Annotated in this window: 47 protein-coding genes, 2 tRNA genes, 1 pseudogene and 1 riboswitch; of the genes and pseudogenes, 30 read left to right on the top strand and 20 right to left on the bottom strand. The window is 71.0% G+C overall.

From position 1 onward, the window contains the following. Positions 1 to 25: 25 nt before the first annotated feature. Both CKO43_RS08205 and CKO43_RS08200 read right to left on the bottom strand, forming a co-directional pair. Positions 26 to 868 (bottom strand): alpha/beta fold hydrolase, encoded by an 843-nt coding sequence (locus CKO43_RS08205; protein WP_200378368.1) that lies wholly within the window; start codon positions 866 to 868, stop codon positions 26 to 28. Continuing rightward, positions 865 to 2,163, bottom strand: coding sequence for an O-acetylhomoserine aminocarboxypropyltransferase (locus CKO43_RS08200; protein ID WP_200378367.1), 1,299 nt, complete (start codon positions 2,161 to 2,163; stop codon positions 865 to 867). Before CKO43_RS08200 ends, CKO43_RS08205 begins: the two co-directional genes overlap by 4 nt. 52 nt (positions 2,164 to 2,215) lie before the next feature. On the opposite strand from CKO43_RS08200, the gene CKO43_RS08195 reads away from it, so the two are divergent. The 8 genes from CKO43_RS08195 (at position 2,216) to CKO43_RS08160 (ending at position 12,877) form a co-directional block, all read left to right on the top strand. After that, positions 2,216 to 2,674 carry a CBS domain-containing protein gene (locus CKO43_RS08195; RefSeq protein ID WP_200378366.1) on the top strand — a complete coding sequence of 153 codons (459 nt, stop codon included), beginning with the start codon at positions 2,216 to 2,218 and terminating at the stop codon, positions 2,672 to 2,674. 56 nt (positions 2,675 to 2,730) lie between these two features. Continuing rightward, positions 2,731 to 3,840, top strand: a complete 1,110-nt coding sequence (gene aroC / locus CKO43_RS08190; RefSeq protein WP_200378365.1) for a chorismate synthase — start codon at positions 2,731 to 2,733, stop codon at positions 3,838 to 3,840. Continuing rightward, complete coding sequence (locus tag CKO43_RS08185) at positions 3,837 to 5,039, top strand: MFS transporter (protein ID WP_200378364.1); 1,203 nt, start codon at positions 3,837 to 3,839, stop codon at positions 5,037 to 5,039. The genes aroC and CKO43_RS08185 overlap by 4 nt, the downstream gene beginning before the upstream one ends. Positions 5,040 to 5,101: 62 nt before the next feature. After that, positions 5,102 to 7,501 carry a putative bifunctional diguanylate cyclase/phosphodiesterase gene (locus CKO43_RS08180; RefSeq protein ID WP_200378363.1) on the top strand — a complete coding sequence of 800 codons (2,400 nt, stop codon included), beginning with the start codon at positions 5,102 to 5,104 and terminating at the stop codon, positions 7,499 to 7,501. 160 nt (positions 7,502 to 7,661) lie between these two features. Continuing rightward, positions 7,662 to 8,828, top strand: coding sequence for an efflux RND transporter periplasmic adaptor subunit (locus CKO43_RS08175; RefSeq protein WP_207184936.1), 1,167 nt, complete (start codon positions 7,662 to 7,664; stop codon positions 8,826 to 8,828). A 3-nt stretch (positions 8,829 to 8,831) separates the two neighbouring features. Continuing rightward, on the top strand, positions 8,832 to 12,053 hold the full coding sequence (locus CKO43_RS08170) for an efflux RND transporter permease subunit (protein WP_200227602.1): 3,222 nt from the start codon (positions 8,832 to 8,834) through the stop codon (positions 12,051 to 12,053). Between the two features lie 154 nt (positions 12,054 to 12,207). Beyond that, positions 12,208 to 12,591, top strand: coding sequence for a type II toxin-antitoxin system RelE/ParE family toxin (locus CKO43_RS08165; protein ID WP_200378362.1), 384 nt, complete (start codon positions 12,208 to 12,210; stop codon positions 12,589 to 12,591). Then, complete coding sequence (locus tag CKO43_RS08160) at positions 12,575 to 12,877, top strand: helix-turn-helix domain-containing protein (protein ID WP_200227600.1); 303 nt, start codon at positions 12,575 to 12,577, stop codon at positions 12,875 to 12,877. Before CKO43_RS08165 ends, CKO43_RS08160 begins: the two co-directional genes overlap by 17 nt. Positions 12,878 to 12,944: 67 nt before the next feature. Here CKO43_RS08160 and CKO43_RS08155 read toward each other — a convergent pair whose 3' ends face one another. From CKO43_RS08155 to gcvT, 8 genes are all read right to left on the bottom strand, one after another. Further along, on the bottom strand, positions 12,945 to 14,009 hold the full coding sequence (locus CKO43_RS08155) for an ABC transporter ATP-binding protein (protein ID WP_200378361.1): 1,065 nt from the start codon (positions 14,007 to 14,009) through the stop codon (positions 12,945 to 12,947). A 2-nt stretch (positions 14,010 to 14,011) separates the two neighbouring features. Continuing rightward, positions 14,012 to 14,866 (bottom strand): carbohydrate ABC transporter permease, encoded by an 855-nt coding sequence (locus tag CKO43_RS08150; protein WP_200227597.1) that lies wholly within the window; start codon positions 14,864 to 14,866, stop codon positions 14,012 to 14,014. Beyond that, a complete protein-coding gene (locus CKO43_RS08145) occupies positions 14,863 to 15,741 on the bottom strand; it encodes a carbohydrate ABC transporter permease (protein ID WP_200227594.1) in 879 nt (292 codons plus the stop codon). Before CKO43_RS08145 ends, CKO43_RS08150 begins: the two co-directional genes overlap by 4 nt. A 68-nt stretch (positions 15,742 to 15,809) precedes the next feature. Beyond that, a complete protein-coding gene (locus CKO43_RS08140; protein WP_200378360.1) occupies positions 15,810 to 17,060 on the bottom strand; it encodes an ABC transporter substrate-binding protein in 1,251 nt (416 codons plus the stop codon). A 420-nt stretch (positions 17,061 to 17,480) separates the two neighbouring features. Further along, a complete protein-coding gene (locus tag CKO43_RS08135; RefSeq protein ID WP_200378359.1) occupies positions 17,481 to 18,875 on the bottom strand; it encodes an L-serine ammonia-lyase in 1,395 nt (464 codons plus the stop codon). Positions 18,876 to 18,923: 48 nt separating this feature from the next. Next, positions 18,924 to 21,836, bottom strand: a complete 2,913-nt coding sequence (gene gcvP, locus CKO43_RS08130; protein ID WP_200378358.1) for an aminomethyl-transferring glycine dehydrogenase — start codon at positions 21,834 to 21,836, stop codon at positions 18,924 to 18,926. Positions 21,837 to 21,862: 26 nt separating this feature from the next. Further along, positions 21,863 to 22,237 (bottom strand): glycine cleavage system protein GcvH, encoded by a 375-nt coding sequence (gene gcvH, locus CKO43_RS08125; protein WP_200378357.1) that lies wholly within the window; start codon positions 22,235 to 22,237, stop codon positions 21,863 to 21,865. Positions 22,238 to 22,254: 17 nt separating this feature from the next. After that, complete coding sequence (gene gcvT, locus CKO43_RS08120; protein ID WP_200378356.1) at positions 22,255 to 23,394, bottom strand: glycine cleavage system aminomethyltransferase GcvT; 1,140 nt, start codon at positions 23,392 to 23,394, stop codon at positions 22,255 to 22,257. A 42-nt stretch (positions 23,395 to 23,436) separates the two neighbouring features. After that, a riboswitch (glycine riboswitch) is annotated at positions 23,437 to 23,553 on the bottom strand. 196 nt (positions 23,554 to 23,749) lie between these two features. Here gcvT and CKO43_RS08115 point away from each other — a divergent pair. From CKO43_RS08115 to CKO43_RS08090, 6 genes are all read left to right on the top strand, one after another. Next, complete coding sequence (locus CKO43_RS08115) at positions 23,750 to 25,396, top strand: acyl-CoA synthetase (RefSeq protein WP_200227582.1); 1,647 nt, start codon at positions 23,750 to 23,752, stop codon at positions 25,394 to 25,396. Positions 25,397 to 25,518: 122 nt separating this feature from the next. After that, the gene (locus CKO43_RS08110; protein ID WP_200227580.1) at positions 25,519 to 26,310 is read left to right on the top strand and encodes an enoyl-CoA hydratase; all 792 of its coding nucleotides are present in this window, start codon (positions 25,519 to 25,521) and stop codon (positions 26,308 to 26,310) included. Then, complete coding sequence (locus CKO43_RS08105) at positions 26,307 to 28,304, top strand: S9 family peptidase (protein WP_242481096.1); 1,998 nt, start codon at positions 26,307 to 26,309, stop codon at positions 28,302 to 28,304. The genes CKO43_RS08110 and CKO43_RS08105 overlap by 4 nt, the downstream gene beginning before the upstream one ends. A 124-nt stretch (positions 28,305 to 28,428) precedes the next feature. After that, the gene (locus tag CKO43_RS08100) at positions 28,429 to 29,640 is read left to right on the top strand and encodes a glutathionylspermidine synthase family protein (RefSeq protein WP_200378355.1); all 1,212 of its coding nucleotides are present in this window, start codon (positions 28,429 to 28,431) and stop codon (positions 29,638 to 29,640) included. An 8-nt stretch (positions 29,641 to 29,648) separates the two neighbouring features. Next, entirely contained in the window at positions 29,649 to 30,041 is a 393-nt protein-coding gene (locus CKO43_RS08095) for a DUF350 domain-containing protein (protein ID WP_200227576.1), read from the top strand. A gap of 8 nt (positions 30,042 to 30,049) precedes the next feature. Next, positions 30,050 to 30,514: a hypothetical protein gene (locus CKO43_RS08090; protein ID WP_200378354.1), complete on the top strand. Its 465-nt coding sequence runs from the start codon at positions 30,050 to 30,052 to the stop codon at positions 30,512 to 30,514. 42 nt (positions 30,515 to 30,556) lie between these two features. On the opposite strand, the gene CKO43_RS08085 is transcribed toward CKO43_RS08090, so the two are convergent. Beyond that, complete coding sequence (locus CKO43_RS08085; RefSeq protein WP_200378353.1) at positions 30,557 to 32,233, bottom strand: electron transfer flavoprotein-ubiquinone oxidoreductase; 1,677 nt, start codon at positions 32,231 to 32,233, stop codon at positions 30,557 to 30,559. Positions 32,234 to 32,304: 71 nt separating this feature from the next. Further along, positions 32,305 to 33,432 carry an NAD(P)/FAD-dependent oxidoreductase gene (locus CKO43_RS08080; RefSeq protein WP_200227571.1) on the bottom strand — a complete coding sequence of 376 codons (1,128 nt, stop codon included), beginning with the start codon at positions 33,430 to 33,432 and terminating at the stop codon, positions 32,305 to 32,307. 78 nt (positions 33,433 to 33,510) lie between these two features. Here CKO43_RS08080 and CKO43_RS08075 point away from each other — a divergent pair, with 78 nt between their 5' ends. Beyond that, positions 33,511 to 34,293, top strand: coding sequence for an SDR family oxidoreductase (locus tag CKO43_RS08075; protein ID WP_200227569.1), 783 nt, complete (start codon positions 33,511 to 33,513; stop codon positions 34,291 to 34,293). Positions 34,294 to 34,301: 8 nt separating this feature from the next. Then, positions 34,302 to 34,964, top strand: coding sequence for a YceH family protein (locus tag CKO43_RS08070; protein WP_200378352.1), 663 nt, complete (start codon positions 34,302 to 34,304; stop codon positions 34,962 to 34,964). Positions 34,965 to 34,984: 20 nt separating this feature from the next. Here the strand turns inward: CKO43_RS08070 and CKO43_RS08065 are convergent, their stop codons facing one another. Then, the gene (locus CKO43_RS08065; RefSeq protein WP_200227564.1) at positions 34,985 to 35,290 is read right to left on the bottom strand and encodes a hypothetical protein; all 306 of its coding nucleotides are present in this window, start codon (positions 35,288 to 35,290) and stop codon (positions 34,985 to 34,987) included. Between the two features lie 118 nt (positions 35,291 to 35,408). On the opposite strand from CKO43_RS08065, the gene CKO43_RS08060 reads away from it, so the two are divergent. Then, entirely contained in the window at positions 35,409 to 35,831 is a 423-nt protein-coding gene (locus CKO43_RS08060) for an acyl-CoA thioesterase (protein ID WP_200227562.1), read from the top strand. A gap of 15 nt (positions 35,832 to 35,846) precedes the next feature. Here the strand turns inward: CKO43_RS08060 and CKO43_RS08055 are convergent, their stop codons facing one another. Together CKO43_RS08055 and CKO43_RS08050 are read right to left on the bottom strand one after the other, a co-directional pair. Beyond that, positions 35,847 to 36,521, bottom strand: coding sequence for a glutathione S-transferase N-terminal domain-containing protein (locus tag CKO43_RS08055; RefSeq protein WP_200378351.1), 675 nt, complete (start codon positions 36,519 to 36,521; stop codon positions 35,847 to 35,849). Between the two features lie 14 nt (positions 36,522 to 36,535). After that, on the bottom strand, positions 36,536 to 37,093 hold the full coding sequence (locus CKO43_RS08050; protein WP_200378350.1) for a PAS and helix-turn-helix domain-containing protein: 558 nt from the start codon (positions 37,091 to 37,093) through the stop codon (positions 36,536 to 36,538). Between the two features lie 101 nt (positions 37,094 to 37,194). Between CKO43_RS08050 and CKO43_RS08045 the strand changes: the two genes are divergently transcribed. From CKO43_RS08045 to CKO43_RS08035, 3 genes are read left to right on the top strand one after another with little or no spacing between them, the layout of a single operon-like run. Then, positions 37,195 to 37,899 (top strand): CoA transferase subunit A, encoded by a 705-nt coding sequence (locus CKO43_RS08045; RefSeq protein WP_200378349.1) that lies wholly within the window; start codon positions 37,195 to 37,197, stop codon positions 37,897 to 37,899. Between the two features lie 17 nt (positions 37,900 to 37,916). Then, positions 37,917 to 38,555 (top strand): 3-oxoacid CoA-transferase subunit B, encoded by a 639-nt coding sequence (locus tag CKO43_RS08040; RefSeq protein ID WP_200378348.1) that lies wholly within the window; start codon positions 37,917 to 37,919, stop codon positions 38,553 to 38,555. 10 nt (positions 38,556 to 38,565) lie between these two features. After that, on the top strand, positions 38,566 to 39,762 hold the full coding sequence (locus CKO43_RS08035; RefSeq protein WP_200378347.1) for a lanthionine synthetase C family protein: 1,197 nt from the start codon (positions 38,566 to 38,568) through the stop codon (positions 39,760 to 39,762). A 48-nt stretch (positions 39,763 to 39,810) separates the two neighbouring features. Here CKO43_RS08035 and CKO43_RS08030 read toward each other — a convergent pair whose 3' ends face one another. Next, positions 39,811 to 40,851, bottom strand: a complete 1,041-nt coding sequence (locus CKO43_RS08030) for a quinone-dependent dihydroorotate dehydrogenase (protein WP_200378346.1) — start codon at positions 40,849 to 40,851, stop codon at positions 39,811 to 39,813. A 42-nt stretch (positions 40,852 to 40,893) separates the two neighbouring features. Here CKO43_RS08030 and rpiA point away from each other — a divergent pair, with 42 nt between their 5' ends. Beyond that, the gene (rpiA, locus tag CKO43_RS08025; RefSeq protein WP_200227550.1) at positions 40,894 to 41,556 is read left to right on the top strand and encodes a ribose-5-phosphate isomerase RpiA; all 663 of its coding nucleotides are present in this window, start codon (positions 40,894 to 40,896) and stop codon (positions 41,554 to 41,556) included. 74 nt (positions 41,557 to 41,630) lie between these two features. Beyond that, positions 41,631 to 41,828, top strand: a complete 198-nt coding sequence (locus CKO43_RS08020; protein WP_200378345.1) for a hypothetical protein — start codon at positions 41,631 to 41,633, stop codon at positions 41,826 to 41,828. 95 nt (positions 41,829 to 41,923) lie between these two features. Here CKO43_RS08020 and mnmC read toward each other — a convergent pair whose 3' ends face one another. From mnmC to earP, 4 genes are all read right to left on the bottom strand, one after another. Continuing rightward, positions 41,924 to 43,843, bottom strand: a complete 1,920-nt coding sequence (mnmC, locus tag CKO43_RS08015; RefSeq protein ID WP_200378344.1) for an FAD-dependent 5-carboxymethylaminomethyl-2-thiouridine(34) oxidoreductase MnmC — start codon at positions 43,841 to 43,843, stop codon at positions 41,924 to 41,926. Beyond that, on the bottom strand, positions 43,840 to 44,763 hold the full coding sequence (locus tag CKO43_RS08010; RefSeq protein ID WP_200378343.1) for a heme-dependent oxidative N-demethylase subunit alpha family protein: 924 nt from the start codon (positions 44,761 to 44,763) through the stop codon (positions 43,840 to 43,842). Before CKO43_RS08010 ends, mnmC begins: the two co-directional genes overlap by 4 nt. A gap of 71 nt (positions 44,764 to 44,834) precedes the next feature. Next, on the bottom strand, positions 44,835 to 45,389 hold the full coding sequence (efp, locus tag CKO43_RS08005) for an elongation factor P (RefSeq protein WP_200227543.1): 555 nt from the start codon (positions 45,387 to 45,389) through the stop codon (positions 44,835 to 44,837). 124 nt (positions 45,390 to 45,513) lie between these two features. Continuing rightward, positions 45,514 to 46,527 (bottom strand): elongation factor P maturation arginine rhamnosyltransferase EarP, encoded by a 1,014-nt coding sequence (gene earP, locus CKO43_RS08000; protein ID WP_200378342.1) that lies wholly within the window; start codon positions 46,525 to 46,527, stop codon positions 45,514 to 45,516. 38 nt (positions 46,528 to 46,565) lie between these two features. On the opposite strand from earP, the gene uvrC reads away from it, so the two are divergent. From uvrC to CKO43_RS07960, 8 genes and pseudogenes are all read left to right on the top strand, one after another. Beyond that, entirely contained in the window at positions 46,566 to 48,596 is a 2,031-nt protein-coding gene (gene uvrC / locus CKO43_RS07995) for an excinuclease ABC subunit UvrC (RefSeq protein WP_242477871.1), read from the top strand. After that, positions 48,583 to 49,059 (top strand): hypothetical protein, encoded by a 477-nt coding sequence (locus CKO43_RS07990; RefSeq protein ID WP_200378341.1) that lies wholly within the window; start codon positions 48,583 to 48,585, stop codon positions 49,057 to 49,059. The genes uvrC and CKO43_RS07990 overlap by 14 nt, the downstream gene beginning before the upstream one ends. Positions 49,060 to 49,272: 213 nt before the next feature. Further along, positions 49,273 to 49,836: a CDP-diacylglycerol--glycerol-3-phosphate 3-phosphatidyltransferase gene (gene pgsA / locus CKO43_RS07985; protein WP_200227538.1), complete on the top strand. Its 564-nt coding sequence runs from the start codon at positions 49,273 to 49,275 to the stop codon at positions 49,834 to 49,836. 127 nt (positions 49,837 to 49,963) lie between these two features. After that, on the top strand, positions 49,964 to 50,236 hold the full coding sequence (locus CKO43_RS07980) for an HU family DNA-binding protein (RefSeq protein ID WP_200227536.1): 273 nt from the start codon (positions 49,964 to 49,966) through the stop codon (positions 50,234 to 50,236). An 8-nt stretch (positions 50,237 to 50,244) separates the two neighbouring features. Further along, positions 50,245 to 50,320, top strand: a tRNA-Val gene (locus CKO43_RS07975). Between the two features lie 131 nt (positions 50,321 to 50,451). Then, positions 50,452 to 52,359: a SurA N-terminal domain-containing protein gene (locus CKO43_RS07970; protein WP_200378340.1), complete on the top strand. Its 1,908-nt coding sequence runs from the start codon at positions 50,452 to 50,454 to the stop codon at positions 52,357 to 52,359. 40 nt (positions 52,360 to 52,399) lie between these two features. Then, positions 52,400 to 52,475, top strand: a tRNA-His gene (locus CKO43_RS07965). Positions 52,476 to 53,003: 528 nt separating this feature from the next. Beyond that, positions 53,004 to 56,683: pseudogene (locus CKO43_RS07960) on the top strand (cyclic beta 1-2 glucan synthetase); the annotation flags it as partial.

Here is a 56,683-nt window from a genome sequence, read left to right as displayed (position 1 = left end):
AAGGATCAGTCGACGCAGGAGCCGATCAATCGAGCAGCGCACGCAGCGCCGCAAGCACGCCGTCGGGTGCCTCGGCCATCAGCGAGTGGCCGGCCGGCAGCGTCGTCACACGCGCGTTCAGCGCCGCGGCCAGTTCGCGCGCGGCCTTGGGCGGCGTCATCGTGTCCTTGGCGCCGACGACGACGGCCACAGGGCAGCGCAGCGCCGACGTGGCTCCCTCTCCCGCCGCGCGGGAGAGGGCGGGGGGTGAGGGCTGCCCCCGCCCATACGCGTCGCAGATCGCGAAGTCGTGCGCGAACAGGTTCAGCCCCTGGGCTTCGGCCTGGCCTTGCAGCCGGCGCATCAGCGCGCGCTGGGCGCCGTGCAGCCAGGCACCGGGCGCCGGGTACGACGGTTTGGCCGCGATCGTCGACAGCGAGTAGCTGTTGACCAGGTCGATCGCCGCCAGCGGGCTCTCGCGTGCGGTCGCCAGCAGCGCCGGGCTGACCTTCATCGGGAACGCGGTGCCGATCAGGCCCAGCTGCGTGCTGCGCCCGGGCGCACGCGCCGCGGCCTCGAGTGCGATCAGCGAGCCCAGGCTGTGGCCGACGAAGGCCGCACGTTCGACGCCGGCAGCGTCCAGCAGCGCCAGCATCGTGTCGGCTGCGGCTTCGACACTGGCCGGCGGCGGGCCCTCGCTGCGGCCGTGGCCCGGCAGGTCGACCGCCAGCACCGAACGCCCGTGGTGCGCGAACCAGCGCGCCAGCAGTGTCCAGACGCTGTGGTCGTTGAGCGCGCCGTGCACGAAGACGACGCAGGGCAGGGCGGGGTCGAACTCGACACCGCCGGTGTAGGCGTACAGCGCGTGGCCGTGGACGGGAATCTTCATGCCGCACGCTCCGCCGCCTTCAGCGCGCGTTTCAGGTCCTCGATCAGGTCGGCCGGGTCTTCCAGCCCGATCGACAGCCGCACCGTGCCGGGGCGGATGCCGGCTGCGGCCAGCGCCGCGTCGTCCATGCGGAAATGCGTCGTCGACGCCGGGTGGATGACGAGCGAGCGGCAGTCGCCGACGTTGGCCAGGTGCGAGAAGATCTGCAACGCCTCGATGAAGGCCTGGCCCTGGCGGCGGCTGCCGCGCAGGTCGACGCTGAACACCGAGCCGCAGCCGCGCGGCAGCAGGCGTTTGGCGAGTTCGTGGCTCGGGTGGCCCGGCAGCTCCGGGTGGCGCACCCCTTCGACGAAAGGCTGGCCGGCCAGGAACTCGGCGACGCGGCGTGCGTTGTCCACGTGGCGCGCCATGCGCAGCGGCAGCGTCTCCAGCCCCTGCAGCACCAGCCAGGCGGTGTGCGGGCTCATGCAGGCGCCGAAGTCGCGCAGGCCTTCGCGGCGTGCGCGCAGCAGGAAGGCCGCGACCGTGCTCTCTTCGCTGAACACCATGCCGTGAAAGCCGGCGTAGGGCTCGGTCAGCTCGGGGAAACGCCCCGAGGCATCCCAGTCGAAGCTGCCGCCGTCGACGAGCACGCCGCCGATCACGGTGCCGTGGCCCGACAGGAACTTGGTCGCCGAATGGAAGACGAGGTCGGCGCCGTGGTCGAACGGCTTGATCAGCCAGGGCGTCGTGAAGGTCGAGTCCACCAGCAGCGGCAGCCCGGCGTCGTGCGCGACGGCGGCCACCGCCGGGATGTCGAGCACCTCCAGCCCCGGGTTGCCCAGCGTCTCGCCGAACAGCAGCCGGGTGTCGGGCCGGATCGCGGCGCGCCAGGCGTCGAGGTCGCCGGGATCGACGAAGCTCGTCTCGATGCCGAAACGCGGCAGCGTGTAAGCCAGCAGGTTGTGCGAGCCGCCGTAGAGCGCACGCGAGGCGACGAGGTGGCAACCTGCGCCGGCGATCGTCGTGATCGCCAGGTGCAGCGCGGCCTGGCCGCTGGCGGTGGCGATGGCGCCGACGCCGCCTTCCAGTGCCGCCATGCGCTCCTCGAACACCGCCGTCGTCGGGTTGCTGATGCGGCTGTAGACGTGGCCCGAGCGTTCCTGGTCGAAGAGCGCGGCGGCGCCTTCGGCGCTGTCGAAGACGAAGCTCGTCGTCAGGTGGATGGGCACCGCGCGTGCCCCGGTGGCGGGGTCGGGCGCGGCCCCGGCGTGCAGCGCCAGGGTGTCGAATCCGGGGTCTGACGGACCGGGCATCGTTGACCTTCCACGGGGCAGGAGGGCGCCGATTGTGGGCTATATTGACCGCATGAAAGTCACCGACATCCTGCGCGTCAAGGGCAACACGACGTACACGGTTTCGCCGGACCAGCTGCTGGCCGACGCGATGAAATCGATGTCGGAGTTCGACGTCGGCTCGCTGGTGGTGATGGAGCACGGCGACCTGGTCGGCATGCTGACCTTCCGCGAGGTCATCAACGCCGTCGTCGCCAACGGCGGTGTCGGCACGCGCCACGTGCGCTCGGTGATGGACGACGCACCGCTGACCTGCACGCCCGAGACCAACCTCGACGAGGTGCGCCGCATGATGCTGCTGCGCCACGCGCGCTACATGCCGGTGCTGGACCACGGCACGCTGATGGGCGTGATCTCGTTCTACGACGTCGCCAAGTCGGTGGTCGACGCGCAGGACTTCGAGAACCGCATGCTGAAGGCCTACATCAAGGACTGGCCCGAGGAAGACGCGACCGCCCGGCCGACGGCCTGAGGCCGGCCGCACCGGGGCCGCCGCATAGAATCCGCTGCCCCCAACGCAGCGTTCCCATGTCCGGCAGCACCCTCGGCGAACTCTTTCGCGTCACCAATTTCGGCGAGAGCCACGGCCCGGCGATCGGCTGCGTCATCGACGGCTGCCCGCCCGGCATGGCGCTGTCCGAGGCCGACATCCAGCCCGAGCTCGACCGCCGCCGCCCCGGCACCAGCCGCCACGTCACGCAGCGCCAGGAAGCCGACCGGGTGCAGATCCTGTCCGGCGTCTACGAGGGTCTGACCACCGGCACGCCGATCGCGCTGCTGATCCAGAACACCGACCAGCGCAGCAAGGATTACGGCAACCTGCTGGACACCTTCCGCCCCGGCCACGCCGACTACGCCTACTGGCGCAAGTACGGCCTGCGCGACCCGCGTGGCGGCGGGCGTTCGTCGGCGCGGCTGACGGCGCCGACCGTCGCCGCCGGCGCCGTCGCACGCAAGTGGCTGCAGGAGCGCCACGGCTGCAGCTTCACCGGCTGGATGAGCGCACTCGGCGAGATCGAGATCCCGTTCGAAGGCGAAGAGCACATCGCCGGCAACGACTTCTTCGCCGCCAATGCCAGCGACATCCCGCGCCTGGAAGCGTTCATGGACGCGCTGCGCAAGGCCGGCGACTCCTGCGGCGCACGCATCGAGGTGCGTGCCCGCGGCGTGCCCGCCGGCCTGGGCGAGCCGCTGTACGACCGCCTGGATGCGGACATCGCGCACGCGATGATGGGCCTGAACGCGGTCAAGGGCGTCGAGATCGGCGCCGGTTTCGCCTGCGTCGCCCAGCGCGGCAGCGAACACGGCGACGAGCTGACGCCCGAAGGTTTCGCCGGCAACCACGCCGGCGGCGTGCTCGGCGGCATCTCGACCGGGCAGGAACTGGTGGTGCGCCTGGCGATCAAGCCGACGAGTTCGATCCGCATCCCGCGCGCCTCGATCGACCGCGCCGGCCAGCCGACGACGGTCGAGACCCACGGCCGCCACGATCCCTGCGTCGGCATCCGCGCGACGCCGATCGCCGAGGCGCTGCTGGCGCTGGTGGTGATGGAACACGTGCTGCGCCAGCGTGCGCAGTGCGGCGACGTCGAGCTGCCGCTGCCGGCCATCCCGGGCGCGCGCCCCGCCGGCGTTTGACTCCCGGCCTCCCGGCCCGGCCGGCGGCGGGCACCGGCGCCTTCGGCGCGATCTGGTTCGTCTACTTCGCCGGCATCGCGCTCTTCAACCCCTACGCGCCGCTGTGGTTCAAGGAGCTGGGTTTTTCGACCCTGCTGATCGGCGCGGTGGCCTCGCTGCAGAGCTGGACGCGTGTCGTCGCGCCCTATGGCTGGGGCTGGCTCGCCGACCACGGCGGGCGGCGGGTGCGGCTGATCCGCATCGCCGCCGCGGCGGCACTGCTGGCCGCGCTCGGCTTCCTGGTGGTGCGCGGCGAGTGGGCGGTGGCCGCCTGCACCACGCTGCTGTTCCTGGCCAACGGCGCGATCGTGCCGCTGTGCGAAGCCGCGCTGGCGGCGCGGCTGACCGGCGCCAGCGGCTTCGACTCGCGCCGTTACGGCCGCGTGCGGGTCTGGGGCTCGCTCGGTTTCGTCGTCTCGGTGCTCGCCGCCGGCGCGCTGCTGCAGCGCCTGGGCATCGGCCTGTTCCCGCTGCTGCTTGGCGCGCTCTACGCGGCGCTGCTGGTGGTGGTGCTGCGCCTGCCCGAAGGCACCCCGGAGGCGGCGGCCCGGGCCGCGCCACCGGCCATCCTGCCGGTGCTGCGCCGCCCTGCGGTGGCCTGGTTCTTCGTCTCGGTGGCGCTGACGGTGCTGGCGCACACCGCGCTCTACGTCTTCTTCTCGCTGCTGCTGGACGAGCGCGGTTATGCGAAGTCGGCCGTCGGCGCGCTCTGGGCGGTGTCGATCGTCGTCGAGATCGTCTTCTTCTGGTTCCAGGGGCACGCGCTGGGCCGCTTCGACCCGCATCGCTGGTTGTGCTGGGCGGGGCTCGCGGCAGCGCTGCGTTTCGCGATGACGGCGGCGGCCGAGGGGCACACCGGGCTGCTGATCGCGGCGCAGCTGCTGCACGCCTTGAGCTTCGCCGCCCACCACGCGGCGAGCATCGTGCTGGTGAGCCGCCACTTCCCCGGGGCCCTGCGCACCCGCGGCCAGGCGCTGTATTCGGTGCTGGGTTACGGCGTACCGGGTGTGCTCGGCGGCCTGGCCGGCGGCTGGATCGCCGAACACCACGGCCTGACGACGGTGTTCTGGGTCGCGGCCCTGGCCGGCCTGGGCGGCTCGATAGCCGCGCTGCAGGCACAACGAAATGAGTTTTGCGTCTCAAGGGACGCTTCAGCCTGAGGCTAAACGGCCGATATCCGGGACGGCGCAGCCCGCGCCGCCGATTCGTAAGCCCCGCCACGATGCTTTCCACGTCGACGACGCCCGTCAGTGTCGACCGCGCGCATCTGCGCATCCGCTACGCGCTGCTGTTCACCTTCGTCTCGCTGGTGGCCTTGGCAGCGTTCCAGGTCTGGTACAACGGCCGGCTCGAGCGTGTACGTGCGCTCGACGCCGATCTCGTCGGCGTCGCCGGCACCCAGCGCATCTTCTCGCAGCAGGCCGGGCGCTTCGCGGCACTGGCCGAAAGCGGCGAGCTGCGGTCCAAGGCCGACACCGAGCTGCTGTCCGAGGCGATCGAAAATTCGCGCAGCGACGCGCTGCTGGTGCAGAACCTGCTGAACGCGCAGCGTTCGTTGTCGGGCGGCGCCGACCCGGCCGTCGACGCGGCGCTGGCGCGCTGGCAGAGCGCCCGCGAACGCCTCTGGTACCGCGCCGACTCGATGATGTGGCACCTGGACCGGGGCGACAGCGCCAGCGTCCAGGTCGCGGCGAACGCGGTGCAGGCCGAGGTCGAACCGACGCTCGCCGCCGCCGATCTGCTCTACCAGCGGCTGCAGGAGGCGGCCCGCACCCGCAGCTCGCACCAGGTGCGCATGCTGCAGTGGGGTGTCGGCCTGACGCTGCTGGTGCTGGCGGCGGTGCTGCTGCTGGTGGCCGTGCCGACCGCGCGCGCGCTGCGTGGCCAGCTCCAGCGCCTGTCAGCGCAGACGCGTGAACTGCAGCGCCTGGCGATGATCGTCTCGCGCACCGACAACGTCGTCGTCGTCAGCGGCCTGGACAGCCGCATCGAGTGGGTCAACGACGCCTTCGTCCGCCTCACGGGCTGGTCGCTGGAAGACGTGCGAGGCCGCCCGATCGACGCCGCGCTGTTCAGCAAGGGCAACGACCCGAGCGACGTCGCCCCGTTCTACGAGGCGCTGCTGGCGCGCAAGGGCGCGCGTTTCGAGGTGCTGACGCTGCGCAAGCGCTCGCCCGATGCCTGGTTCGAGGTCGACATGCAGCCGCTGCTCGACGAAGAGGGTTTGCACTGCGGCTTCGTCTCGCTGGCCAGCGACGTCACCAGCCGACACGAGCTCGCCGAGCGCCTGCGCGTCGCCGCCAGCACCGACGCGCTGACCGGGCTGCCCAACCGCGCCGCGGCGATCCGCCGCCTGGAACGTGCGATCGCCCATGCGCACCGGCACCCGGGCTACGGCTTCGCGGTGCTGTTCATGGACTTCGACCGCTTCAAGCAGATCAACGACACCCTCGGCCACAGCGAGGGCGATGAACTGCTCAAGCAGATGGCGCTGCGCATCGAGGCCGCGCTGCGCCCCGGCGACGCCGTCGCCCGCCTGGACCGCGAGCACACCGCGGCGCGCCTGGGCGGCGACGAGTTCGTCGTCGTGCTCGACGGTGTCGCCCGTGTCGAGGACGCGCGTGCGATCACCGACCGCCTGCTGTGCGACCTGGCCGAGCCCTACACGATCAACTGGCGCTCGGTGCAGTCGACGGTCAGCATCGGCGTCGTCGTCGCCGGCGACGATGCACGCACGCCCGACGACCTGCTGCGCGACGCCGACACCGCGATGTACGAGGCCAAACGTGCCGGCCGCGACTGCTGCATGGTGTTCGACCCGGCGATGCACGAACGCGTCGCGCAGCAGCTGGAGATCGAGAACGACCTGCGCCGCGCGCTGCGCGAGCGCGAGCTCTTCGTCGTCTACCAGCCCATCGTCGCCTTGCCCGGCGGGCGCGCCACTGGCGTCGAGGCGCTGGTGCGCTGGCGCCACCCGACACGCGGCGTCGTCACGCCGGGCGAGTTCATCGCTGTCGCCGAGGAAGTGGGGCTGATCGACGCGATCGGCGAGTTCGTGCTGCGCACCGCCTGCGCCTGCTTCGCCGACTGGCGCACACGGCTGGGGCCGCGCGCGCCGCGCCAGCTCAACGTCAACCTGTCGCGCGCCCAGCTGCGCTCGTCCGGGCTGGTCGAGCTGGTCGCGTCGGTGCTGGCCGAAAACGGCCTGGCGCCGGCGATGCTGCAGCTGGAGGTCACCGAGACGCTGGCGGCGCAGGACGAGGTCGTGCGCGGCACGCTGCGCCAGCTCAAGCAGATCGGCGTGCGCCTGGCGCTCGACGACTTCGGCACCGGCTACTCCTCGCTCGCCTGCCTGCACCTGCTGCCTGTGGACACGGTGAAGATCGACCGCAGCTTCATCGCCCACGCCGAGAGCATCGAGTACCACCGCGTGCTGATCGAGGCGACGATCCGCGTCGCCCAGTCGCTTGACATGGTCACCGTCGCCGAAGGCATCGAGACCGCCGGCCAGGCGGCGCTGATGACGCGGCTGCGCTGCGACCACGGCCAGGGCTGGCTCTACGGCCGGCCGCAGGAAGCCGCCGACCTGGAGCGGCGCATCAACGAGTCGGCGCGGGCCTGAGGCGGCAGCGGCTGCAGTTCGTCGCCCGCCGCCACCGTCCGTCGGCGTCCAGCGCAGCTGATGCTGCGCCCCCCACGCTTCGTCGCAGGGGTACCAGGGGGATCGAACGGCTTCTTACACTCGCCCCGCTGCCCCCGAGAGGGTGGCCAGGAGGCTTTGCATGAGAACGAGAATCTGGGTGTCGGCAGCCGTCGCGCTGGCACTGGCTGCGGGTGGCGCCGCGATCTGGATGAAGGGTGCCGGCAACGGCCGCGCCGCCGGCGCCCCGGCCGGGCCGCCGCCGCTGGAGTTCGCCGCCCGCGAGGTGACGAAGCCGCTGCGCAGCGCGCTGCCCGAACGCATCGAGTTCTCGGGCCCGCTGGTTGCGCCGCAGACCGCCATCGTGCGCGCCAAGGCCGCCGGCACGCTGCTGACGCTGGACGTCGCCGAAGGCAGCCGCGTCAAGGCCGGGCAGGTGCTGGGGCGCCTGGACCTGAGCGAGCTCGCCAGCCGCGTCGCCGAACGCGACGCCCAGCTCGCCGCCGCCAAGGCGACGCTGGTGCAGGCGCAGCGCACGCACGAGTCCAACGAACGCCTGGCGCAGCAGAAGTTCATCTCGCCGATCGCGCTCGAGAACTCGCGCGCTGCGCTCGACACCGCTCGCGGTGCTTACGACGCCGCCGCCGCCGCGCGCGACACCGTGCGCACGACGATGCACGAGGCGGCGCTGATCGCGCCGATCTCGGGCATCGTCGCCAAGCGCCACGCGGTGCCGGGCGAGAAGCTCGCTGCCGAGCAGCAGCTGCTGACCGTGGTCGACATCCGCGAGCTCGAGCTCGCCGGCAGCGTCGGCACGCACGAGGTCGGCAAGCTGGTGCCCGGCATGACGGCCGAAGTGCGCGTCGAAGGTCTGGCCGAAGCCTTCACCGGCCGCCTCGCGCGCATCGCCCCGGCGGCCGAGGCCGGCACGCGTTCGATCGGCGTCACGATCACGCTCGCCAACCCGGGCGAGCGCCTGCGCGCCGGACAGTACGCGGTCGCCGCGGTGACGCTGAAGGATGCCGGCGAACGCCTGACGCTGCCGGCCGACGCGATCGCGCGGCTGGGCGGACAGGACCTGGTCTGGCTGATCGAGAACGGCGTGCTCGCGCGGCGCGCAGTCAAGCTTGGCCGCCGCGACGAGGCCCGCGGCCGGGTCGAGCTGCTCGGCGGCGTGCCCGACGACGCGACCGTGCTCGCCGCACGCTTCGACAACCTGCGCGAAGGCGCCAAGGCGCGTGTGGCCTCGGCCGGCGGCAGCGCGGCCGTGGCTTCGGCTGCGGCCTCGGCCCCGGCGCGGGTGGAGTGAGCCATGTGGATCACCCGCGTCGCGATCCACAACCCCGTCTTCGCGACCATGGTCATGGTCGCGCTGTGCGTGCTCGGGCTGTTCTCGTACGCCAAGCTCGGCGTCGAGCAGATGCCCGACATCGCGCTGCCGGGCGCCTACATCGAGGTCTCCTACCCGAGCGCTTCGCCCGAGGCGGTCGAGCGTGAGATCACCAAACCGCTGGAGGAATCGGTCAACGGCATCGCCGGCGTCAAGCGCCTGACCTCGCGCAGTTTCGAGGGCCGCAGCCAGACCAGCGTCGAGTTCACGCTCGACACCGACATGGGCCGCGCGATGCAGGACGTGCGCGACCGCGTCTCCGCCGCCCAGGCGCGTTTCCCCGACGACGCCAAGCCGCCGCTGATCAGCCGCTTCGACAGCGAGAACTCGGAGCCGGTCGTGACGCTGGCGCTGATCTCGGACACCCGCAGCCAGCGTGAACTGTCGATCCTGGGCGACCAGATCATCAGCCGCCGGCTGCAGCGTGTCGAAGGTGTCGCGCGTGTCGACGTCAGCGGCCTGGCGCTGCGCGAGGTGCGCATCGACCTCGACCCCGAGCGCCTGCGCGCCTACGCGGTGACGCCGGCCGAGATCGCCAAGGCGCTGGACGAGGCCAACGCCGACGAGCCGGTCGGCCTGCTCAGCAACGACAAGGCCGACGCCATCCTGCGTGTCGAAGGCCGGGTGCGTGACCCGCGCCAGTTCGAGCAGGTCATCGTCGCCCACCGCAACGGCCTGCCGCTGCGCCTGGGCGACCTGGGCCGGCTGGTCGAGCGCGAGCGTGAACCCGACTCGATGGCGCGCCTGAACGGCCGCACCGCGATCAACTTCAACGTCTTCAAGCAGCAGGACGCGAACATCGTCGCCACCGGCGAATCGGTGAAGAAGGCGATGGACGAACTCGGCCGCACGCTGCCGCCGGACACCAAGCTGGAGCTGGTCTACGCCGCCAGCGACTGGGTCAAGGGCTCGCTCACCGGCCTGCGCCACACGCTGATCGAAGGCGCGCTGCTGACGGTGGCCATCGTCTTCCTCTTCCTGCATTCGTGGCGCAGCACCGTGATCACCGGGCTGACGCTGCCGATCGCGGTGATCTCCAGCTTCATCGCCGTGCAGGCCTTCGGCTTCACGCTGAACTTCATGACGATGATGGCGCTGTCGCTGTGCATCGGCCTGCTGATCGACGACGCCATCGTCGTGCGCGAGAACATCGTGCGCCACGTGCACATGGGCAAGGACCACCGCACCGCGGCCGACGAAGGCACGCGCGAGATCGGGCTGGCGGTGATGGCGACCACCTTCGCGATCTGCGCGGTGTTCGTGCCGGTGGCCTTCATGGGCGGGATCATCGGCAAGTTCTTCTATCCGTTCGGCATCACCGTCGTCGTCGCGGTGCTGGTGAGCCTGTTCGTCAGCTTCACGCTCGACCCGATGCTCTCCAGCGTCTGGCACGACCCGCCGTCGGCGCGCCTGGCGCGGCTGCCGGTGATCGGCGCCGCGCTGCGTGGCGTCGACCGCGGCATGGACCTGCTGCACACCGTCTACGAGCGCCTGCTGCACTGGGCATTCGGTCCGAAACGTTGGCGGCTCTTCGGGCTGCCGGCCTTCGGCCGCCCGTTCGCCGCCGACGGCCGGCGCGACAAGAGTGCAGCCCGGCGCTGGCGCTGGGCGACGCTGACGCCGCGTGGCCTGGTGATGGCCGCCGGCGGCGCCAGCTTCGTCGTCGCGCTGCTGCTGGCGCCGCTGGTGGGCTCGGAGTTCGTGCCGCAGACCGACCAGGGTTTCACGCAGCTGGCGGTGCGCATGCCGGTGGGCTCGAGCCTGGAGCGCAGCGACGCCAAGGTGCGCCAGGTCGAGGAGATCGTCTCGTCGTTCCCCGAGGTCAAGACGGTGGCTACCAGTGTCGGCGGCCAGGGCACGGGGCTGTCGACCGGGCGCAACCAGGCCTCGCTGAACATCGGCCTCGTCGACCGGCGCGAACGCTCGCGTTCGCAAAAGCAGATCGAGGACGCGATCCGCGAACGCATCGCGGTGATCCCGGGCATCGAGACCTCGGTCGGCTTCGACCGCCCGATCTACGTCGCCATCCTCGGCAACGACCCCGAGGGCCTGGCGCGTGTCGCCAGCGAGTTCGCCGAGAAGGTGAAGAAGATCCCGGGCATCACCGACGTCGAACTCTCGGTCAAGCCGGGCGTGCCGGCCTACGCGGTGCGGCTGCTGCCGGCGGCGGTGCGCGAACTCGGGCTCACGGCGCCGCAGCTGGCCTCCAGCCTGCGCGCCTACGTCAACGGCGAGGCCGCGACCTACTGGACCACGCCCGACGGCGAGCAGGTCGAGGTGCTGCTGCGCCTGCCGCAGGCCTCGCGCGAGCAGCTCGACCAGATGCGCAAGCTGCCGGTGGCCTTCGCCAAGGACGGCACGCCGATCCCGCTGGACGCGGTCGCGGCGATCGAGCCGGTGGTGAACCCGGAAGTGATCCGGCGCCAGAACCTGCAGCGTCGCGAGGCGATCTTCGCCGGCGTCAAGGGCCGTCCCACCGGCGACGTCGGCTCCGACGTGCAGAAGCTGATCGCCGAGACGACGCTGCCGCCGGGCTTCACCTTCGACGTCGGCGGCCAGACGCAGGAGCAGAACGAGGCCTTCCAGGGCATGCTGGGCGCGATGGCGCTGGCGGTGATCTTCATCTACATCGTGCTTGCCAGCCAGTTCGGCAGCTTCGTGCAGCCGGTGGCGATCATGGCCTCGCTGCCGCTGTCGCTGATCGGCGTGATGCTGGCGCTGCTGGTCTCGGGCTCGACGCTCAACGTCTTCTCGATGATCGGCCTGGTGATGCTGATGGGCCTGGTGACGAAGAACGCGATCCTGCTGGTCGACTTCGCCAACCACGCGCGCCGCGACGGCGCCAGCGTGCCCGACGCGCTGCTGCAGGCGGGCCTGACACGCATGCGGCCGATCGTGATGACGACCGCGGCCATGGTCTTCGGCATGCTGCCGCTGGCCCTGGCGCTGAACGACGGCGGCGAGATCCAGGCGCCGATGGGGCGCGCGATCATCGGCGGCGTCATCACCTCGACGCTGCTGACGCTGGTCGTCGTGCCGGTGCTCTACAGCTACCTGGTGCGCGAGCGCAAGCCGAAGCCGGCACCGGCGGTCGAACCGGGCGGCGGGGTGCTGCCGGCGGGGGCGAGCGCGGACCGCGACTGAGTCAAGAAGGCCGCCCGAGGGCGGCCTTCTTCTTGGGGCCTGGTGGTCCGGTCCACATGGCGCATGCTGGCCCTGGCAACGCGATGTCCGGCGTCGTCGGACAGAACGGAGCCAGCAGAAGACTACCCGTAGCGGGTATGATTTCGAGGCTGCAATGCCCCAGATCTTCAAGCGCAGGGACTTCGCGCGGTGGCAAGCGGGAGAGAAGCTGACCGATGCAGCCTTGTGCAAGGCCGTGCAGGAAATGGAGAACGGGCTGATCGACGCCGACCTGGGCGGCGGTCTCTACAAGAAGCGTTTGGCTCGCCAGGGCGCGGGCAAGAGCAGCGGCTGCCGGACGCTGCTGTCGGCTCGTATCGGCGGGCGCTACGTGTTTCTGCATGGGTTCTCCAAGAGCGACAAGGCGAACATCACGCAGGACGAGAAGGCGGCGCTGCAGTTTGCCGGCAGGGTGTTCCTGGAACTGTCTGCCCAAGCCTTGTCGACAGCTCTGCAAACGGGCGTGCTGCTGGAGGTGCATGGTGAGCAAGATCATTGAATCCCTGCGTGGCGACCTGGCTGCGCTCCATGAAGCGGGAGCGATAGCCAAGGTCACGATGCGCGAGTTCGAAACGATCTGCCCACCACCCGTGAGGCAGTTCGACGCCGTCGACATCAGGCGCCTGCGTGAAGCCTTGAACTTCAGCCAGCCGGTTTTTGCGCTCCACCTGCACACCACGGCTTCGACGGTGCGCAAATGGGAGCAAGGGGAGACACGCCCGGCCGGCCCAGCGCTCAAACTGCTGAACCTCATCGCGGATAAGGGCCTGCAGGCCATCATCTGATGCTGCAAACCGCCCGGGCGCCGCTTCTGCGCTCTGACGGCCGCCGCTGTCCGGAAGTGCCTGCCTCTCAGCCGATCCGCTTGCCGCTCGCCGCGTCGAACAGATGCGCGTGTTCGGCCGCCCAGTGCAGCTGCACCGCCTCGCCGACACGGCCCTCGGCGCTGCCGGGCAGGCGCGCGGTCAGCTTGCCGGCGGTGGTGGCCGCGGTGATGTAGGTCTCGGGGCCGGTGGGCTCGACGATGACGAGTTCGCCCGGCAGGCCCGCGGCGCCCAGGCACAGGTTCTCGGGCCGCAGGCCGTAGATCACCTCGCCGCTGCCGCCAGCCAGCGCCTGGCGCTGCGCGGCGGTGAGCGGCAGCGCGAAACCGCCCGCCGTCAGGCCGCCGTCGGCGCTGCGCTGGGCGACGACCATGTTCATCGCCGGCGAGCCGATGAACTCGGCGACGAAACGGGTCGCCGGCCGGGTGTAGATCTCGTGCGGCGAGCCCAGTTGCTGCACCTCGCCGTCCTTCATCACCGCGATGTGGTCGCCCAGCGTCATCGCCTCGACCTGGTCGTGGGTGACGTAGACCGTGGTCGTTTTGGTGCGCAGGTGCAGCAGCTTGATCTCGGCGCGCATCTCGACGCGCAGCTTGGCGTCGAGGTTGGACAGCGGCTCGTCGAACAGGAAGAGCTTGGGGTCGCGCGCCAGCGCCCGGCCCATCGCCACACGCTGGCGCTGGCCGCCCGACAGCGCGCCGGGCTTGCGGTCCAGCAGGTGGTCGATCTGCAGCATCTTCGCGACCCGCTGCACCGCGGCCTCGCGCTCGGCCTTGGGCACCTTGCGCATCTCGAGCGCGAACGCGATGTTCTGGCGCACGTTCATGTTCGGGTAGAGCGCGTAGCTCTGGAACACCATCGCGATGTCGCGGTCCTTGCTGGGCACGTCGGTGACGTCGCGGCCGTCGATGTGGATGCGGCCCGAGCTCGGCGCATCCAGCCCGGCGATCATGTTCAGCAGCGTGCTCTTGCCGCAGCCCGAGGGGCCGACCAGGATCAGGAAGTCGCCGGCCTCGACCTCGATGTCTATGCCTTTCAGGATTTCGGTCTTGCCGAAGGCCTTGCGGACCGAACGAATGGAGAGTGCACCCATCGTCAGCCCTTGACCGCGCCGGCGGTGAGGCCGCGCACGAAGTACTTGCCCGCGACGACGTAGACGAAGAGGGTGGGGAGGGCCGCGATCAGTGCCGCGGCCATGTCGACGTTGTATTCCTTCACGCTGCTGGAGGTGTTGGCGAGGTTGTTGAGGCCGACGGTGACAGGCTTGCTGTCGGCGCCGGAGAAGACGACGCCGTAGAGGAAGTCGTTCCAGATGTTGGTGAACTGCCAGATCAGCGTCACGACCAGGATGGGCGTGGACAGCGGCAGCACGATGCGCGTGAAGATGCGCCAGAAGCCGGCGCCGTCGAGCATTGCCGCCTTGATCAGCTCGTCGGGAAGGCCGACGTAGTAGTTGCGGAAGAACAGCGTCGTGCTCGGGATGCCGGCCAGCACGTGCACCAGGATCAGCCCCCAGATCGAGCTGGCGATGCCCAGCCAGCCGAGCACCTGGCTCATCGGCAGCAGCACCACCTGCATCGGCATGAAGACGCCGAAGAGCATCAGCGCGAACATGGTCTCGCTGCCGCGGAAGCGCCACTTCGACAGCACGTAGCCGTTGACCGAGCCGAGCGCGGTCGACACCAGCACCGCCGGCACGACCATCAGCACCGAGTTCATGAAGAAGGGCTTCAGGCCGCCGCAGTCGGTGCCGGTGCAGGCGCTGCTCCAGGCACGCGCCCAGGCTTCCAGGCTGGGGCTCGTCGGCAGCGACAGCAGGCTGCCTTCGCGCACCTGCGCCATGTCCTTCAGCGAGGTCGTGAGCATCACGTAAAGCGGCGTCAGGAACCAGGCCGCGAACAGCAGCAGGACCGCCCACAGCAGGGCGCGTTGCATCGCGTGGCGGCTCATCGTTTGGCCCTCAGTTCGCTGTAGAGGTAGGGCACGACGATGGCCGCGATCATCGTCAGCATCACCGTCGCGCTGGCCGCGCCCAGGCCGATCTGGCCGCGCGAGAAGGCCATCGCGTACATGAAGGTCGCCGGCAGGTCGGTGGCGAAGCCGGGGCCGCCGGCGGTCAGCGCCATCACCAGGTCGAAGCTCTTGATCGCCAGGTGGCTGACGACCATCAGCGTGCTGAAGAACACGGGCCTCAGCGTCGGGATCACGATGCGCCAGTAGATGAGCGGCAGGCTCGCGCCGTCGACCTGGGCCGCCTTGATGATCGAATCGTCGATGCCGCGCAGCCCGGCCAGGAACAGCGCCATCACGAAGCCCGAGGCCTGCCAGACGCCGGCGATGGCGACGCAGTAGATCGCCTTCTCGGGGTCGACGAGCCAGTCGAAGCTGAAGCTCTCGAAGCCCCATTGCTGCACCAGGTGCTCGATGCCGAGGCCCGGGTTCAGGATCCACTTCCAGGCGGTGCCGGTGACGATGAACGAGATCGCCATCGGATACAGGTAGATCGTGCGCAGCAGGCCTTCGGCGCGGATCTTCTGGTCCAGCAGGATGGCCAGCAGCAGGCCCAGGGCCATCGCGCCGCCGATGAACAGCGTGCCGAAGATGCCCATGTTGACGAGCGCGACGTGGAAGCGCTCGTTGTCGAAGAGCCGCGTGTACTGCTCGATGCCGACGAACTCGTAGTTCGGCAGCAGGCGCGAGGCCGACAGCGACAGATACCCGTTCCAGGCCATCAGCCCGTAGATGAACAGGAACGAAAGAACGAAGGACGGCGCGACGACCAGCTTGGGCAGCCAGCGTGCGCCCGCGGGCGAGGAAGACAGCATGGATGCGGTACGGCAGACGCGCCGCGTCCCGCTGGCGGGGAACGCGGCGCGTCGGTTCTACGGCAGGGTTACTGCGCCTTCGCGGCGTTGGCGATGCGCGCCATCGCGTCCTTGGCGCTCATCTTGTCGCTGTTCCAGTACTGGCTGACGACGTCCTTGATCGCGCCTTCGACGGCCGGCGGCACCGCCATGCCGTGGGCGATCGACGGCAGCAGGCCGCCGCTCTTGGACGTGGCGACGAAGTCCTTGGCCGACTGCTTGGCGCAGTCGTCGAACTTGTCCATGTTCATGCCCAGGCGCACGGGGATCGAGCCCTTGTTGAGGTTGAACACCTCCTGGAACTCGGGCGACATGATGGCCGCGGCCAGCGCCTTCTGCGCCTTGGTGTTCTCGGCGTTCTTCAGCTTGAACATCGCGAAGGAGTCGATGTTGAAGGTGAAGGCCTGGGCGGTGCCCGGGGCCGGGGCGCAGATGAAGTCCTTGCCCGGCACCTTGCCGGCGGCGACGAACTCGCCCTTGGCCCAGTCGCCCATCAGCTGCATGCCGGCTTCGCCCTTGATGACCATCGCGGTCGCCAGGTTCCAGTCGCGGCCCGGGGCGTTCTTGTCGGTGTAGGTCTTCACGCGCTTGAACGTGCTCAGCACCTTTTCCATCGTCGCGCTGTTCAGCGTCGCCGGGTCGAGTTGCACCAGGGCCTTGCGGTAGAAGTCGGTGCCGCCGACACCGAGCGCCACGCTTTCGAAGGTGGTGAAGTCCTGCCAGTTCTGTCCGCCGTGGGCCACGGGGATGATGCCGGCCTTCTTCAGCGCCTCGGCGGCGACGAAGAACTCGTCCCAGGTCGTCGGCACCTTGGTGCCGGCCTTCTTGAAGGCTTCCGGGTTCGCCCAGAGCCAGTTGACGCGGTGCACGTTCACCGGCGCGGCGATGTAGCTGCCCTTGTACTTCATGACGTCGGCGACGGCCTTGGGCAGCAGGCTGTCCCACTTCTCGGCCTTGGCGACGTCGTCGATGTTGGCGAGCACACCCTCGGCCGCCCATTCCTGCAGCGCCGGGCCCTTGATCTGCGCGGCCGCCGGCGCGTTGCCCGAGACCACACGCGACTTCAGCACCGTCATCGCCGAGTCGCCGCCGCCGCCGGCCACCGCGAAGTCCTTCCAGGTGTGGCCCTTGGCCTGCATCGACGCCTTCAGCGCCGCCGCCGCCTTGGCCTCGCCGCCGCTGGTCCACCAGTGCAGGACCTCGACCTCACCGGCCTGGGCGATGCCACAGGCGGCCAATGCAGCTGCAGCCGCCAGCGTGCGGATGGGGGTGTTCTTCATGTCCGTCTACCTCTTGATGCGCCGCTCGTGGCGGCTGTCGTTCGTGGGTGGTCGCGCGGGCTGTCGGGTGCATCACCGGGGTTACACCCAGCCGCCGCGCTCCGGCGAGGATGCGCCCGGACGGCGGTCAGATCAAGGGCCGTAACCCGGTGGAATCCGATGAAAGCGCGCGTTGATGGCCGAGCGCAACGCCGATCGCCACGACTCTTGACGCTCGGTCCGACACGGCGCTAAAGCCCGTGGCAAACGGCGCACCAAGCGGACGCCGTGGACGGGCTCCACCCGGCGACTGGCGAGGTCAGAAGGAGCGAACGCTCGTGGCGCACGCGACCAAGCGGACGCCGTGGACGGGCTCCGCCCGGCCACTGGCGTCGCCCCCTTGAGGGGGTAGCGGCGAAGCCGCTACGGGGGTGGTCCCATCTAGCACTCGACGATATTGACCGCCAACCCGCCGCGCGCCGTTTCCTTGTACTTGGTCATCATGTCGGCGCCGGTCTCGCGCATGGTCTTGATGACCTGGTCCAGGCTCACCTTGTGCGTGCCGTCGCCGCGCAGCGCGATGCGCGCGGCGTTGATCGCCTTCACCGCGCCCATCGCGTTGCGTTCGATGCAGGGGATCTGCACCAGCCCGCCGACCGGGTCGCAGGTCAGGCCCAGGTGGTGCTCCATGCCGATCTCGGCGGCGTTCTCGACCTGCTCGGGCGTGCCGCCGAGCACCGCGCACAAAGCGCCGGCGGCCATCGAGCAGGCGACGCCGACCTCGCCCTGGCAGCCGACCTCGGCCCCGGAGATGCTGGCGTTCTCCTTGTAGAGCAGGCCGATGGCGCCGGCGGTCAGCAGGAAGTCGACGACGCCGCGTTCGCCGGCGCCGGGCACGAAGCGTTCGTAGTAGTGCAGCACCGCGGGCACGATGCCGGCGGCGCCGTTGGTCGGCGCGGTGACGACGCGGCCGCCGGCGGCGTTCTCCTCGTTCACCGCGAGCGCGAACAGGTTGACCCAGTCCAGCACCAGCAGCGGGTCGGCGGCGGCGCCTTCGGGCGTCTTGGCCACGAGTGCCGCATGCAGCGCCGGCGCGCGCCGCGGCACCTTGAAGCCACCGGGCAGCACGCCGGGTGTCGCGATGCCACGCCGCACGCAGGCCTGCATCACCTGCCAGATCGTCAGCAGGCCGGCCTCGACCTCGGCCTCGCTGCGCCACAGCGCCTCGTTGCGCCGCATCACGCCGGCGATGTCACAGCCGAGTTCGTGCGTGCGCTGCAGCAGCTCGTCGCCGCTGCGGAACGGGTGCGGCAGCACGGTCGCATCGGGCGCGATCACCTGGTGACGCGTGCCGTCGGCGGCGATCTCGTCGCTGACGACGAAGCCGCCGCCGACCGAGTAATAGCGCCGCTCTGACAGCAGCGTGCCGGCCGCGTCCCAGGCCGAGAACACCATGCCGTTGGCGTGGAAGGGCAGGGTCTCGCGGCGGTGAAACTCCAGGTCGCGCTTCTCGGCGAAGTCGATCGCGCGCTGTCCCAGCAGTTCGAGCCGGCCGCTGGCGCGCATCGCCGCCAGCAGCGCCGGCACCTCGTCCACCGGCACGGTGTCGGGTTCATGCCCCGCCAGGCCCAGCAGCACTGCGGTGTCGCTGCCGTGGCCCTTGCCGGTGGCGCCGAGCGAGCCGTAGAGCTGGGCGGCGACACGCGCCGTGCGTTCCAGCAGGCCTTCGTGCGCCAGCCGCAGCACGAACAGCCGAGCGGCACGCATCGGCCCGACGGTGTGGCTGCTGCTCGGGCCGATGCCGATCTTGAAGAGGTCGAATACGGAAACTGCCATCGTGACCTCGGACGATGAGGGGCGCGGCCGGCGGCCGCGCCTGCGGTATCAGGCGTAGTCTGACATCGGCGGGCAGCTGCACACGAGGTTGCGGTCTCCCCAGACGTTGTCGACCCGGCCCACCGGCGACCAGTACTTCTGCCGCCGCAGTGCCGGCACCGGATACGCCGCCTCTTCGCGGCTGTAGGCGTGAGGCCAGTCGCTGGCGAGCAGCACCTGGGCGGTGTGCGGCGCGTGTTTCAGCGGGTTGTCCTCGCGCGGCCAGGCGCCCGATTCGACCTTCGCGATCTCGGCGCGGATCGCGATCATCGCGTCGCAGAAGCGGTCGAGTTCGGCCCGCGGTTCGCTCTCGGTCGGCTCGACCATCAACGTGCCGGGCACCGGGAAGCTCAGCGTCGGCGCGTGGAAACCGTAGTCGATCAGGCGCTTGGCGACGTCCTCGGCGCTGACGCCGCTGCTGTCCTTCAGCGGCCGCAGGTCGAGGATGCACTCGTGCGCGACACCGCCGCCGGCGACGCCGTCGACGCTGCCGCTGTAGTGGATGTCGTAGTGCGGGGCCAGCCGCGCGGCGACGTAGTTGGCGCCGAGGATCGCGGTCTCGGTCGCCTGGCGCAGGCCGTCGGCGCCCATCATGCGGATGTACATCCAGCTGATCGGCAGCACCGCCGCGTTGCCCAGCGGCGCGGCGCTGACGGCGCCGACCGGCGCCCCGGCCTCGCCATGGCGCGGCAGGAAGGGCGCCAGGTCGGCGGCGACGCAGACCGGGCCGACGCCCGGGCCGCCACCGCCGTGCGGGATGCAGAAGGTCTTGTGCAGGTTCAGGTGGCTGACGTCGCCGCCGAACTCGCCCGGCGCCGCCAGGCCGACGAGCGCGTTCATGTTCGCGCCGTCGACGTAGACCCGGCCGCCGTGGCGGTGCACGATCTCGCAGAGCTCCTTGACCCGCGGCTCGAACACGCCGTAGGTCGAGGGGTAGGTGATCATCACGCAGGCCAGGCGCTCGGCGTGCTGCCGGCACTTGGCCTGCAGGTCGTCGAGGTCGACGCTGCCGTTGGCGTCGCACTTGACGACGACGACCGAAAGCCCCGCCATCTGCGCGCTCGCCGGGTTGGTGCCGTGGGCCGACTCCGGGATCAGGCAGATGTCGCGCTGCGACTCGCCGCGCGAGGCGTGCCAGCCGCGGATCGCCAGCAGCCCGGCGTATTCGCCCTGCGAGCCGGCGTTGGGCTGCAGGCTGACGCCGGCGTAGCCGGTGGCTTCGGCGAGCCAGGCGCAGAGCTGCTCGTTGAGCAGCCGGTAGCCTTCGAGCTGGTCGGCCGGTGCGAACGGGTGCACGTCGGCGAACTCGGGCCAGGTGATGGGGATCATCTCGCTGGTCGCGTTCAGCTTCATCGTGCACGAGCCCAGCGGGATCATGCTGCGGTCCAGCGCCAGGTCCTGGTCCGAGAGCTGGCGGATGTAGCGCAGCATCTCGGTTTCGCTGTGGTGGCGGTTGAACACCGGGTGCGTCAGGAAGGTGCTGGTGCGGCGCAGCGCGGCCGGGATCAGGTCGGCGCTGGCGGCCAGTTCGTCGACGCTCGGCAGCGCCTGGCCGTCGTCGGCGAAGATGCGCCACAGCAGCTCGATGTCTTCGCGTGTCGTCGTCTCGTCCAACGTCACGCACAGGTACTCGCCCCAGGCGCGACGCAGGTTGGCGCCGTGTTCGAGCGCACGCGCCAGCAGGCGTTCGGTGGCGGCGCCGGTCTTCAGGCAGACGGTGTCGAAGGCGCCGCGTTCGAGGTGGTGCGTCTGCGACAGGTCCAGCCCCAGGCGCTGCAGCCCGGCGCAGAAGATGCCCAGGTAGCGCGCGATGCGCCCGGCGATGCGCCGCAGGCCGTCCGGCCCGTGGTAGACCGCGTACATCGACGCCACCACCGCCGGCAGCACCTGCGCGGTGCAGATGTTGCTGGTCGCCTTCTCGCGCCGGATGTGCTGCTCGCGCGTCTGCAGCGCCAGGCGGTAGGCGGGGGCGCCGTGCGCGTCGACGCTGACGCCGACCAGGCGCCCGGGCATCGCGCGCTTGAGTTCATCGCGGCAGGCCATGTAGGCCGCGTGCGGGCCGCCGGCGCCCATCGGCATGCCCAAACGCTGCGTGCTGCCGACGACGATGTCGGCGCCCATCTCGCCCGGGGGCTTCAGCACGGCCAGCGCCAGCAGGTCGGCGGCGACGACGAAGGCTGCGCCGCGCGACTTCACCGTCGCGGCGTCGGCGCTCCAGTCGTGCAGCCAGCCGCTGCTGGCCGGGTACTGCACCAGCGCGCCGAAGTAGTCGTCGGCGGTGATCGCGGCCTGCCATTGTTCGGCCGAATCCGCGACCTTGACTACCAGGCCCAGCGGTTCGGCACGCGTGCGCACGACCTCCAGCACCTGCGGGTGCAGGTCGCCGGCGACGACGAAGACCTGTCCCTTGGCCTTGACGCTGCGGCGCGCCAGCGTCATCGCCTCGGCGGCGGCGGTGGCTTCGTCGAGCATCGACGCGTTGGCGATCGCCATGCCGGTGAGGTCGCAGACCAGGGTCTGGAAGTTGACCAGCGCCTCCAGCCGGCCCTGCGAGATCTCGGCCTGGTAAGGCGTGTAGGCGGTGTACCAGGCCGGGTTCTCGAGCACGTTGCGCAGGATGACCGTCGGCGTCACGGTGCCGTGGTAACCCTGGCCGATGAAGCTCTTGAGCCGCCGGTTGCGCCCGGCGATGGCGCGCAGTTCGGCCAGCGCCTCCCGCTCCGATGCCGGCGCCGGCAGCACCATGGACTGCGTGCGCCGGATGCTCGCCGGCACGACGGCGTCGATCAGCGCGGCTCGCGAGGCGACGCCGATCGCGCCGAGCATCGCCGCCTCGTCGGCGGCGGACGGCCCGAGGTGGCGGGCGAGGAACTCGCCGGCGTCTTCCAGCGCGGCAAGGGGCAGGGGGGCGTTCTCGGACATGCGGCTTCGTCGGCGGGTTCGGTGGCTCAGAGCGTCTGCAACAGGGCGTCGTAGGCGGGGCGGTCCATCAGCTGGTCGAACTCGGCCATGTCGGCGACGTGGACCTTGAAGAACCAGCCGTTGCCCATCGGGTCGCTGTTGGCCAGCGCCGGCTCGTCGCGCAGCGCTTCGTTGACCTCGACGATCTCGCCGCTGACCGGCATGTACAGGTCGGCGGCGGCCTTGACCGACTCGACGACACCGGCGACTTCGCCCTTCTTGAAGGTGCGGCCGACCTCGGGCAGCTCGACGAAGACGACGTCACCGAGCGCGTCCTGCGCGTGCGGCGTGATGCCGACGACGGCGGCCTCGTGGTCCTCGATGTTGATCCATTCGTGGTCGGGGGTGAACATGGTGGTCATCGGCATCTCCTCGGTGTTCAGGCTCGGTGGTAACGGTGGGGTTGGAAGGGCATGGGGGTCACACGCATCGGCAGGCGCTTGCCGCGCACCTCGGCGTAGACCTCGTGTCCGGGGCCGGCGTGATCGGGTGGCAGATAAGCCATCGCGATCGGGCGGTCGACCCCGGGTGCCAGCGTACCGCTGGTCACGTGGCCGAGTTTGTGGCCGTGGGCGTCGACGATGCTTGCGCCTTCTCGTACCGGCACGCGTTCCAGCCCGACCAGGCCGACACGCTTGCGCAGCACGCCGCCGGCGAGGTGGCGGCCGATCGCCGCCGCGCCGGGGTAGCCGCCTTCGCGTGCACCGCCGGGGCGGCGCACCTTCTGGATCGCCCAGGACAGGCCGGCCTCGACCGGCGAGCTGTTCTCGTCGATGTCGTGGCCGTACAGGCACAGGCCCGCTTCCAGGCGCAGCGTGTCGCGTGCGCCCAGGCCGGCGGGTTTGACCTCGGGCAGCGCCAGCAGCGCCGAGGCCAGCGCCGCGGCACGTTCGGCCGGCACCGAGATCTCGAAGCCGTCTTCGCCGGTATAGCCCGAACGCGTGACGAAGCAGGGCGCGTCGGCCAGGTCGAAGACGCCGCCGGTCATGAAGACCAGTTGTTTGACTGCGGGGTTCAGCCGCGCCAGCGCGTCGGCGGCCTGCGGGCCTTGCAGCGCCAGCAGCGCACGTTCGGGCATGGCGACGACGCTGCAGCGGTGGCCGATGTTCGTCTGCAGGTGGCGCAGGTCGGCGTCCTTGCAGCCGGCGTTGACGACCAGGAACAGGTCGCCGAAACCGGTGCCGGGTTCGGGCCGCGAGATCATCAGGTCGTCGAGCAGCCCGCCGTGTTCGTTGGTGAAGAAGGCGTAGCGCTGGCGGCCGATGCCGAGGTCGACGACGTCGACCGGCACCAGCGTTTCCAGCGCCGCGGCGGCGTCGGCGCCCGACAGCCGGATCTGGCCCATGTGCGAGACGTCGAACAGCGCCGCGGCGCTGCGGCACTGGCGGTGTTCGGCGATCAGGCCGTCGCGGTACTGGACCGGCATCGCATAACCTGCGAACGGCACCAAACGTGCACCCAGGCTCAGGTGCAGCTCGTGCAGAGGTGTCTTCAAGAGTTCGCTCACGGGCGTCTCCATCGAGGGCATCGTCTTGGACCACCGGCTTTGGCTGCCGGTGTACGTGCCCCCGCTGTCCGCTTTACCTGAGAGATTCGGCGCCACCGCCGACGGTGGGCCTTGCCCCTTCGGTGGGCCGCCGTTCAACCGAATCGGCGGCCTCTCTCCAGTGAGGAAGGAATGCCAGTCCTTTTGCCTGAGCGTTCGGGCTGACCCTGCGCCTTCGGCGGCCCGCTCGAGGCGGACTCTCTCCTGACGGCGCGCAGTGTATCAGCGCCTTTTGCGCCGGCCGCGTTCCGGCCTCGGCGATGGGGACGCGGCAGTGTCGTGTCAGCTGCATGCTTAACATCGTCCGCGCACCGACAGGAGACTGGTTATGAGCATCTACGAGCAGCACCTGGACCGCAACCCGGCCAACTTCGTCGCGCTGTCGCCGACGAGTTTCGTCGAACGCAGCGCCGAGGTCTTCGCCGACCTGCCGGCGGTGATCCACGGCGCGCGCCGCTACACCTGGGCCCAGACGCGTGAACGCAGCGCGCGGCTGGCGGCGGCGCTGCGTGCGCTCGGCGCCGGCCGCGGCACGACGGTCAGCGTGATGCTGCCGAACACGCCCGAGATGGTCGAGGTTCACTACGCGGTGCCGGCGATCAACGCGGTGCTGAACACGCTGAACACACGCCTGGACGCGCCGCTGCTGGCCTGGCAGATGAACCACTGCGAGGCCGCGGTGCTGATCACCGACCGCGAGTTCGCGCCGCTGGTCGCCGAGGCGCTGGCGCGGCTGAAGGCCGAGCACGGCCGCGAGCCCATCGTCATCGACGTCTGCGACAGCGAATACACCGGCCGCGGCGAACGCCTGGGCGCGCACGAGTACGAAGAACTGCTGGCCGCGCACGCGCCGCTGGCGCGGCTGGAAGGCCCGGCCGACGAGTGGGACGCGATCGCCGTCAGCTACACCAGCGGCACCACCGGCGACCCCAAGGGCGTCGTCACGCATCACCGCGGCGCCTACCTGAACGCGGTCGGCAACGCGGCGACCTGGACCATGCCGCAGTTCCCGAAGTACCTGTGGATGCTGCCGATGTTCCACTGCAACGGCTGGTGCTTCCCGTGGACGGTGGCGATGCTGGGCGGCACCCACGTCTGCCTGCGCCGGGTCGAGCCCAAGTCCATCCTCGACGCGATGCGCGAACACGGCGTCGACCACTACTGCGCCGCACCCATCGTGCACGGGCTGATCATCAATGCGCCGGCCGAGTGGCGCCAAGGCATCACGCAGCAGGTGCGCGGCATGGTCGCCGGCGCCGCGCCGCCGGCCGCGATGATCGAAGGCATGGCCCAGCTCGGCTTCGATATCACCCACGTCTACGGCCTGACCGAGGTCTACGGGCCCGCGTCGGTGGCGGTCAAGCGCCCCGCCTGGGCCGCCGCCGACGTCTCCGAGCAGACGCGGCTCAACGGCCGCCAGGGCGTGCGCTACGCGCTGCAGGAAGGCATGACGGTGCTCGACCCCGAGACGATGGCCGAGGTGCCGGCCGACGCCGGCACGATGGGCGAGATCATGTTCCGCGGCAACATCGTGATGAAGGGCTACCTGAAGAACCCGGCTGCCACCGACCGGGCCTTTGCCGGCGGCTGGTTCCACACCGGCGACCTGGCCGTCATCGAGCCCGACCGTTACGTCAAGATCAAGGACCGCAGCAAGGACATCATCATCTCCGGCGGCGAGAACATCAGCTCGCTGGAAGTCGAGGACGCGCTCTACCGCCACCCGGCCGTGCTGGCCTGCGCGGTGGTCGCGCGGCCCGACCCGAAATGGGGCGAGTCGCCGGTGGCCTACGTCGAGCTGAAGCTCGGCGTCGACGTCACCGCCGCCGAGCTGATCGCCCACTGCAAGAGCGTGCTCGCGCACTACAAGGTGCCCAAGGAGATCCGCTTCGAGGCGATCCCGAAGACGAGCACCGGCAAGATCCAGAAGTTCCAGCTGCGCCAGCGGGCCAAGAGCTCGTCGGCGATCGAGTGAGTCGTTCCGCTCCCTCTCCCGCTTGCGGGAGAGGGTTGGGGTGAGGGTGGCGGCAGACCCCGGCCCTCACCCCCCGCCCTCTCCCGCCGTCGCGGGAGAGGGAGCCTGACCAGGAGACACCGATGACCGAAGATCCGCTGCTGCTGCACGAGAAGGACGCCCGCGGCGTCGTCCGGCTGACGCTGAACCGGCCCCAGGCCTTCAACTCGCTGTCCGAGGCGATGATCGCCGCGCTGCAGGCCTCGCTCGAACGCATCGCCGAGGACCCGGCGGCGCGTGTCGTCGTCATCGCCGGCGCCGGCCGCGCTTTCTGCGCCGGCCATGACCTGAAGGAGATGCGCGCCGAGCCTTCGCTGGACTACTACGAGCGCCTGTTCGCCGCCTGCGCACGCATGATGCTGACGATCCAGAAGCTGCCGGTGCCGGTGGTCGCACGCGTGCACGGCATCGCCACCGCCGCCGGCTGCCAGCTGGTCGCGATGTGCGACCTGGCGGTGGCCGCACGCGACGCGAAGTTCGCCGTCAGCGGCGTCAACCTGGGCCTGTTCTGCTCGACGCCCAGCGTCGCGCTGGCGCGCAACCTGTCGCGCAAGGCGGCGTTCGAGATGCTGGTGACCGGCGAGTTCATCGGCGCCGACGAGGCGCTCGCCAAAGGCCTGGTCAACCGCGTCGCGGCGCCCGAGGACCTTGACGCCGAGCTCGGGCGCCTGCTTGCCGCCATCGTCGCCAAGCCGCCGGTGGCCGTCGCCGCCGGCAAGGCGCTGTTCTATCGCCAGCTCGAGACCGGCATCGCCGCCGCCTACGATGACGCCGGCCGCACGATGGCCTGCAACATGATGGACCCGGCCGCGCTCGAAGGAGTGCAGGCCTTCATAGACAAACGCAAGCCCTCCTGGGCAGATGGTTCACGATGAGACGATTCCTGTTTTCCGCGGCCTGTGCCGCCACCGCGCTGGCGCTCGCCGGCTGTGCCAGCGCACCTCCGGCCGACGCGGTCGTGGCACCCAACGCCAAGCTCGTCGTCCAGGGCATCCCGCCGATCCCGCAGGCGCTCGCCGAGCGCGTGCAGCGCTACAACGACTTCCGCGGCCACGGCTTCGCCGACTGGCACCCGACACAGCGCGAGATGCTGGTGCTGCACCGCGGTGACAGCGACGCCACCGCGCAGCTGTACCGGCTGGCGGCGCCCGGCGGCATGCTCGAGCGCCTGACGGCCGAACCCGACCCGGTGGCCGAAGCCAGCTGGGAGCCGCAGGCCGGCCGCTACATCGTCTTCGCGCGCGGCCGCGGCGGCAACGAAGCGACCCAGCTCTACCGCCTGGACCCGGCGACGCGCCAGGCCACGCTGCTGACCGACGCCGACCAACGCCACGACTTCATCGGCTGGCTGCACGGCTCCAGCCGCCTGCTGTACGGCTCGGTGCCGCTGGACCGCACCGCTGACGGCGGCCGGCGCGCGGCGATCGACACCACGCTGTGGCTGACCGACCCGCTGGCGCCCGAAGGCCGGCGCCAGGTCGCGGTGCTGCCCGGCGCCGGCTGGTTCGGCGGCGCGATCTCGTACGACGACCGCACGCTTGCGATCACGCGCTACGTCTCGGCCACCGAATCCGAAGCCTGGCTCGTCGACCTCGCCAGTGGCGAACGCCGGCGCGTGCTGCCGGCGCCGGGCGAGACGCTGAAGGCCTCGCACTTCCCGGTCGCCTTCCGCCCCGACGGCTCGGGCCTGCTGTTCATCAGCGACCGTGCCGGCGAGTTCCGCGAGCTGATGCTGCTGGCGCTGGCCGACGGCCGCATCACCCGCATCAGCGCCCACATTCCCTGGGACGTCAGCGGCGTCGCGGCGAGCGAGGACGGGCGCTGGATCGCGCTGCAGGCCAATGTCGAAGGCCGCGACGAACTGCGCCTGTTCGACGGCCGCACGCTGAAGGAAGCGGCGCTGCCGCCGCTGCCGGCCGGCAGCATCGGCAGCGCGGTCTTCGACCGCCGCCGCGGCGAACTCGCGTTCTCGACCAACAGCGCCCAAGGGCCGAGCCGGCTGCATTCGCTCGATCTGACCAGCGGCCGGGTCGCCGGCTGGACCATGCCGTACACGCCGCCGGGCCTGGACACCACCCGCTTCGGCGAAGCCGACATCGTGCGCTGGGCCAGCTTCGACGGCCGCACGATCTCCGGCCTGCTGCACCGCCCGCCGGCACGTTTCACCGGCCCGCGCCCGGTGCTGATCCAGATCCACGGCGGCCCCGAAGGCCAGGCCACGGTCGGTTTCATGGGGCGCTACAACTACCTGCTGCAGGAGCTGGGCGTCGCGATCGTGCAGCCCAACGTGCGCGGCTCCGAAGGTTTCGGCAAGACCTTCCTGTCGCTGGACAACGGCATGCTGCGCGAGGACTCCGTGAAGGACATCGGCGCGCTGCTCGACTGGATCGCCACGCAGCCGGGGCTGGACGCCTCGCGCGTGCTGGTGGCCGGCGGCAGCTACGGCGGCTACATGACGCTGGCGGTGGCGACGCACTACGCCGAGCGCATCGCCGGCTCGGTCGACGACGTCGGCATCTCGCACTTCGTCACCTTCCTGCAGAACACCGAGAGTTACCGCCGCGACCTGCGCCGCGCCGAATACGGCGACGAACGCGACCCGGCGATGCGCGCCTTCCTCGACCGCATCTCGCCGCTGTCCAACGCCGGCAAGATCCGCAAGCCGCTGTTCGTCGTCCAGGGCTTGAACGACCCGCGCGTGCCCTACACCGAGGCCGAGCAGATCGTCGCCCAGGTGCGCGCCAACGGCACGCCGGTCTGGTACCTGCGCGCCGAGAACGAAGGCCACGGTTTCCAGCGCAAGGAGAACGCCGACTGGCGCTTCTACGCCTTCGTGCGTTTCGCCGAGCAGGTGCTGCTGGGGCGCTGAGGCCGGTCAAGCGTCGTCGCATGGAGGGATGAACCGCGCACGCCGCCACCCGCGGGCGGCGGCGTGCGCGTCCGGGCGCCGGTGGCCTGGGTATGCTCGCGCGTCCTTTTTCGCTCTCCTTCCCGTGAAACGGTTGCCGCAGCTTCCCCGTCCCGATTGGCAACGCCGCCTGGAACACCAGGGCTTCCACTTCCACTCGATAGACCCCGAAGGCGAAGACCGCGCCGGGCAGGGCGAGCAGTTCCTGTACTGGCGCGAGGACGTGGCCTACGAGTTCGGCGAGCAGGCGATCGAGCGGCTGTACGAGGCGGTGCGTGAATTGCACGCGATGAGCGTCGAGACAGCCGGCGAGCTAGTGCGCCGCGGCGACCTGGCGCGCCTGGGTCTGCCGCCGGCGGCGCAGGCGCTGGTCGAGCAAAGCTGGCGGCGCGGCGACCCGCATCTCTACGGCCGCTTCGACCTCAGCTGGGACGGTGCGGCCGAGCCGCGGCTGCTCGAATACAACGCCGACACGCCGACCTCGATCATCGAGACCGCGGTCGCGCAGTGGAACTGGCTGCAGGACGTGCACCCGGGCGCGGACCAGTTCAACTCGCTGCACGAGGCGCTGGTCGAGCGCCTGGGCACGATCGCACGCGAGCGCGGCCTGCGCAGCGTGCACCTGGCCGGGCTGCTGGACTGCCAGGAGGACTGCGGCAACCTCGAGTACCTGCTCGACGTCGCCGTGCAGGCCGGGCTGCAGGCCTCGCTGATCGACATGAACCACATCGGCCGCACGCCGCAGGGCGGCTTCGTCGACCTCGACGACCGGCCGATCGAGTGCTGCTTCAAGCTCTATCCCTGGGAGTGGATGGCCGGCGAGGCCTTCGGCGACGGCGTGCTCGACGCGCCCACCGTCTGGCTGGAGCCGGCCTGGAAGATGGCGCTGTCGAACAAGGCGCTGCTGGCCCTGCTGTGGGAACGCCATCCGGGCCACCCCAACCTGCTGCCGGCCTATTTTTCGCCCGAGCCTTTCGGCCGCGCGCCCTACGTGAAGAAGCCGCTGCTGTCGCGCGAAGGCGCCAACGTCGAGTTCGTGCACGACGGCGTGGTGTCGCTGAAGACCGAAGGCGGCTACGGCGCCGAGGGCCACGTCTATCAGGCCGCGGCGCCGCTGCCGGCCTTCGCCGCGCCCGAGGCGACGTCCTGGCACGGCCCGCTCGACGCGGTGCACGCCGTCGTCGGTGCCTGGGTCGTCGGCGACGAGGCCGTCGGCATGGCGGTGCGCGAGGACGTCACGCCGGTCACCTCCAACACCGCCTACTTCGTGCCCCATTTTTTCCGTCCCGGGACCTGAACCGCAGCATGCAAGGCTTCCTCAACTTCAACGTCTACCTCCTCGTCTGCCTGGCCTTGTGGCTGGGCAGCCTCTGGGTCTACGTGCAGATCACGCCCTACCCGGAGTTCCGGCTCGTCGAGCAGGGCAACGTCGCGGCGGCCTGCAGCCTGTCGGGCGCCGCGCTCGGCCTGGCGCTGCCGCTGGTCAGCCTGGCGCTGCACGCCGCCGGCCTGGCCGACCTGGCGGCCTGGGCGGCGATGGCGCTGGCCTACCAGCTGGCGCTGTGGTGGCTGCTGGGGCGCACCGTGCTGCGCGGGCTGGCGCGTGCGGTGCCCGAGGGCAACGTCGCCGTCGGCCTGACGCTGGGCGCGTTCAGCCTCGGGCTGGGCGCGCTGAACTTCGGCTGCCTGTCCTACTGAGGCCGACGATGGGAGATCGCCAAGGGTACGGCGTGGTGGCGCTGGTGATCATCGCCAGCGGCGCGACCTACGCCTGGGAACGCCAGGGCTACCAGCTGGACGACCAGCCGCACGAGCTGACGCGTCCGGTTTATTCCAGCCGGCTGGACTGCGACCTTGACTGGGGCGACGAGGCGTTCTGCGAAGACGGCTACGAGCCGGCCAGCAGCGGCAGCGGCGGTGGGTCCGGCACGTCTTACGGCGGCGGGGGTGGAGGCCGCCGGGTTGCCTTCGGCCCCTACTACAGCGCGCACGAAGGCTACTACTACGGCTACGACGGCAAGAAGGGCAAGCTGCTGCGCGAGCCCAAGCTGGCCATGCGCCAGATCCAGGAGACGCTGTCGACGCGCCAGATCGTCGCCAAGGGCGGCCAGTACACCAACGCCCGCGGCGGCTTCGGCACACGCGCCCGCATCTTCTCGGGCGGTGGCTGAACTGGATGTGCGAGACCGGGGCCGCGCTGCGGCCCCCGGAACTCACATGCCTGCGTAGTTCGGGCCGCCGCCGCCTTCGGGCGTGACCCAGACGATGTTCTGCGTCGGGTCCTTGATGTCGCAGGTCTTGCAGTGCACGCAGTTCTGGGCGTTGATCTGCAGGCGCTCGCCGCCGCTGCCGTCGGGCACGAACTCGTAGACCGCGGCCGGGCAGTAGCGGCTCTCGGGGCCGGCGTAACGCGCCAGGTTCACCGCCACCGGCACCGACGCATCCTTCAGCGTCAGGTGCGCCGGCTGGTTTTCCTCGTGGTTGGTGTTGCTGAGGAAGACCGAGCTGAGGCGGTCGAAGGTGAGCTGGCCGTCGGGTTTCGGGTAGACGATCGGCTCGATCTGGCTGGCCGCGTGCAGCCGCGCGTGGTCGGGCGTGTGGCGGTGAATGGTCCAGGGCGGGCGCTTGATGCCCAGCTTGGGCAGCAGCCACTGCTCGATGCCGGTCATCAGCGTGCCGACGCTGTTGCCCTTCTTGAACCAGGTCTTGAAGTTGCGGCTGGCGTCCAGCTCCTCGTGCAGCCAGCTCGCCGCGAAGGCCTGCGGGTAGGCATCGAGCTCGTCGCCCGCGCGGCCCGCGGCCAGCGCCGCGGCGGCGGCTTCGGCGGCCTGCATGCCGGTCTTGATCGCGGCGTGGCTGCCCTTGATGCGGGCGGCGTTCAGCGTGCCGGCTTCACAGCCGACCAGCGCGCCGCCCGGGAACACCAGCTTGGGCAGCGACAGCAGGCCGCCGGCGGTGATCGCGCGTGCGCCGTAGCCGACGCGTGTGCCGCCTTCGATGTTGCGGCGGATCGCCGGGTGCGTCTTCCAGCGCTGCATCTCCTCGAACGGGCTGGTCCAGGGGTTCTGGTAGTCCAGGCCGACGACGTAGCCGAGCGCGACCTGGTTGCCCTCCATATGATAGAGGAAACCGCCGCCGTAGGTCTGCTCGTCGACCGGCCAGCCGGCGCTGTGCAGCACCAGGCCGGGCCGGGCGGCGGCCGCGGGCACGTCCCAGAGTTCCTTGATGCCGATGGCGTAGCTCTGCGGGTCGCGGCCCTTGTCCAGGCCGAAGCGCTCGATCAGCTGGCGCCCCAGGTGCCCGCGTGCGCCCTCGGCGAAGATCGTGTACTTGCCCAGCAACTCCATGCCGAGCTGGAAGCCGGCGTGCGGCTCGCCATCCTTGCCCACGCCCATGTTGCCGGTGGCGATGCCGCGCACCTGGCCATCGTCGCCGTACAGCACTTCGGCGGCGGCGAAGCCGGGGAAGATCTCGACACCCAGCTCCTCGGCCTGTGCCGCCAGCCAGCGTGTCACCGCGCCCAGGCTGATGATGTAGTTGCCGTGGTTGTGCAGGCAGTGCGGTATCAGCCACGACGGCGCCTGGTGGTGCGTGCCGTTGGCGTGCAGGAACAGCACCTCGTCTTCCTGGCAGGGCTGGTTCAGCGGCGCGCCGCGTTCCTTCCAGTCCGGGATCAGCTCGGTGAGCGCACGCGGGTCCATCACCGCGCCCGACAGGACGTGCGCGCCCGGCTCGCTGCCCTTCTCGAGCACGACGACCGAGAGTTCGGCGTTCAGCTGCTTGAGCCGGATCGCCGCCGCCAGCCCGCCGGGCCCGGCACCGACGACGACGACGTCGTACTCCATCGCCTCGCGCGGACCGTACTGCTGGAGGATTTCTTCTGGGCGCATCTTGACCTTTGTCTCCTGGGTGAGGCCGCGCGCATTCTATAAGCGTGACCGCCGAAAAACGAACGGTCGTTCTATTTTTCGGTCGCCGAAGGGACAATGCGGCCCAGCACCTCGTCGGCGAGCGCCAGGCAAGCCGTGAGCCCAGGCGATTCGATGCCGAAGAGCTGCACGACGCCCGGGCAGCCGTGTTCGGCCGGGCCAGCGACGACGAAGTCGGCTGCCGCTTCGCCCGGGCCCGAGATCTTGGGCCGGATGCCGCTGTAGGCCGGCTGCAGCGCGCCGGCCGGCAGCGCCGGCCAGTAGCGCCGGATGTCGGCTTCGAACGCCGCCTGGCGCGCCGCGTCGACGGCGTAGTCGAGTGCCGCGCCGGGCTGCAGCCATTCGACGTCGGGGCCGAAACGCGCCTGGCCGCCCAGGTCCAGCGTCAGGTGCACGCCCAGGCCGCCATCGACCGGCGTCGGGTAGACGAGGTGCTTGAACGGCGCGCGCCCCGCGAGCGAGAAGTAGTGGCCCTTGGCGCGCCAGGTCGGCGGCACCGCGGCCGGCGGGAAGCCCTGCATCGCCAGCGCCAGCGCCTGGGCGTCGAGTGCTGCGGCGTTGACGATCCAGCGCGTGCCCAGTTCGAAGGCTTCGTCGCCGCCGGTGGCGACGATCCAGCCCTCGCCGTCGCGGCGTGCGGCCAGCAGCGGCGAGCGCAGCGCCAGCATCGCGCCGGCGTTTTCGGCGTCGCCCAGCAGCGCCGTCATCAGGCCGTGGCTGTCGACGATGCCCGAAGACGGCGACCACAAGGCGCCGGCGCAGGCCAGTGCCGGCTCCAGTTCCCGGGCTTCGGCGGCCGACAGGCGCTGCAGGTCGCCCACGCCGGCGGCGCGGCCGCGGGACTCGATGCTGTCGAGCTTCGGCAGCTCGGCCGCACCGGTGGCGACGACCAGCTTGCCGCAGCGCTGCACCGCGACGCCACGTTCGGCGCAATAGGCGTAGAGGCGCTCGCGCCCCTGAACGCACAGCCGCGCCTTCAGGCTGCCCGGCGCGTAATAGAGCCCGGCGTGCACGACTTCGCTGTTGCGCGAGGACACGCCGCTGCCGATGGCGCCCTCGCGTTCGAGAATCAGCACTTCCAGCCCGGCGCAGGCCAGCGCTCGCGCCACCGCGAGCCCGACGACACCGGCACCGACGACGACGACTTCGACACGGTCCATGGGGGCGATTGTCGGCCAGGTCTTCGGTGCTTCTTCAGTGCTATCGTGCCTGCGCCCAACCCCGATTAAGGATTGCCGATGGCCTATCAGATCGATCTCTCCGGCCGCGTGGCCTTCGTCACCGGCGCGTCCAGCGGCCTGGGTGCCAGCTTCGCGAAGACGCTGGCGCGCTCCGGTGCCGCGGTCGTGCTGGCCGCGCGCCGCGTCGAACGCCTGAAGACGCTGCGCGCCGAGATCGAAGCTGACGGCGGCGACGCCCACGTCGTCGCGCTCGACGTCACCGACACGGCGAGCATCGCCGCCGCCGTGGCCCATGCCGAGACCGAGATGGGCGCGATCGACATCCTGGTCAACAACTCGGGCGTCGGCGGGGCGCAGAAGCTGGTCGACGTCACGCCCGAGGACTATGACTACGTGCTGGACACCAACACGCGCGGCGCCTTCTTCGTCGCCCAGGCGGTGGCCAAACGCATGATCGCGCGCAGCCGCGGCACCGCGCCGGGCACCTTCACCGGCGGGCGCATCGTCAACATCGCGTCGGCGGCGGGGCTGCGTGCCTTCGGCCAGCTCGGCGTCTACGCGATGAGCAAGGCCGCGGTGATCCACATGACGCGCGCGATGGCGCTGGAGTGGGGGCGCGAGGGCATCAACGTCAACGCGATCTGCCCGGGCTACATCGACACCGAGATCAACCACCACCAGTGGCAGACCGAGGCCGGGCGCAAGCTGATCGAGATGCTGCCGCGCAAGCGTGTCGGCGACCCCGAAGACCTGGACGCTGTGCTGATGATGCTCTGCGCCAACGAGAGCCACTTCGTCAACGGCGCCGTCATCAGCGCCGACGACGGCTTCGGCATCTGAGGGCCGGCATGCGCGAGCTGACTCCGCTGGAAGCGCGTGTGCTCGGCGTGCTCGTCGAGAAGCAGCACACGGTGCCCGACACCTATCCGCTGTCGCTGAATTCGCTGGTCGCCGGCTGCAACCAGAAGACCGCGCGCCAGCCGGTGATGGAAGCCGCCGACGCCGACGTGCTGGCGGCCGTCGACGGACTGAAGTCGCTGTCGCTGGCCAACGAGGTCACCGGCAGCCGCGTCGTGCGTTTCGAACACAACGCCGCCCGCGGCCTGGGCGTGCCCAGCCAGTCGGCAGCGCTGCTGGCGGTGCTGATGCTGCGCGGCCCGCAGACCGCGGCCGAGCTGCGCCTGAACTGCGAGCGCCTGCACCGCTTCGCCGACATCTCCTCGGTCGAGGCCTTTCTCGACGAACTGGCGGAGAAGCAGCCGGCCAAGGTCGTCAAGCTCGCGCGTGCGCCGGGCGAGCGCGAGTCGCGCTGGGCGCATCTGCTGTGCGGCGAGGTGCTGCAGCCGGTGCACGTCGCCGGTGCCACGGCGCTGTCGGCCGACGCGGTCTCGGCCGGCGAGCTGGCAGCGCTGAAAGCCGAGCAGGCGCGGCTGGCGGCCGAGGTCGCCGAGCTGCGGGCGCTGGTCGAAAGGCTGGCGCGCGAGCTGGGGGTGTCGGTTCCGTCCGCCTGATCCGCTCAGTCGCGTTACGTTCAAGCCTGGTGCCGCTGGCTCCAGCCGGCGGCGCACGCAGCGGGATAGGCGTAAAAGACCGGCATTGCCCATTCGCGTCGCGGCAGGGCCGCGCCGAGCAGGCGTCCGGTGTGGCTTGCCGCCAGGTGCACGGTCGGTAGCCACTGGTGACGTCCGTAGACCCAGGCCGAGAACACCAGCAGTTCCAGCCCCGCGGCTTCGGCGAGCAGCAGGAAAGCGCGCAACTCCGGGTTCGTCACCAGGGCGAGCAGCAAGGCGATCAGAACGATCTCCACGGTCTTGCGGCGGGGTTCGACGGGTTTCATCGGCAGCTCCTGGACGGTTCAGCATAGCCTGCGGCCGCGGGCATGCCTGGCGTGTGACGACCGGGCTGACGGACATACTGGCGGGTATCTTCACTTCGAAGCCGACTCGCCGCACGCCATGCGCTTCACCCTGCCCGAACACAAGACGCTGACCCACGAGACGGTGATCCCGATCCGCTGGGGCGACATGGACGCGATGGGCCATGTCAACAACACCGTCTATTTCCGCTATCTCGAGATCACGCGGCTGGAGTGGCTGTACCGCATCGGCGGGCCGGCACATCCGAGCCACGGTACCGGCCCTGTGATCGTCAACGCCTTCTGCAACTTCGTGCGCCAGCTCGAGTTTCCCGGCGAGGTGCTGGCGCGCCACTACATCGCCAACCCGGGGCGCACGAGCTTCGACACCTACGTCGTGATGGAGCGTGTCGGCGAGCCCGGCGTGGTCTACGCCGAAGGTGGCGCGAAGACGGTGTGGACCGACTACGCAGCGAAGAAGGCGGTGCCGCTGCCGGAGGCGGTGAGGGCGCTGTTCGGCTGAGACCCCGCTGCGGCGTCAACCGATGATCGAATACGGCCCGCCCCGCTCCAGCGCGCGGCCGTAGGCCGGCCGCGCGTGCACACGCTTCAACCAGTCCTGCAGCTTCGGGAAGCGTGCGTCCAGTCCGGCGCGTGCCGCGGCGGCTTCGAGCGGGAAGCTCATCATCACGTCGGCGGCGCTGAAGCCTTCGCCAGCGAACCAGGGCCGGGCCGACAGCTCGGCTTCCATGAAGGCCTGCTGCGCCGCGATGTTCGGCGCGATGAAGCTGCCGGTCACCTTGTCGGCGATGCCCTTGACGATGGGCTTGATGAAGAAGGGCACCGGCGCACTGCGCACCTTGTCGAAGACCAGCTTCATCAGCAGCGGCGGCATCGCGCTGCCTTCGGCGAAATGCAGCCAGTAGGTGAAGCGCCGCCGCGCTTCGCTGCCGGCCGGCGGGCGCAGGCGGCCGTCGCTGTCGTAGGTGTCGAGCAGGTACTCGACGATGGCGCCGGTCTCGGCGACGGTGATGTCGCGGTCGACGATCACCGGCGACTTGCCCAGCGGGTGCACCCGCTTCAACTCCGGCGGCGCCAGCATCGTCTGCCGGTCGCGTTCGTAGCGTTTGACCTCGTAAGGCAGGCCCAGCTCCTCGAGCAGCCACAGCACACGCTGCGAGCGCGAGTTCTCCAGATGGTGGACGACGATCACGGGAGCATCCTTTCTCAGCCGCGGAGCAGCTTGTTGACGAGTTCGGGTGTCGTCGACGCGCCGGTCTTGCGCATCAGCCGCGCCCGGTAGACGTCGACGGTACGCGGGCTGATCGCCAGCCGGCGGCCGATTTCCTTGCTGGTGTGGCCTTCGATCACGAGCGCGGCGATCTCGCGTTCGCGTGGCGTGAAGTCGACCTTCAGCACACGCCGCGCCGACAGGTCCTCGAATGACCAGACGCCGGCGGCGTGCGGCGCACGTGCGTCCAGCGCGTGGCCCGAGACGTGGCACCAGAAGAGTTCGCCGCTGGCGCGCTTCATGATGCGGTCGTCGGCGTAGCGGCCGTGTTCGTCGAGCATCTCGACGATGCGCTCGCCGGTGCGTTCGAACTCGGCCGGCGTCGGGTACAGCACCTCGAAGGACTGGCCGACGATCTGCTCGCGCACGGCGCCGAAGATCGCCAGCATCTCGGCATTGCAGTCCTGCATCACGCGCTCACGGCTGATCACCAGGCCGATAGGCGCCAGCTCGAAGGCGCTGCGGTAGTCCAGGGGATCGGTCGGCGGCGTCATGCTCTGCGGGCTGCTCCGTAGTCAATTCTACGTAACGACTACTTAAGACCTTACGTAGTACGCTGCGCGCCGGCTCCCCCCGACCTGCGAGAGGCAACCCGATGAAGAAGCTCTACCCGAGTGCGCAGGCCGCGCTCGCCGGCATCGTGCACGACGGCCAGCTGCTGGCCGTCGGCGGTTTCGGCCTCTGCGGCATCCCCGAGGCGCTGATCGCCGCGCTGCGCGACAGCGGCGCCCGGGACCTGACGGTGATCTCGAACAACGCCGGCGTCGACGGCTTCGGCCTGGGCCAGCTGCTGGAGACGCGCCAGATCCGCAAGATGATCTCGAGCTACGTCGGCGAGAACAAGGAGTTCGAGCGCCAGTTCCTGGCCGGCGAGCTGGAGCTGGAGTTCACGCCCCAGGGCACGCTGGCCGAGAAGCTGCGCGCCGGCGGCGCTGGCATCCCGGCCTTCTTCACGCGCACCGGCGTCGGCACCCTGGTCGCCGAAGGCAAGGAGACACGCGAGTTCGACGGCAAGCTCTACGTGATGGAGCGTGCGCTGGTGCCCGACGTCGCGCTCGGCAAGGCCTGGAAGGCCGACACCAGCGGCAACCTCGTCTTCCGCCGCACCGCGCGCAACTTCAACCCGGCGGTGATCATGGCCGGGCGCATCAGCGTCGTCGAAGTCGAGGAGATCGTGCCGGTCGGCAGCTTCGACCCCGACGAGGTGCACCTGCCCGGCATCTACGTGCACCGCGTGGTGCACAACCCGCACCCGGAAAAGCGCATCGAGAAGCGCACGATCCGCGAGCAGACCGCCTGAGCGACAAGGAGCCCGACATGGCCTGGACCCACGACGAGATGGCGGCGCGCGCCGCCCAGGAACTGCAGGACGGCTTCTACGTCAACCTCGGCATCGGCCTGCCGACGCTGGTGGCCAACTTCGTGCCGCCGGACATCGAGGTCTGGCTGCAGAGCGAAAACGGCATGCTCGGCATCGGCCCGTTCCCGACCGCAGACGAGGTCGACGCCGACCTGATCAACGCCGGCAAGCAGACGGTGACGACGATCCCCGGCTCCAGCATCTTCGGCAGCCACGAGAGCTTCGGCATGATCCGCGGCGGCAAGATCAACCTGTCCATCCTGGGCGCGATGCAGGTCAGCGCCACCGGCGACCTGGCCAACTGGATGATCCCCGGCAAGATGGTCAAGGGCATGGGCGGCGCGATGGACCTGGTGGCCGGCGTGCGCAGCGTCGTCGTGCTGATGGAGCACGTCGCGCGCAAGAAGGACGGCTCCTGGGAGCAGAAGATCCTGCCGCACTGCACGCTGCCGCTGACCGGCGTCGGCGTCGTCGACCGCATCATCACCGACCTGGCGGTGCTCGACGTCACGCCGCACGGGCTGAAGGTGGTGCAGATGGCGCCCGGCGTCACGCGCGACGAGCTGCAGGCCAAGACCGGCGTGCCGCTGCAGTAAAAACCCGAGGATGCAGATCCTCGACCCCGCCCGCCACGAGCCACTGGCCGCCGCCTGGGACGAAGCCGCGGCGCGTGCCGCCGTGCGGCGCATCGCCGCCGACACCCTCGCCAGCGTCGACGCCGACGGCTGGCCGGTGCACCCGCAGGACGACCCCAAAGCCCCCGGCGAGCACCGCCACCGTCTCTACGACGGCGCCGGCGGCGTGATCTGGGCGCTGCGCCACCTGGCGCACGAAGGCGCGATAGCCGCCGTGCCGGCATTCGACACGCTGCTCGACGGCATCGTCGAACGCAACGCGGCTGCGCTGGCGGCAGCCGACCGCGGCTCCTTCTTCATGGGCGACACCGGGCTGGAGCTGCTGCGCTGGCAGGCGCGGCGCGAGCCGGCGGCACTCGACCGGCTGCAGGCGCTGCTGACGGCGCAGCTCGAACACCCGTCGCTGGAGCCGCTGTGGAGTTTTCCCGGCAGCGCTGTCGCCGCCGTGCACCTGGCCGAGCAGCAGGGCGATGCGCGCTGGCGCTCGCTGCTCGAAGCCGCGCTGCGCCGGCTGCAGCAGACGCTGATCACAGACCCCGAGTCCGGCACGCCGGTCTGGGAGCAGGACCTGTACGGCCGGCGGACACGCTGGCTGGGGGCAGGACATGGTCTCGCCGGCAACGTCTACCTGGCGCTGCGCGCGCGCCGGCTGGTGGCGCCCGAACTCCTCGCGCCGCTGGTCGACGCCGCGTACACGACGCTGGCCGCGACCGCGCTGCGCGGCGAGGGCGGCGCCTGGAACTGGCACCCGATGATCGACGCCGCGCGTGTCGCCGGCCGCTTGCCGCTGGTGCAGGACTGCCACGGTGCCGCCGGCATCCTGGCACGCCTGGCCGACGCGCCGCGCACGCCGGCCTGGGACGAACTGCTGCTGGCCGCCGGCGAGACGACCTGGCGCGCCGGCCCGCTGAACAAGGGCCCCAGCGTCTGCCACGGCACGGCCGGCAACGCGCTGGCGTTGCTGAAGCTCTGGCAGCGTTGCGGCGACGCGGTCTGGCTGGACCGTGCCCGCGCGCTGGTGGCGCATGCGCTGGCCCAGGTCGAGACCGCCCGCACGCGCCACGGCCACGGCCGCCCGTCGCTGTGGACCGGCGACCTGGGTGTCGCCTGCGTCGCCTGGGACGCGCTTGCCGGCCGCGGCCGGCTGCCGCTGCTCGACGTGTTCTAGGCCGTCCGCCCCGTCGCGGGCGGCCTGTTTGCTCCCGCCTCTTGCGGCTCAGCGCCGCGCCAGCGCACGCGCCGCGTCGGCCACCAGCGCCGGGCCGTGGTAGATCAGCCCGGTGTAGATCTGCACCAGGTCGGCGCCGGCGTCGAGTTTGGCGCGCGCGTCGGCCGCGCTCATCACGCCGCCGACACCGATGATCGGGAAGCCCGCGCCCAGCGCCGCGCGCAGCTGGCGGATCACGCGGTTGCTGGCTTCGAACACCGGCCGGCCCGACAGGCCGCCGGCTTCGTCGGCGTGCGCCAGCCCCTGCACCGCGTCGCGGGCGATCGTCGTGTTGGTCGCGATGACGCCGTCCAGGCCGTGGCGGCGCAGCGTCGCGGCGATGACCTCGACCTGGGCCGCGTCCAGGTCGGGCGCGATCTTCAGGAACACCGGCACCCGTTTGTGCTGCGCGGCGGCGAGTTGATCGCGCCGCGCCGCGATTGCGCCCAGCAGTGCGTCCAGCGCCTCGTCGCTCTGCAGCGCGCGCAGGTTCTTGGTGTTCGGGCTGGAGATGTTGACCGCGACGTAGTCGGCGTGCGGGTAGACGCCGTCCAGGCCGATCAGGTAGTCGTCGACCGCGTTCTCGATCGGCGTCGCCGCGTTCTTGCCGATGTTCAGCCCCAGGATGCCGCCGCCGGCGCGAAAACGTTTGGCGCGCTGCACGTTGGCGACGAAAGCCGCCAGGCCCTCGTTGTTGAAGCCCATGCGGTTGATCAGCGCGCCGGCCTCGGGCAGGCGGAACATGCGCGGCTTCGGGTTGCCCGGCTGCGGTTTCGGCGTCACGGTGCCGACCTCGATCGCGCCGAAGCCCATCGCGCCCAGCGCGTCGATGCAGCGGCCGTTCTTGTCCAGCCCGGCGGCCAGGCCGACGCGGTTCGGGAAACGCAGGCCGGCGACGGTCACCGGGTCGTCGACGCGCGCCTCGCTCCAGAGGCAGCGCGCCGGGGAATCCTGCAGCCGGGCCAGGCCGGAGATCGTCAGGTCGTGGGCGGTTTCAGGATCCAGGCCGAAGAGAAAGCGGCGGGCCAGGCCGTAGGGCAGCAGGGACATGGGCGGCGATTGTCGCAAACGGCCCCCGGGGATAATCGCGCCATGACACAGGACGAACTCAAGGCCCTGGTCGCCCGCGCGGCGATCGAGCACCTCGTCCCGGGCGCGCTGGTCGGCGTGGGCACGGGATCGACGGTCAACCACTTCATCGACGCGCTCGCCGCGATCAAGGACCGCATCGCCGGCGCGGTGTCGAGCTCGGTGCAGAGCAGCGAACGCCTGCGCCGCCACGGCATCCCGGTCATCGAGGCCGCCGAGCTGAGCGCGCCGCTGCCGGTCTACGTCGACGGCGCCGACGAGATCGACCACCACGGCTACATGATCAAGGGCGGCGGTGCGGCGCTGACGCGCGAGAAGATCGTCGCCGACCTGGCCGAGCGTTTCGTCTGCATCGCCGACGAGAGCAAGCTGGTCGACACGCTGGGGCGTTTCCCGCTGCCGGTGGAGGTGATCCCGATGGCGGCGCCGCAGATCGTGCGCCGCTTCGAGAAGCTGGGCGCGACGGCGACGCTGCGCCCGGGCGTGATCACCGACAACGGCCAGCCCATCCTGGACGTGCGCGGTTTGAAGATCACCGACCCGCTGGCGCTGGAGACCGAAATCAACCAGTGGCCGGGTGTCGTCACCGTCGGCATCTTCGCCCGCCACAAGGCCAGCCTGTGCCTGCTGGGCACGGCCGCCGGCGTGCGCACGCTGCAGTTCTGAGCTTCCCCAAGGTGGTGCCCGAGTCGGTGCGACGTCGCCGATAATGGGTTCAACCGTCATACAGAGGATCACCCGTGGCCAAACCCAATTACGCCTTCGAAAAGCGTCAGCGCGAACTCGCGAAGAAGCGCAAGAAGGAAGATAAGCAGGCGTCCCGCAAGTCCAGCCCGGGTTCGGATCAGGGTGGTTACGCCCAGGACAACCAGGCGCCCGATGCTGCACCGGTTCCGGGCGCGCCCGCACCGGCTGCGGGCGAAGAACCGGCGGCCTGAAGGTCGCCGGTTCAGCGTTTCAGACCACTCTTTCTCTCTTCACCGCAACCGCGACTGCCAGGCAGCCGCGGTTGCGGCGTTTTTCGGTGTCCGCGTCAGCCGCGGCCCAGCCGGCGTGCACGCGCCAGCCAGCGCGCCGGGTCGACGGCGTCGGCCAGGTCCTGCTCCAGCGGCCAGGGCGCGCCGGTGGCCATCGCCGCGACCAGGCGGCCCGCCAGCGGTGCCAGCGTCAGCCCACGGCTGCCGAGTGCGGTGCAGACGAACAGGCCGGCGTGGCGCGGCCAGCGCCGCGGTTGTTCGGCGCGATGTTCGGGCACCGCAGCGGGCAGCGCACCGATGATCGGCAGCTTGTCCTCGGCCACCAGGCGCCAGCCGACACGACCCGGCCAGGCGAGTGCATCGGCCGGCGGCACCAGCCCCGTCAGCCGCGCCAGCTTCGCCAGGTTGTCGGCGTGGTCGCTTTCGCGCAGCGCCGTGTCTTCGTCGCCGGCCTGGCTGGTGGCGCCGAAGACGACGCCACCGTCCGGCCCGGGCAGCGCGTAGCCGCCGCCGGCCAGCGGCAGCTGCAGCGGCGTGCGCGGCCCGGTCCAGGCGCTGACCTGGCCGCGCACGCGCCGCAGCGGCCAGCCGCCGCCCGGCAGCCAGGGCGCGGCCAGGCGCTTGGCCTCGCTCGCGGTCGCCAGCACCAGCACCGGTGCCTGGGCGAGCAGCGTGCCGGCCGCGTCGAAAACGCACCAGTCGGCGCCCGCGCGATCGACCCGCTCGACCGTCACCCCGCCGACGAAACGCACACCCGGCAGCGCCAGCCAGTGCGCCGCCAGTTTCGGCGGCGAACACCAGCCGCCCCCCGGATACAGCCAGGCTGGTGAGCCCGGGTCCACGCCGGCCAGCCCGGCGGTTTCGGCGGCGTCCAGCGGCCGCACCCAGTCGGCGGGCAGCCGCTGGCGCGCCGCCAGCGCCCGCATCGCCTCGACCGGCCCCGGGTCCAGGCGCAGCAAGCCGCGCGCCGAGCCGGGCACCTGGCCGGCTTCGAACAGCGCGCCGTAGTCGCGTGCGGCGAGCAGTGCGCCGGCGCGCAGCAGGCGCGCGTGCGGGCCGTCGTCGGCGTGCACCGTGCCGTGGAAGATGCCGGCCGGGTTGCCCGAGGTCTCGGCCGCCGGGCGCGCGTGGCGTTCCAGCACGGTGACGTCCAGGCCTTCCGCCGCCAGCGCTTGCGCCACCGCGGCACCGGCCAGGCCGGCGCCGACGACGATCGCCGTGCGCGCCTGCGGCACGGCAGCGGCGTCGCGCGGCGGCGCCGGCGGCACGAAGCGCGGCGCCCAGCGTGCGACGCTGATCTCGCGTTTGCCGCCGATGCCGGGCACGCGCTGGACATCGAACCCGGCGGCGGCGAGCCCGTCGCGCACCGGGCGCGCGACGCTCCAGGTCGCGGCCGTGCTGCCAGGCCGGCACAGCCGCCCCAGCGCCTGGAACAGCCGCGGCTGCCACATCGCCGGGTTGCACACCGGCGCAAAACCGTCGAGGTAGATCGCGTCGGCGCTCAGGTGCAGCTCGGGCAGCAGCGCGGCGGCGTCGCCGAAACCCAGCAGCAGCTGCACGCGGCCGCCGTCGAAAGCCAGCGGGTGCAGGTTGGGCATCGCCGCCGGCCAGGCGGCGAGCAGCGCCGCCGCCAGCTCGGGCCGCTGCGAGCCGCGGTGGGCGGCCTCGAGGTCGGCGCGCCGCGGCGGGTGGCGTTCCAGGCTGACGAAGACCAGGCGTTCGCAGCGCGCCGGGTCGTCGCGCCAGGCGGCCCAGGTCGCGAGGAAGTTGTTGCCCAGGCCGAAGCCGGTCTCGAGCACGACGAAGCGGCCGCGCCCGGCCCAGCGCCCGGGCAGGCCGTTGCCGCCGAGGAACACGTGCTGCGCCTGCTCGAAGGCGCCGATCGGCGGGTGGTAGCAGTCGCCGAAGTCCGGCGCGTGTGCCTGACCGGCGGCGTCGAAGGCGATGTTCGCCGGGACGACGGGTTCGGTCTTCATCGGCGTGCGGCCAGCCAGGCCAGCAGGCTGTCGTGCACCGGCGCCAGGCCGCGGTAGGCCAGCACCGATGGGCTCATCGAGGCGAGCGCCGCGTGCAGCCGTGCCGCACGGCCGGGCACCAGCAGCACCTCGGCCAGCGGCTGCACCTGCACTTCGATCGTGAACACCGCCTGGCGCTCGCCCGGCACCGGCAGGAAGGTCTGGCGTTCGGTGCGCCACCAGGCGCGTTCGACCGGGGTCAGCGCCCAGCCGGCGCCGTCGACGCGGCGCGGGTGCGCGTGCAGCCGCGGGTGCGGGCTGACGTTCCAGACGAAACGTTCGCGCGCGCCGCCGTCGGTGACGAGTGCCGTCAGCGCGTCGGCGGCGCCGAGCAGCAGCCGGTTGTCGGCCACCGGCGCGTGCGCGGCGGCGAAGCTGCGGCCGACCTTGTCCTCGGGCGCCCAGTTCGAGGGCAAGGCGACGGCGAGCCAGGGCAGGCTGCCGTCGCTGCCGTCGACGATGGCGAAGTCCTCGGCGAAAGCCAGCGCCAGCAGCCCGGCCAGGCGCCACGGCGGCGGCAGCTGCTGCAGGCAGCGCTGTACGGCGTCGCCGCTGCGGCTGCGGCCCAGGCGCTGAACCTCGGCGCCGGCGACGGCCACGCCCGCCAGCAGCGCCTGCGCGCGCACGCCGTCCCAGGCGAAGGCGGTCGGGTGTTCGGCGGCGGCGTGTGCGCACAAGGCCTGCAGCGCCGGCCCGGCATCGAAGCCGGGGCGCTGCAGCAGCGCGTCGCCGGCGAAGGCCGAGAGCACCGCCAGCTTCTCGCGCTGGTGGCGCGAGCCCGGCGCCAGCGGGCTCAGCTGGCGCGCGCCGGGCGCCAGGCGCCGCAGCCCGGGCTGCATGCGAAACGGCGCCGTGACCGCCGCGTCGAAATCGAAGGACATGAACGCCGATGATGCCCCAGCAATGACAAAGGGCACCTCGCGGTGCCCTCGGTGCCAGCGCGCAGCGCGCTTTAGACGCGCTTGCGGTACTCGTGCGTGCGGGTGTCGATTTCGACCCGGTCGCCGTTCTCGACGAACAGCGGCACGGCGATCTCGAAACCGGTGCCGACCAGCTTGGCAGGCTTCATGACCTTGCCCGAGGTGTCGCCCTTGACGGCCGGCTCGGTGATCAGCTCGCGCACGACGGTGGTCGGCAGTTCGACCGAGATCGCCTTGCCGTCGTAGAAGACGACTTCGACCTTCATGCCGTCTTCTAGGTAGCTGATGGCGTCGCCCATGTTCTCGGCCTCGACCTCGAACTGGTTGTATTCCTCGTCCATGAACACGTACATCGGGTCGGCGAAGTAGGTGTACGTGCACTCCTTCTTGTCGAGGATGATCTGGTCCATCTTGTCGTCGGCCTTGAAGACGACTTCAGCCCCGCCGCCGTTGAGCAGGTTCTTCATCTTCAGGCGCACGGTGGCGGCATTGCGGCCGCCGCGGCTGTATTCGGTCTTCAGCACGACCATCGGGTCCTTGCCCTGCATGATGACGTTGCCGGCGCGGATTTCCTGAGCGATTTTCATGGCGTCGAGCGGGGCTTGCCCCCGCGGCTGGTTTGGGTCCCCGGCGAGCAGCGCTCTTGAGCCGGTAAAAAAAGACGGGATGCCGGGAGCCTGAGCGCGCCCGTGCGGTGCAAAGCCCTTGATTCTAGCACTCGGGGCCGGCCCTGGCCCGTGCGAACTGCCACAAGCTGCCTGTCAGATCAAGCCTCGCGGCCTGTTCATCGCGGAACGCCGCGGCCACGGCGCGCCAGGCGTCCAGCGGCGGCAGCGGCGCCCACGGGCCCAGGCCGTTCCAGCCGCGCCAGAACGCCGCCAGCCCCGGCAGCGGCGGCAGGCGCTGCAGCAGCGCGTCCAGCTTGTCGGCGTGCACGCCGTCGTGCTGCGGGTAGATCTGCCAGACGAAGGGCGCACCGGCCCAGATCGCACGTACCAGCGAGTCCTCGCCGCGCACGAAGTTCAGGTCCGAGGCCCAGAGCAGGCGGTCGAAACCCGGCTGGTCCAGCCAGGGCAGGGCGAAAGGGCGCACGCCGGGCGGCACGGCGCCGACCTGGCGCTGGGCGTGGCCGGGCGTCAGCAGCAGCAGCGTCGGCTCGGCGGCGAGCGCCTGCAGCAGCTGCGGGATCGCCGGGTTGTCGTAGCAGAACAGCGAGACCACACGTTCGCCCGGCCGCCGCGCGGCGCCCAGCGCGGCGAGCCAGGCGTCGCGTTCGAAGCCGGCACGTTCGGCCAGCAGCCCGGGCTCGCGCAGCAGGCCGCCGGTGGCGGCGCTGAAACCGGGGTGAAAGAACCACTTCGTCAGGCCGTTGCGCTGCGGCGAGGGCAGGGCGTGCGCCCGTTCTACCCAGGCTTCGGCGCTCAGGTACTCGAGGTTGATCCAGACCGGCCGCCGCGCCGCCATGCGCTCGACGAAGGCCGGCGGCGGGTCGCAGGCGAAGGCTTCGACGACGGCGTCGCCGGGTTCGCCCGCGGCGTCGAAAGCGCCGACCTCGACGCCGGTGCAGCCCGCCGGCGCCATCCAGCGCAGCGCCGAGGCGTCGTCCATCCACAGGCGCACGCGTTCGCCGCGCGCGGCCAGGTCACGCGCCAGGCGCCAGCACACGCCGACGTCGCCGAAGTTGTCGATGACGCGGCAGAAGACGTCCCAGGTCCAGGCTCGCATCCGGGCGATTATCGGCAGCGGGGACAATACGGCCCGCCATGACCGACGCCGCGCCCGTGACCGACGCCACTCCCGCCCCCGCGCCGCAACCGGCCGCGGCCGAGCGCGAGCGCCTGCTCGCCGAGGTCGCCGCGCTGCCCGGGCTGCCGGGTGTCTACCGCTATTTCGACGCCGCCGGCGGCGTGCTCTACGTCGGCAAGGCGCGCAACCTGAAGAAGCGCGTCTCGAGCTACTTCCAGAAGGACCACGGCGGCACACGCATCGGCGCGATGGTCGCGCGCGTCGCCCGGCTGGAAACGACGGTGGTGCGCACCGAGGCCGAGGCGCTGCTGCTCGAGAACAACCTGATCAAGACGTTGAACCCGAAGTTCAACATCCTGTTCCGGGACGACAAGAGTTATCCATACCTGAAAATCACCGGCACGCGCTCCGCCGACGGGCCAGGGGCCTTGTCGGCTTCCAGCTGCGCGCGCGTGGCCTACTTCCGCGGCGCGGTCGACCGCAAGCACCGCTACTTCGGGCCCTACCCGAACGCCTGGGCCGTCAAGGAGACGATCCAGCTGATCCAGAAGGTGTTCCGGCTGCGCACCTGCGAGGACACGGTGTTCGCCAACCGCTCGCGGCCCTGCCTGCTCTACCAGATCCAGCGCTGCTCCGGCCCCTGCGTCGGCCTGGTGTCCAAGGACGACTACAGCCGCGACGTGCACGACGCCGAGCGTTTCCTGCTCGGCGGGCAGCAGGAGGTCATCGCCGACCTGCAGTCGCAGATGATGAGCCTGGCCGATGCGCTGGAGTTCGAGAAGGCGGCCGCGGTGCGCGACCGCATCGGCTCGCTGTCGCGTGTGCTGCACCAGCAGTCGATGGAGCCCAGCAGCCTGTCGACCGGCGACAAGGACGTCGACATCCTCGCGGTGCGAGTGGCCGGCGGCCGCGCCTGCGTCAACCTGGCGATGGTGCGCGGCAGCCGCCACCTGGGCGACCGCGCCTACTTCCCGAGCCACGTCGACGACGGTGCCGCGCTCAGCGCCGCCGAAGCCGACGAACGTGCCGACGCGCCGCTGGCCGAAACCGCGGTGCTCGAAGCCTTCATCACCCAGCACTACCTCGGCCAGGCGGTGCCGCCGCAGCTCGTCGTCAGCCACCCGGTGAGCGAGGAGCTGATCGACACGCTGGCCGAAGCCTCCGGCGTGCGCGTGCGCGCGACGCAGCAGCCGCGCGAACAGAAACGCATCTGGCTCGAGATGGCCGAGAAGGGCGCCGAGCTGGCGCTGGCGCGGCTGCTGGCCGAAGAAGGTTCGCAGCGCGAACGCACGCGTGCGCTCGTCGAGGCCCTGGACCTGGATCTGGACCCCGACGGCCTGCGTGTCGAGTGTTTCGACATCAGCCACACCGCCGGCGAAGCGACCCAGGCCTCCTGCGTCGTCTACGAGAGCCACGCGATGCAGAGCGCGCAGTACCGGCGCTACAACATCGAGGGCGTGACCGGCGGCGACGACTACGCCGCGATGCGCCAGGTTCTGACGCGGCGCTACGCCCGCCTGGCCGAAGCCCGGCGCCAGGACGCGCAGGACGGCGCCGCCGAGGCCGCCGAGCCCGCGCCGGCGAAGAAGGGCGCGGCGCGCCTGCCCGACCTGGTGCTGGTCGACGGCGGCCGCGGCCAGGTGTCGATGGCGCGCGAGGTCTTCACCGAGCTCGGCCTGCCGCTGTCGGTGATCGTCGGCGTCGAGAAGGGCGAAGGGCGCAAGGTCGGGCTGGAGGAACTGGTGTTCGCCGATGGGCGCGACAAGGTGTACCTCGGGCACGACTCGGCGGCGCTGATGCTGGTCGCGCAGATCCGCGACGAGGCGCACCGCTTCGCGATCACCGGCATGCGCGCGCGCCGCGCCAGCGTGCGCACCGGCGGCAGCAAGCTCGAGGACATACCTGGCGTCGGCCCGCGCAAGCGGGCGCGGCTGCTGCAACGTTTCGGGGGCGTGCGCGGTGTCGCCGCGGCCAGCGTCGAAGAGCTGGCCGGCGTCGACGGCATCTCGCACGAACTCGCGGAGGAGATCTACCGTGCGCTTCACTGAACCGAGGCGGTGGCTGGCTGCCGCCGTCGCCGCCGCGAGCGCGGCCATCACCGGCTGCGGCACCAAGCCGCCGGCCCCGACCCCGACGCTGCCGCCGGGCGCTGTGACGCCGTCGCAGGCGACGCCGCTGCCGCCGGCACGCGACTGGGACGAGTACCGGCGCCGCGCCGCCGAGCGCCTGGTCGAGGCCAACCCGGAGCGCAGCTACCTGGGGCCGGTGCCCGAGCCGCTGCTGGCGATCCCGGTGCTCGAGATCGAGCTCGAACACGACGGCAACGTGCGCCAGGTGCGCGTGATGCGCGTGCCCAGCCAGGCCAAGGACACGACCCAGCTCGCGATCGACGCCGTGCGCCGCGCCGCGCCCTTCGGCGACGTCTCGAAGCTGCCGCGGCCCTGGAAGTTCGTCGAAGTCTTCCTGTTCGACGACGAGCGCCGCTTCAAGCCGCGCACGCTCGATGACTGAGGCCTCACGCGCCAGCCGAAGGCCGGAGCGCGATTGCACGCGCGAGGGCTGAGGCGGGACGCAGGACGCCGGAAGGCGTCAGGCGCCAGCCGAAGGCCCGAACGCGATTTCACGCGCGAGGGCTGAGGCGGGACGCAGGCCGCCGGAAGGCGTCAGGCGCGAGGGCTGAAGCAGGCAAAGCCGGGGCTTTGGCCGCTCCGGCACAATCGGCCGATGTTCTTCACGGTTCCCACGCTGCTGACCTGGGCGCGCATCGTCGCGATTCCGCTGATCATTGGCGTGTACTACCTGCCGCTCGAGTGGGGCACGCGCAATCTGACGGCGACCGTGATGTTCGTCTTCTTCGCGCTCACCGACTGGCTCGATGGCTTCCTGGCGCGCAAGCTCAACCAGACCTCGGCCTTCGGCGCCTTTCTCGACCCGGTGGCCGACAAGTTCCTGGTCTGCGCCTCGCTGCTGATCCTGGTGCACCTGGGCCGCGCCGACGTCTTCGTCGCGCTGATCATCATCGGCCGCGAGATCGCGATCTCGGCGCTGCGCGAATGGATGGCGCAGATCGGCGCCGCGCGCAGTGTCGCGGTGCACATGCTCGGCAAGCTCAAGACCACGGCGCAGATGGTCGCCATCCCCTTCCTGCTCTACGACGGCCGCATCTTCGGCCTGGACACGCGGGTCTGGGGCTCGTGGCTGATGTGGGTGGCCGCGGTGCTGACCGTCTGGTCGATGGTCTACTACCTGCAGCGCGCGATCCCCGAGATCCGTGCCAAGGTGCGCTGAAGACCGCGCCGCGAATCGGCGCTTGGCGGCGCCGGTCGCGGCTGACCGATAATTCCACGTTCGGCTGCCCGCCAGCGCCCACGAGGCGGCGGGCCACGAGACCATCCACACAAGAGGAAAACAGTACGTGAACAAGACGGACCTGATCGCCCACATCGCCCAGCAGGCGGACCTGTCCAAGGCGTCGGCGACGCGTGCGCTCGAAGCGCTCTTCGACGGCGTGCAGACCGCACTGAAGAACGGCGACAGCGTCGCGATCGCCGGTTTCGGCACCTTCGAGGTCTCGGAGCGCGCCGCGCGCACCGGCCGCAACCCGCGCACCGGCGAGGCCATCGAGGTCAAGGCGGCCAAGGTGCCGAAGTTCCGTCCCGGCAAGGCCCTGAAGGACCAGCTGGTCTGACTTCAACCGGGTGCTTAGCTCAGTCGGTAGAGCGTCGCCTTTACACGGCGCAGGTCGGCGGTTCGAACCCGTCAGCACCCACCACAGAACGGCTCGCGCAGCGGCATAGAATGCCGCGGCGCTGAGCCCCACCCGGAAGGCGAACCCTGGTTCGCCTTCTTTCGCTTCAGGGCCTGCTTTCCGCCCGCCCAGGCCCCCCGAATCCCCACACACCGATGTTCGATTTCGTTCGCACCCACTCGCGCCTGATGCTGGGCATCATGGTGTTGCTGATCTTCCCGTCGTTCATCTTCTTCGGGATCCAGGGCTACTCGCGCTTCACCGAGGGCGGGGCCGTCACGGTGGCTGCGGTCGACGGCCAGTCCATCAGCCGCGACGAGTGGGAGAACACCCACCGCACCAACATCGAGCGGCTGCGCCGCCAGCGCCCGGAGATCGACGCCAAGACGCTGGAGTCTCCCGAGATGCGCCGCGACACGCTCGAAGGCCTGGTGCGCGACCGCGTGCTGATCGCCACCGCGCGCCAGTTCCACCTGGTGCCCGACGACGAGCGGCTGCAGCGCCTGTTCCTCACCGACCCGCAGTTCGCGAGCCTTCGCAACCCCGACGGCAGCGTCAACCGCGAACTGCTCGCCGCGCAGGGCCTGAGCGTGCAGGGCTTCGAGCAGCAGCTGCGCCAGGAGTTCGGCATGCAGCAGGTGCTGGGCGCCGTCGCCCAGTCCTCGTTCACGCCGCCGGCGGTGGCTGCAACCTCGCTCGACGCGCTGCTGCAGCGGCGCGCGGTGCAGATCCAGCGCTTCGACGCCAATGCCTACCGCGCCCAGGTCACGCCGGCCGACGCCGACCTGCAGGCCTACTACGAGGCGCACGCGGCCGATTTCCGCGCGCCCGAGCAGGCGAAGATCGAATACGTCGTGCTCGACCTGGCTGCTCTCGCCAAGGACGTCGCCGTGCCCGAGGAGGACCTGCGCCGCTACTACGACGAGAACGCGAGCCGCTACACGCAGGCCGAGGAGCGCCGCGCGAGTCACATCCTGGTGAAGGTCGACGCCTCTGCCTCGGCCGACGACAAGAAGGCCGCCAAGGCGCGCGCCGAGCAGTTGCTGGCCGACGTGCGCCGCTCGCCGACCTCGTTCGCCGAGATCGCGCGCAAGAACTCGCAGGACCCGGGTTCTGCCGGGCGCGGCGGCGACCTCGACTTCTTCGGCCGCGGCATGATGACCAAGGCCTTCGAGGACGCGGTCTACGCGATGAAGCCGGGCGAGATCAGCAACCTGGTCGAGACCGATTTCGGCTATCACATCATCACGCTCACCGGCATTCGCGGCGGCCAGAAGAAGGCCTTCGAGTCGGTGCGTGCCGAGGTCGAGCAGGAAGTGCGCCGCTCGCTCGCGCAGCGCCGCTACGCCGAAGCCGCCGAGACCTTCACGAACACCGTCTACGAACAGTCCGACAGCCTGCAGCCGGTGGTCGACAAGCTCAAGCTGAGCAAGCAGACCGCCACCGTGCTGCGCCAGCCGGCGCAAGGCGCCAGCGGCGCGCTGGCCTCGGCCAAGCTGCTGGAGGCCGTGTTCGGCGACGACGCGGTGCGCAACAAGCGCAACACCGACGCCGTCGAAATCGGCCCGAGCCAGCTCGCTTCGGCTCGCATCGTCAGCCACACGCCGGCGCGCACGCTGCCGCTGGCCGAGGTGCGCGAGCGCGTGCGCGAAGCCGTGATCGGCGACAAGGCCGCGGCGCTGGCACGTGCCGAGGGCGCCAAGCGCGTGGAAGCGTTGAAGAAGGCGCCGAACGAAAACCTGCCGATCGTGCTGACGGTGTCGCGTGCGCAACCGCTGGGGCTGCCGCGTCCGCTGCTCGAAGCGGTGCTCAAGGCCGACGCGAAGAAGCTGCCGGCCGTCGTCGGCGTCGACCTCGGTGCCCAGGGTTATGCGGTCGCCCGCATCACCCAGGTGCTGCCGCGCGAGGCCGAGGCCGCGACCGACTCGATGCTGCAGCAGCAGCTCGCCCAGACCTGGGCCACCGCCGAGGCGCTGGCCTACCTGGACGCGCTCAAGCGCCGCACCAAGGCCGAGATCAAGGAAGCCGCGGTTTCCGCTGCGGCCAAGTCGGCAACGCCTTGAACCGCGCGCGTTCGCGCTATACTCCCATTTCTTTGCTGCGGTGGCTGTAGCTCAGTTGGTAGAGTCCCAGATTGTGATTCTGGTCGTCGTGGGTTCGAGTCCCATCAGCCACCCCAAAAATCGCGTTAAGAATCAAGGCCCTGCGGGGCCTTTTCTTTTTCCTGCGGTTACTTCGGGGGACCAAACGGCTGCCAGCCGCCTCTTCCCTCGACACCGATCGACAACGCCGGCCATCCCGGCGACAGGCGCTGGAAACTGGCGTTTGCTGTGATTCCCGCTGCGACGCTCAGGGTCAGCTGGTGAGACAACGAGCCGGCCTGGATTGAGGCTGGGACACGGCGGAAGTCGCCGCTGACCGGGTACCACCGTCGAGCGCGCTCCGCTGGTAGGCGGGCAACTGCCAGCCCCCCCGACCCAGCAGCCGGCCTAGCGTGTCGCGTGATCGGCTTTAGGCGGCCGTGACCGGCAGTCGGAGTGCCCCCACAGTCCGAGCGCCGTGCGCTCGGCCCGCGCGCAGGCCGGGAGCGCCGATTGCTGTATCGGCGCATCCGATGACGACACCGAAGACTCCGTTCGCACGCTGGCGAGCCGCCGGCTGGCGGAGGCCGGGGCACCCGTGGCTCGCGCAGGCGGCCCCAGGGTCGATGGCGGGTGACGACGCGCCCCTGCGCGCCGAGCTGCTGACAGCCGACGAGATGGAGCAACTCGGCCTGCGCCTGGCGTCGGAACACCGCGTCGCGACCTCGCGCGGCCGGGACGAACTGCTTGACCGGCTTGCCGACAACGAGGCTGCGCTGGCGCAGACCTGCGCCTTGCTGAGCGGCCGCGCCGATGCCGCGCAGCGCGCGACGCCGGCTGGCGAGTGGCTGCTCGACAACTGGTACCTGATCGGCGAGGAGATCCTCACTGCACGACGTCATCTCCCGCCCGGCTACAGCCGCGAGCTGCCGCGCCTGATCGACGGTCCGCACCAGGGCCTGCCGCGCGTCTACGCGCTGACGCTGCTGGCCGTCGCGCACACCGACGGGCGCCTGGACCGCGGCGTCCTGATGCGCTTCGTCTCGTCCTACCAGACGGTGCAGCCGCTGCAGCTCGGCGAGCTGTGGGCGGTGCCGATCATGCTGCGGCTGGCCTTGATCGAGAACCTCCGCCGCGTCGCGGCCGGCGTCGCGCGCAGCCTGCTCGAGCGCGAGACCGCCGGCCGCTGGGTCGACCGCCTGACCGAGGTCGCCCGGCGCGAACCGGGCGACCTGATCCTCGTCGTGGCCGACATGGCGCGCTCGCGGCCGCCGCTGACACCGCCATTCGTCGCCGAGCTCTCGCGTCGGGTGCACGGCGGCGCCCCGGCGCTCGCTCTGGCGCTGAACTGGGTCGAACAGCGGCTGACCGAACAAGGCGCGACGGTGGACTCCCTGGTCAAGGCCGAGGCGCAGGGGCAGGCGGCGGCCCAGGTGGCCGTCAGCAACAGCATCGCCGGGCTGCGGCTGCTGGACGCCACCGACTGGCGCGACTTCGTCGAGGCGCAATCGGTCGTCGAGCGCACGCTGCAGGCCGATCCGCCCGGCGTCTACCGCCGGATGGACTTCGCGACGCGCGACCATTACCGCCACGAGGTCGAACGTGTCGCGCGCCACGCCGATGCCGACGAGCAGCAGGTCGCCGAGGCGGCGCTGCGGCTGGCGCGCGCGGCAGCGGCACTGCCGCAGTCGCATGTCGGCTGGTGGCTGCGGGACGCCGGCCGGCCCGAACTGGAGCGCGCGGTGGCGATGCGCCTGCCGTGGCCCCTGCGGGCCCGCCGCGCCCTCGCGCGGCATCCGCTGGCGGCCTACGGTGGCGGCGTCGTCGCCGTCACGGCGGTGGTGATGGCCGCGGTCATCGCGCTGGCGACGCAGGGTTTCGCGCTCGCGCCGGCCGGCGCCGCGTGGACCGCCGCGGCCTTGCTGGCGCTGCTGTTCGTGGCCAGCCAGTTCGCGGTCGTCGTCGTCAACGCGATCGCGATGCGTGGCGTCGCTCCCGACGCGCTGCCGCGGCTGGACTACGCCGACGGCATCCCCGCAGAGGACCGCACCCTGGTCGTCGTGCCGACGATGCTGGCAGACGCCGCCGGGGCCGACGCGCTGCTCGAAGCGCTCGAAGTTCGCCACCTCGCGAACCGCGACCCGCAGCTGCTGTTCGCACTGCTGACCGATTTTTCCGACGCCGCACAAGAACACCTGCCCGGCGACGAGGCGCTGCTGGCGCATGCGCGCCACGGCATCGAGGCGCTGAATGCGCGCTACGCCGGCGCGCCGTTCCTGCTGCTGCACCGTCCGCGGCTCTGGAATCCGCGCGAAGGCGCGTGGATCGGGCGCGAACGCAAGCGCGGCAAGCTCGCCGACCTCAACCGGCTGTTGCGCGACGGCGCTCCCGGCTGCTTCTCGCTCGTCGTCGGCGATGTCGCACGCCTGCCCGGCGTGCGCTATGTCGTGACGCTGGACACCGACACGCAGCTGCCGCGCGACGCGGCGCGCCAGTTCGTCGCGACGATGGCGCACCCGCTGAACCGGCCGCGGATCGGCGGCCGCCAGGGTGCTCCGTGCGTCGTCGCCGGCTACGGCATCCTGCAGCCGCGTGTGGGCACCACGCTCGTCGGCGCCGGGCAGACGCGCTACGGCCGGCTGTTCGGCGGCGAGCCCGGCATCGACCCCTACACCGGTGCGGTCAGCGACATCTACCAGGACCTGTTCGGCGAAGGCTCGTTCATCGGCAAGGGCATCTACGACGTCGACACGGTCGAGGCGGTGCTGCGCGACCGCCTGCCCGACGACCGGGTGCTCAGCCACGACCTGCTGGAAGGCGGCTACGCGCGCAGCGGCCTGCTGAGCGACGTCGAGCTGGCGGAGGCGCCACCGGCGCGCTACGACGTCGACGCGCGGCGGCGGCACCGCTGGATCCGCGGCGACTGGCAGATCGCCGCCTGGGCGCTGCCGTGGGTGCCGGTGCCCGATACCCGCCCGGGCCGCACCGGGCGCACGCGGCGCGTGGCCAATCCGCTGTCGCTGCTGACGCGCGTGAAGATCCTCGACAACCTGCGCCGCAGCCTGGTCGCGGCGGCGATGGTCGCCTTGCTGCTGCTCGGCTGGCTGCTGCTGCCGCAGCCGGCGCTGTGGACGGCGGCGGTGCTGGCGGTGCTGCTCGCCCCGACCGTGCTCGGCCTGCTGAACGACCTGCTGCGCCGGCCTGGGCCGGCCGGCCTTGGTGAGCAGGGCCGTGCCGCGGCGGAGTCGGCCTGGCGCCACCTGCGGCAGGCCGTGGTGACGCTGGCGGTGTTGCCGCACGAGGCGCATTACAGCCTGGACGCCGTGGCGCGCACGCTGTGGCGCCTGCACGTTTCGCGGCGGCTGCTGCTCCAGTGGCAGCCGTCGTCGGAGCTGGGGCGCGACCGGACGTCCGACGCCTGGGCGGCGCTGGCGCAGGCGGCGCTGCGGCTGGCCGCGGGCCCGCTGCTGGCGGTGCTCGTGCATCAGGCCCTGGCCGTCTGGCGGCCCGAGGTGCTGCCGCTGGCGACGCCGCTGCTGCTGGCGTGGTTCGTCTCGCCGTTCATCGTCTGGTGGGTCGACCTGCCGCTGCCGCCCAGCATCGACACGCTCGACGATGCCGGGCGCGGGGAACTGCGGCTGCTGGCGCGCCGGACCTGGGCCTTCTTCGAGACCTACGTCGGCCCGGCCGACCACCACCTGCCACCCGACAACGTGCAGCTGCAGCCGGTCGCGCGCCTGGCCCGCCGCACCTCGCCGACGAACATCGGCCTGTCGCTGCTGGCGACGCTGGCGGCGCACGACTTCGGCTGGGTCGGCGACGCGGAACTGCTGGAGCGCACCGCCGCGACGCTGGACACGCTGGACCGGATGGAGCGCCACCGCGGCCACTGGCTGAACTGGTACGACACCGAGACGCTGCAGCCGCTGCGCCCGGCCTACGTCTCCACCGTCGACAGCGGCAACCTGGCGGGCCACCTGCTGACGCTTCGCGCCGGGCTGCTGGAGCTGGCGGCGGCGCCGCCGCGGCCGCTGCGGCTGCTGCACGGGCTGGCCGACCCGCTGCGGCTGCTGCAGCAGGCGGTCGACGGCACACCGCAGGCGTTGCCGGTGCAGCGCTTCGCGGCGCAGTGGGAAGCGGCGCTGACGCGGGCCACCGAGGGCACGGCCTTGCGCGCGTCCCTGGCCGAGCTGGCCGCGACCGCGCAGGCGCTGGCCGACGCCGCGCCGCCGGGCGCTGCCGACGGCACGCTGCTGGACACCTCGTCGCCGCCCGACGAGGCCGAGCGCTGGGCGCGGGCGCTGCA

Source organism: Rubrivivax gelatinosus (assembly GCF_016583785.1).
In the GTDB taxonomy this organism is placed as follows: domain Bacteria; phylum Pseudomonadota; class Gammaproteobacteria; order Burkholderiales; family Burkholderiaceae_C; genus Rubrivivax; species Rubrivivax gelatinosus_B.
The sequence above is the reverse complement of the archived record's forward strand: the minus strand, read 5'-3'. Positions and strand labels throughout refer to the sequence as shown.

Excerpts from the sequence above, each read along its gene's own strand:
- CKO43_RS08205 (WP_200378368.1), bottom strand. The coding sequence starts at position 868 with ATGAAGATTCCCGTCCACGGCCACGCGCTGTACGCCTACACCGGCGGT.
- CKO43_RS08200 (WP_200378367.1), bottom strand. The coding sequence starts at position 2,163 with ATGCCCGGTCCGTCAGACCCCGGATTCGACACCCTGGCGCTGCACGCC.
- CKO43_RS08195 (WP_200378366.1), top strand. The coding sequence starts at position 2,216 with ATGAAAGTCACCGACATCCTGCGCGTCAAGGGCAACACGACGTACACG.
- aroC (WP_200378365.1), top strand. The coding sequence starts at position 2,731 with ATGTCCGGCAGCACCCTCGGCGAACTCTTTCGCGTCACCAATTTCGGC.
- CKO43_RS08180 (WP_200378363.1), top strand. The coding sequence starts at position 5,102 with ATGCTTTCCACGTCGACGACGCCCGTCAGTGTCGACCGCGCGCATCTG.
- CKO43_RS08175 (WP_207184936.1), top strand. The coding sequence starts at position 7,662 with ATGAGAACGAGAATCTGGGTGTCGGCAGCCGTCGCGCTGGCACTGGCT.
- CKO43_RS08170 (WP_200227602.1), top strand. The coding sequence starts at position 8,832 with ATGTGGATCACCCGCGTCGCGATCCACAACCCCGTCTTCGCGACCATG.
- CKO43_RS08165 (WP_200378362.1), top strand. The coding sequence starts at position 12,208 with ATGCCCCAGATCTTCAAGCGCAGGGACTTCGCGCGGTGGCAAGCGGGA.
- CKO43_RS08155 (WP_200378361.1), bottom strand. The coding sequence starts at position 14,009 with ATGGGTGCACTCTCCATTCGTTCGGTCCGCAAGGCCTTCGGCAAGACC.
- CKO43_RS08150 (WP_200227597.1), bottom strand. The coding sequence starts at position 14,866 with ATGAGCCGCCACGCGATGCAACGCGCCCTGCTGTGGGCGGTCCTGCTG.
- CKO43_RS08145 (WP_200227594.1), bottom strand. The coding sequence starts at position 15,741 with ATGCTGTCTTCCTCGCCCGCGGGCGCACGCTGGCTGCCCAAGCTGGTC.
- CKO43_RS08140 (WP_200378360.1), bottom strand. The coding sequence starts at position 17,060 with ATGAAGAACACCCCCATCCGCACGCTGGCGGCTGCAGCTGCATTGGCC.
- CKO43_RS08135 (WP_200378359.1), bottom strand. The coding sequence starts at position 18,875 with ATGGCAGTTTCCGTATTCGACCTCTTCAAGATCGGCATCGGCCCGAGC.
- gcvP (WP_200378358.1), bottom strand. The coding sequence starts at position 21,836 with ATGTCCGAGAACGCCCCCCTGCCCCTTGCCGCGCTGGAAGACGCCGGC.
- gcvH (WP_200378357.1), bottom strand. The coding sequence starts at position 22,237 with ATGACCACCATGTTCACCCCCGACCACGAATGGATCAACATCGAGGAC.
- gcvT (WP_200378356.1), bottom strand. The coding sequence starts at position 23,394 with ATGGAGACGCCCGTGAGCGAACTCTTGAAGACACCTCTGCACGAGCTG.
- CKO43_RS08115 (WP_200227582.1), top strand. The coding sequence starts at position 23,750 with ATGAGCATCTACGAGCAGCACCTGGACCGCAACCCGGCCAACTTCGTC.
- CKO43_RS08110 (WP_200227580.1), top strand. The coding sequence starts at position 25,519 with ATGACCGAAGATCCGCTGCTGCTGCACGAGAAGGACGCCCGCGGCGTC.
- CKO43_RS08105 (WP_242481096.1), top strand. The coding sequence starts at position 26,307 with ATGAGACGATTCCTGTTTTCCGCGGCCTGTGCCGCCACCGCGCTGGCG.
- CKO43_RS08095 (WP_200227576.1), top strand. The coding sequence starts at position 29,649 with ATGCAAGGCTTCCTCAACTTCAACGTCTACCTCCTCGTCTGCCTGGCC.
- CKO43_RS08090 (WP_200378354.1), top strand. The coding sequence starts at position 30,050 with ATGGGAGATCGCCAAGGGTACGGCGTGGTGGCGCTGGTGATCATCGCC.
- CKO43_RS08085 (WP_200378353.1), bottom strand. The coding sequence starts at position 32,233 with ATGCGCCCAGAAGAAATCCTCCAGCAGTACGGTCCGCGCGAGGCGATG.
- CKO43_RS08080 (WP_200227571.1), bottom strand. The coding sequence starts at position 33,432 with ATGGACCGTGTCGAAGTCGTCGTCGTCGGTGCCGGTGTCGTCGGGCTC.
- CKO43_RS08075 (WP_200227569.1), top strand. The coding sequence starts at position 33,511 with ATGGCCTATCAGATCGATCTCTCCGGCCGCGTGGCCTTCGTCACCGGC.
- CKO43_RS08070 (WP_200378352.1), top strand. The coding sequence starts at position 34,302 with ATGCGCGAGCTGACTCCGCTGGAAGCGCGTGTGCTCGGCGTGCTCGTC.
- CKO43_RS08065 (WP_200227564.1), bottom strand. The coding sequence starts at position 35,290 with ATGAAACCCGTCGAACCCCGCCGCAAGACCGTGGAGATCGTTCTGATC.
- CKO43_RS08060 (WP_200227562.1), top strand. The coding sequence starts at position 35,409 with ATGCGCTTCACCCTGCCCGAACACAAGACGCTGACCCACGAGACGGTG.
- CKO43_RS08050 (WP_200378350.1), bottom strand. The coding sequence starts at position 37,093 with ATGACGCCGCCGACCGATCCCCTGGACTACCGCAGCGCCTTCGAGCTG.
- CKO43_RS08045 (WP_200378349.1), top strand. The coding sequence starts at position 37,195 with ATGAAGAAGCTCTACCCGAGTGCGCAGGCCGCGCTCGCCGGCATCGTG.
- CKO43_RS08040 (WP_200378348.1), top strand. The coding sequence starts at position 37,917 with ATGGCCTGGACCCACGACGAGATGGCGGCGCGCGCCGCCCAGGAACTG.
- CKO43_RS08035 (WP_200378347.1), top strand. The coding sequence starts at position 38,566 with ATGCAGATCCTCGACCCCGCCCGCCACGAGCCACTGGCCGCCGCCTGG.
- CKO43_RS08030 (WP_200378346.1), bottom strand. The coding sequence starts at position 40,851 with ATGTCCCTGCTGCCCTACGGCCTGGCCCGCCGCTTTCTCTTCGGCCTG.
- rpiA (WP_200227550.1), top strand. The coding sequence starts at position 40,894 with ATGACACAGGACGAACTCAAGGCCCTGGTCGCCCGCGCGGCGATCGAG.
- mnmC (WP_200378344.1), bottom strand. The coding sequence starts at position 43,843 with ATGAAGACCGAACCCGTCGTCCCGGCGAACATCGCCTTCGACGCCGCC.
- CKO43_RS08010 (WP_200378343.1), bottom strand. The coding sequence starts at position 44,763 with ATGTCCTTCGATTTCGACGCGGCGGTCACGGCGCCGTTTCGCATGCAG.
- efp (WP_200227543.1), bottom strand. The coding sequence starts at position 45,389 with ATGAAAATCGCTCAGGAAATCCGCGCCGGCAACGTCATCATGCAGGGC.
- earP (WP_200378342.1), bottom strand. The coding sequence starts at position 46,527 with ATGCGAGCCTGGACCTGGGACGTCTTCTGCCGCGTCATCGACAACTTC.
- uvrC (WP_242477871.1), top strand. The coding sequence starts at position 46,566 with ATGACCGACGCCGCGCCCGTGACCGACGCCACTCCCGCCCCCGCGCCG.
- pgsA (WP_200227538.1), top strand. The coding sequence starts at position 49,273 with ATGTTCTTCACGGTTCCCACGCTGCTGACCTGGGCGCGCATCGTCGCG.
- CKO43_RS07970 (WP_200378340.1), top strand. The coding sequence starts at position 50,452 with ATGTTCGATTTCGTTCGCACCCACTCGCGCCTGATGCTGGGCATCATG.